The 57,671-nt window shown below is 60.4% G+C and carries 49 protein-coding genes and 1 pseudogene (1 of these 50 running past the window's edge); 17 read left to right on the plus strand and 33 right to left on the minus strand.

Going from position 1 to position 57,671, the window contains the following annotated elements:
- The 4 genes from K9B32_RS15720 to K9B32_RS15735 form a co-directional block, all read right to left on the minus strand.
- On the minus strand, nt 1–3,285 hold a 3,285-nt coding region (locus K9B32_RS15720), incomplete at its 3' end, for a N,N-dimethylformamidase beta subunit family domain-containing protein (RefSeq protein WP_224563636.1).
- A gap of 275 nt (nt 3,286–3,560) precedes the next feature.
- Nucleotides 3,561–4,337 carry a molybdopterin-binding protein gene (locus tag K9B32_RS15725; RefSeq protein WP_224563638.1) on the minus strand — a complete coding sequence of 259 codons (777 nt, stop codon included), beginning with the start codon at nt 4,335–4,337 and terminating at the stop codon, nt 3,561–3,563.
- Complete coding sequence (locus K9B32_RS15730; RefSeq protein ID WP_224563640.1) at nt 4,334–5,176, minus strand: cytochrome b/b6 domain-containing protein; 843 nt, start codon at nt 5,174–5,176, stop codon at nt 4,334–4,336. The genes K9B32_RS15725 and K9B32_RS15730 overlap by 4 nt, the downstream gene beginning before the upstream one ends.
- A gap of 87 nt (nt 5,177–5,263) precedes the next feature.
- Nucleotides 5,264–5,509, minus strand: a complete 246-nt coding sequence (locus K9B32_RS15735; protein ID WP_224563642.1) for a pentapeptide MXKDX repeat protein — start codon at nt 5,507–5,509, stop codon at nt 5,264–5,266.
- Nucleotides 5,510–5,693: 184 nt separating this feature from the next.
- Between K9B32_RS15735 and K9B32_RS15740 the strand changes: the two genes are divergently transcribed.
- The 4 genes from K9B32_RS15740 (at nt 5,694) to K9B32_RS15755 (ending at nt 8,475) form a co-directional block, all read left to right on the plus strand.
- Nucleotides 5,694–6,242: a sigma-70 family RNA polymerase sigma factor gene (locus K9B32_RS15740; RefSeq protein ID WP_224564036.1), complete on the plus strand. Its 549-nt coding sequence runs from the start codon at nt 5,694–5,696 to the stop codon at nt 6,240–6,242.
- Complete coding sequence (locus K9B32_RS15745) at nt 6,239–6,883, plus strand: NrsF family protein (protein ID WP_224563644.1); 645 nt, start codon at nt 6,239–6,241, stop codon at nt 6,881–6,883. The genes K9B32_RS15740 and K9B32_RS15745 overlap by 4 nt, the downstream gene beginning before the upstream one ends.
- Nucleotides 6,884–7,140: 257 nt before the next feature.
- Entirely contained in the window at nt 7,141–7,284 is a 144-nt protein-coding gene (locus K9B32_RS15750) for a hypothetical protein (protein WP_224563646.1), read from the plus strand.
- A 717-nt stretch (nt 7,285–8,001) separates the two neighbouring features.
- Entirely contained in the window at nt 8,002–8,475 is a 474-nt protein-coding gene (locus K9B32_RS15755) for a YbhB/YbcL family Raf kinase inhibitor-like protein (RefSeq protein ID WP_224563648.1), read from the plus strand.
- 593 nt (nt 8,476–9,068) lie between these two features.
- Here the strand turns inward: K9B32_RS15755 and K9B32_RS15760 are convergent.
- The 15 genes from K9B32_RS15760 to K9B32_RS15830 all read right to left on the minus strand — a co-directional run bounded on the left by K9B32_RS15760 (nt 9,069) and on the right by K9B32_RS15830 (nt 27,308).
- On the minus strand, nt 9,069–9,317 hold the full coding sequence (locus tag K9B32_RS15760) for a hypothetical protein (RefSeq protein WP_224563651.1): 249 nt from the start codon (nt 9,315–9,317) through the stop codon (nt 9,069–9,071).
- 251 nt (nt 9,318–9,568) lie between these two features.
- Complete coding sequence (locus K9B32_RS15765; protein ID WP_224563654.1) at nt 9,569–12,049, minus strand: class I SAM-dependent methyltransferase; 2,481 nt, start codon at nt 12,047–12,049, stop codon at nt 9,569–9,571.
- Entirely contained in the window at nt 12,046–12,801 is a 756-nt protein-coding gene (locus K9B32_RS15770) for a protein-L-isoaspartate(D-aspartate) O-methyltransferase (RefSeq protein WP_224563657.1), read from the minus strand. Before K9B32_RS15770 ends, K9B32_RS15765 begins: the two co-directional genes overlap by 4 nt.
- A gap of 458 nt (nt 12,802–13,259) precedes the next feature.
- Nucleotides 13,260–14,948 (minus strand): ABC transporter ATP-binding protein, encoded by a 1,689-nt coding sequence (locus K9B32_RS15775; RefSeq protein WP_224563659.1) that lies wholly within the window; start codon nt 14,946–14,948, stop codon nt 13,260–13,262.
- Nucleotides 14,945–15,889, minus strand: coding sequence for an acetamidase/formamidase family protein (locus tag K9B32_RS15780; protein ID WP_224563661.1), 945 nt, complete (start codon nt 15,887–15,889; stop codon nt 14,945–14,947). The genes K9B32_RS15775 and K9B32_RS15780 overlap by 4 nt, the downstream gene beginning before the upstream one ends.
- 62 nt (nt 15,890–15,951) lie before the next feature.
- Nucleotides 15,952–17,553 (minus strand): ABC transporter substrate-binding protein, encoded by a 1,602-nt coding sequence (locus K9B32_RS15785; protein WP_224563663.1) that lies wholly within the window; start codon nt 17,551–17,553, stop codon nt 15,952–15,954.
- Between the two features lie 24 nt (nt 17,554–17,577).
- Nucleotides 17,578–18,498 carry an ABC transporter permease gene (locus K9B32_RS15790; protein WP_224563664.1) on the minus strand — a complete coding sequence of 307 codons (921 nt, stop codon included), beginning with the start codon at nt 18,496–18,498 and terminating at the stop codon, nt 17,578–17,580.
- The gene (locus K9B32_RS15795; RefSeq protein WP_224563665.1) at nt 18,498–19,346 is read right to left on the minus strand and encodes an ABC transporter permease; all 849 of its coding nucleotides are present in this window, start codon (nt 19,344–19,346) and stop codon (nt 18,498–18,500) included. Before K9B32_RS15795 ends, K9B32_RS15790 begins: the two co-directional genes overlap by 1 nt.
- Nucleotides 19,346–19,927 carry an ANTAR domain-containing response regulator gene (locus K9B32_RS15800; RefSeq protein WP_224563666.1) on the minus strand — a complete coding sequence of 194 codons (582 nt, stop codon included), beginning with the start codon at nt 19,925–19,927 and terminating at the stop codon, nt 19,346–19,348. Before K9B32_RS15800 ends, K9B32_RS15795 begins: the two co-directional genes overlap by 1 nt.
- Nucleotides 19,924–21,057: a transporter substrate-binding protein gene (locus K9B32_RS15805; protein ID WP_224564039.1), complete on the minus strand. Its 1,134-nt coding sequence runs from the start codon at nt 21,055–21,057 to the stop codon at nt 19,924–19,926. Before K9B32_RS15805 ends, K9B32_RS15800 begins: the two co-directional genes overlap by 4 nt.
- A 291-nt stretch (nt 21,058–21,348) precedes the next feature.
- Nucleotides 21,349–22,863, minus strand: coding sequence for an ABC transporter substrate-binding protein (locus K9B32_RS15810; protein ID WP_224563667.1), 1,515 nt, complete (start codon nt 22,861–22,863; stop codon nt 21,349–21,351).
- A gap of 19 nt (nt 22,864–22,882) precedes the next feature.
- Nucleotides 22,883–24,583 carry a dipeptide ABC transporter ATP-binding protein gene (locus K9B32_RS15815; RefSeq protein ID WP_224563669.1) on the minus strand — a complete coding sequence of 567 codons (1,701 nt, stop codon included), beginning with the start codon at nt 24,581–24,583 and terminating at the stop codon, nt 22,883–22,885.
- Complete coding sequence (locus K9B32_RS15820) at nt 24,580–25,431, minus strand: ABC transporter permease (protein ID WP_224563671.1); 852 nt, start codon at nt 25,429–25,431, stop codon at nt 24,580–24,582. The genes K9B32_RS15815 and K9B32_RS15820 overlap by 4 nt, the downstream gene beginning before the upstream one ends.
- Nucleotides 25,428–26,366, minus strand: a complete 939-nt coding sequence (locus K9B32_RS15825) for an ABC transporter permease (RefSeq protein WP_224563674.1) — start codon at nt 26,364–26,366, stop codon at nt 25,428–25,430. Before K9B32_RS15825 ends, K9B32_RS15820 begins: the two co-directional genes overlap by 4 nt.
- 51 nt (nt 26,367–26,417) lie before the next feature.
- On the minus strand, nt 26,418–27,308 hold the full coding sequence (locus tag K9B32_RS15830; RefSeq protein WP_037119099.1) for a proline iminopeptidase-family hydrolase: 891 nt from the start codon (nt 27,306–27,308) through the stop codon (nt 26,418–26,420).
- Between the two features lie 122 nt (nt 27,309–27,430).
- On the opposite strand from K9B32_RS15830, the gene K9B32_RS15835 reads away from it, so the two are divergent.
- The 3 genes from K9B32_RS15835 (at nt 27,431) to K9B32_RS15845 (ending at nt 29,840) form a co-directional block, all read left to right on the plus strand.
- The gene (locus K9B32_RS15835) at nt 27,431–28,213 is read left to right on the plus strand and encodes a LuxR family transcriptional regulator (protein WP_224563676.1); all 783 of its coding nucleotides are present in this window, start codon (nt 27,431–27,433) and stop codon (nt 28,211–28,213) included.
- Between the two features lie 65 nt (nt 28,214–28,278).
- Entirely contained in the window at nt 28,279–29,181 is a 903-nt protein-coding gene (locus tag K9B32_RS15840) for a proline iminopeptidase-family hydrolase (RefSeq protein WP_224563678.1), read from the plus strand.
- Nucleotides 29,182–29,543: 362 nt separating this feature from the next.
- On the plus strand, nt 29,544–29,840 hold the full coding sequence (locus K9B32_RS15845) for a hypothetical protein (RefSeq protein WP_224563679.1): 297 nt from the start codon (nt 29,544–29,546) through the stop codon (nt 29,838–29,840).
- A 482-nt stretch (nt 29,841–30,322) separates the two neighbouring features.
- On the opposite strand, the gene K9B32_RS15850 is transcribed toward K9B32_RS15845, so the two are convergent.
- Together K9B32_RS15850 and K9B32_RS15855 are read right to left on the minus strand one after the other, a co-directional pair.
- Nucleotides 30,323–32,314 carry an ABC transporter ATP-binding protein/permease gene (locus K9B32_RS15850; RefSeq protein WP_224563682.1) on the minus strand — a complete coding sequence of 664 codons (1,992 nt, stop codon included), beginning with the start codon at nt 32,312–32,314 and terminating at the stop codon, nt 30,323–30,325.
- Between the two features lie 527 nt (nt 32,315–32,841).
- The gene (locus tag K9B32_RS15855; protein WP_224563684.1) at nt 32,842–32,991 is read right to left on the minus strand and encodes a hypothetical protein; all 150 of its coding nucleotides are present in this window, start codon (nt 32,989–32,991) and stop codon (nt 32,842–32,844) included.
- A gap of 703 nt (nt 32,992–33,694) precedes the next feature.
- Between K9B32_RS15855 and K9B32_RS15860 the strand changes: the two genes are divergently transcribed.
- On the plus strand, nt 33,695–34,876 hold the full coding sequence (locus tag K9B32_RS15860) for an SbmA/BacA-like family transporter (RefSeq protein WP_224563686.1): 1,182 nt from the start codon (nt 33,695–33,697) through the stop codon (nt 34,874–34,876).
- An 818-nt stretch (nt 34,877–35,694) separates the two neighbouring features.
- On the opposite strand, the gene K9B32_RS15865 is transcribed toward K9B32_RS15860, so the two are convergent.
- Both K9B32_RS15865 and K9B32_RS15870 read right to left on the minus strand, forming a co-directional pair.
- A complete protein-coding gene (locus K9B32_RS15865; protein WP_318013344.1) occupies nt 35,695–36,345 on the minus strand; it encodes a TetR/AcrR family transcriptional regulator in 651 nt (216 codons plus the stop codon).
- A gap of 9 nt (nt 36,346–36,354) precedes the next feature.
- Nucleotides 36,355–36,672: pseudogene (locus K9B32_RS15870) on the minus strand (esterase); the annotation flags it as partial.
- A gap of 143 nt (nt 36,673–36,815) precedes the next feature.
- Here K9B32_RS15870 and K9B32_RS15875 point away from each other — a divergent pair.
- Entirely contained in the window at nt 36,816–38,606 is a 1,791-nt protein-coding gene (locus tag K9B32_RS15875) for a glycoside hydrolase family 15 protein (RefSeq protein WP_224563691.1), read from the plus strand.
- Nucleotides 38,607–39,034: 428 nt separating this feature from the next.
- Here K9B32_RS15875 and K9B32_RS15880 read toward each other — a convergent pair whose 3' ends face one another.
- The 3 genes from K9B32_RS15880 to K9B32_RS15890 all read right to left on the minus strand — a co-directional run bounded on the left by K9B32_RS15880 (nt 39,035) and on the right by K9B32_RS15890 (nt 40,316).
- Complete coding sequence (locus tag K9B32_RS15880; protein ID WP_224563694.1) at nt 39,035–39,220, minus strand: hypothetical protein; 186 nt, start codon at nt 39,218–39,220, stop codon at nt 39,035–39,037.
- Between the two features lie 177 nt (nt 39,221–39,397).
- Nucleotides 39,398–39,589 (minus strand): hypothetical protein, encoded by a 192-nt coding sequence (locus tag K9B32_RS15885; protein WP_224563697.1) that lies wholly within the window; start codon nt 39,587–39,589, stop codon nt 39,398–39,400.
- 283 nt (nt 39,590–39,872) lie between these two features.
- Nucleotides 39,873–40,316: an NUDIX hydrolase gene (locus K9B32_RS15890; RefSeq protein ID WP_224563699.1), complete on the minus strand. Its 444-nt coding sequence runs from the start codon at nt 40,314–40,316 to the stop codon at nt 39,873–39,875.
- Between the two features lie 67 nt (nt 40,317–40,383).
- Between K9B32_RS15890 and K9B32_RS15895 the strand changes: the two genes are divergently transcribed.
- The 4 genes from K9B32_RS15895 (at nt 40,384) to K9B32_RS29045 (ending at nt 42,065) form a co-directional block, all read left to right on the plus strand.
- On the plus strand, nt 40,384–40,539 hold the full coding sequence (locus K9B32_RS15895; protein WP_224563702.1) for a hypothetical protein: 156 nt from the start codon (nt 40,384–40,386) through the stop codon (nt 40,537–40,539).
- Complete coding sequence (locus tag K9B32_RS15900; RefSeq protein WP_224564069.1) at nt 40,536–40,682, plus strand: hypothetical protein; 147 nt, start codon at nt 40,536–40,538, stop codon at nt 40,680–40,682. Before K9B32_RS15895 ends, K9B32_RS15900 begins: the two co-directional genes overlap by 4 nt.
- Nucleotides 40,683–40,691: 9 nt before the next feature.
- Nucleotides 40,692–40,904, plus strand: a complete 213-nt coding sequence (locus tag K9B32_RS15905; protein WP_224564072.1) for a hypothetical protein — start codon at nt 40,692–40,694, stop codon at nt 40,902–40,904.
- 738 nt (nt 40,905–41,642) lie between these two features.
- Nucleotides 41,643–42,065 carry a diguanylate cyclase domain-containing protein gene (locus tag K9B32_RS29045; RefSeq protein WP_224563705.1) on the plus strand — a complete coding sequence of 141 codons (423 nt, stop codon included), beginning with the start codon at nt 41,643–41,645 and terminating at the stop codon, nt 42,063–42,065.
- A 249-nt stretch (nt 42,066–42,314) separates the two neighbouring features.
- On the opposite strand, the gene K9B32_RS15915 is transcribed toward K9B32_RS29045, so the two are convergent.
- The 7 genes from K9B32_RS15915 to K9B32_RS15945 form a co-directional block, all read right to left on the minus strand.
- Nucleotides 42,315–43,454: a glycoside hydrolase gene (locus K9B32_RS15915; RefSeq protein ID WP_224563708.1), complete on the minus strand. Its 1,140-nt coding sequence runs from the start codon at nt 43,452–43,454 to the stop codon at nt 42,315–42,317.
- A gap of 4 nt (nt 43,455–43,458) precedes the next feature.
- Nucleotides 43,459–44,631 carry a polysaccharide pyruvyl transferase family protein gene (locus tag K9B32_RS15920; RefSeq protein ID WP_224563711.1) on the minus strand — a complete coding sequence of 391 codons (1,173 nt, stop codon included), beginning with the start codon at nt 44,629–44,631 and terminating at the stop codon, nt 43,459–43,461.
- A 39-nt stretch (nt 44,632–44,670) separates the two neighbouring features.
- On the minus strand, nt 44,671–45,849 hold the full coding sequence (locus K9B32_RS15925; RefSeq protein ID WP_224563713.1) for a polysaccharide pyruvyl transferase family protein: 1,179 nt from the start codon (nt 45,847–45,849) through the stop codon (nt 44,671–44,673).
- A 38-nt stretch (nt 45,850–45,887) separates the two neighbouring features.
- Complete coding sequence (locus K9B32_RS15930; RefSeq protein ID WP_224563716.1) at nt 45,888–48,566, minus strand: glycosyltransferase; 2,679 nt, start codon at nt 48,564–48,566, stop codon at nt 45,888–45,890.
- Nucleotides 48,556–50,022: a DUF6212 domain-containing protein gene (locus K9B32_RS15935; RefSeq protein ID WP_224563719.1), complete on the minus strand. Its 1,467-nt coding sequence runs from the start codon at nt 50,020–50,022 to the stop codon at nt 48,556–48,558. Before K9B32_RS15935 ends, K9B32_RS15930 begins: the two co-directional genes overlap by 11 nt.
- 208 nt (nt 50,023–50,230) lie before the next feature.
- Nucleotides 50,231–51,466, minus strand: coding sequence for a glycosyltransferase family 4 protein (locus K9B32_RS15940; RefSeq protein WP_224563722.1), 1,236 nt, complete (start codon nt 51,464–51,466; stop codon nt 50,231–50,233).
- Nucleotides 51,467–51,510: 44 nt separating this feature from the next.
- Nucleotides 51,511–52,011 (minus strand): MarR family transcriptional regulator, encoded by a 501-nt coding sequence (locus K9B32_RS15945; protein ID WP_224564042.1) that lies wholly within the window; start codon nt 52,009–52,011, stop codon nt 51,511–51,513.
- A gap of 268 nt (nt 52,012–52,279) precedes the next feature.
- Between K9B32_RS15945 and K9B32_RS15950 the strand changes: the two genes are divergently transcribed.
- The 4 genes from K9B32_RS15950 to K9B32_RS15965 all read left to right on the plus strand — a co-directional run.
- On the plus strand, nt 52,280–54,040 hold the full coding sequence (locus tag K9B32_RS15950) for a type I secretion system permease/ATPase (protein ID WP_224563725.1): 1,761 nt from the start codon (nt 52,280–52,282) through the stop codon (nt 54,038–54,040).
- The gene (locus K9B32_RS15955; protein WP_224563728.1) at nt 54,037–55,437 is read left to right on the plus strand and encodes an HlyD family type I secretion periplasmic adaptor subunit; all 1,401 of its coding nucleotides are present in this window, start codon (nt 54,037–54,039) and stop codon (nt 55,435–55,437) included. The genes K9B32_RS15950 and K9B32_RS15955 overlap by 4 nt, the downstream gene beginning before the upstream one ends.
- A gap of 274 nt (nt 55,438–55,711) precedes the next feature.
- Nucleotides 55,712–56,371: a calcium-binding protein gene (locus tag K9B32_RS15960; RefSeq protein ID WP_224563731.1), complete on the plus strand. Its 660-nt coding sequence runs from the start codon at nt 55,712–55,714 to the stop codon at nt 56,369–56,371.
- A 62-nt stretch (nt 56,372–56,433) separates the two neighbouring features.
- Nucleotides 56,434–57,671 carry the 5' portion of a glycosyltransferase family 2 protein gene (locus tag K9B32_RS15965; protein ID WP_224563733.1) on the plus strand. The gene runs 1,018 nt beyond the window's last position, so only the first 1,238 of its 2,256 coding nucleotides appear in the window; it begins with the start codon at nt 56,434–56,436; its stop codon lies off the right edge, out of view.

Consider the following 57,671-nt stretch of genomic DNA (forward strand, 5'->3'; position numbering starts at 1 on the left):
GTTGAACATCACGTCGACCCAATAGTTCGTCGACTGGAAGGTGCTGGTCGGGAAAAGGCTGGCGCTGCCATACGTGTAGACGCCGTTGCCGCTGCCTGGCGCTGTCAGCGGGCCGCTGGTCACATTGGAGGTGAAGTAGTTGGTGGTAGTGGAGTAGTGACCGGTGTTGGTGTGGTAGGACGCCGTGTAGGTCTGCCCAGGCGTCAATGTCACTGAACTGGAGAAATACGCCGTCTGCCAGCCACTGGTGGTCTCGTTTGTGAACGTGATGGTCGCGAGCCGCGTACCCGTGCTCGACCATAGCGAACCGGTATGGGTACCTGTATCCTGGCTGCCCTTGTAAAAACGAACACCGCTGACGGTACCTGCCACAGAGGTCTGGAATCGAACCCCGAGCTCGACGGCTGACGTATCGTTGGTGTTGACGACCGCAGGTGTCGCGGCGCCGGAAAAGAGGGAAACAAAGCCCTGCCCGGTGACGGTGACCGTGCGTCCCGCCGAGGGTGTTTCAAGGTTGACGCTGTCGTCCACCGCGCGGGACAGGATCGTGTAGGTGCCGGCGATCTGAGGCGACCAGCTATAAGTCCAGTTCTCATCGCCTATCGCTGGATGCCAGCTTGCCCCGTTGTCGGTCGAAACCTCGACTCCGGCGATGACCCCGCCTCCCGTGTCGGCGGCGGTGCCTGTAATCGTAACGCTAGATCCAACTGTCACCGTGGCGGGTACCGTGATGACGGTGGTCGGGGCAACATGGTCGCTCGAGGCGGTCGCTGCGACGAGTCCGGGCTGCAGCGTGCCTGGCTGGATACCCATGTCGGCAAGCAAATTGACCATTGCCTGCTGCACGCGGGGATCGGTCGGTGTCGCCTCCTTGTCGTGATTGTCGCTCAGGCCCCAGGTCCAATAGACAGTGCCCGCTCCAAACACCAGGGCACCACTGGGCGCGCGATAGAGCGTCAGATTGTGCGTGGAGACACCGTTGCCGGTCGTGTTTCCGTAGTCGAGGAGGTAAGTGCTCACCGGAAGCGTCGTCGATGACAGCTTCACGAGACCAGCCGGATCGAAGCCGTTATCAGTCGCTTCGTCCCACTCATAACCAAGATAGTTCTTGGTCAGCGTCGCCGTTTGGCCTGGCTGAAGATTGGCAACGCTCGTACTGCGCCAGAAGCGCAAGTTGGCATCATCATAGGGAATCGTGATTGCCTGAAGATTGCTGCCGACATCGTCGACCATAAACAACTGGCCGGTCAGTGAGTTTTCCGGGTTTCCGCCGCCGACAGCGGGCGGGCTGAGGCGCGGGTCGCGGAAAGTGCCTGTCCATTCACTGGAGGGGTCGATGCTGGCACCGGGCGACCATGTCTCCTTGTAGGAGATCAGGGTACGATAGGGCGTGGCGTCGCTGCTGTAGCTGTTGCCCCAACGGGTGCGCCAGTAGACCTCGTTACCGCTCCAAAACTGAAGGTTAACGCCTGCGTCGCGCGCGGCCTCGACATTGGCGCGTTGCTGTCCAGACCAGTATTCGTCATGCCCGGCATCAACATACGCCTTATGATTGAGCAACAGACTGCCATAACGGTCGACATCGACGCCCGACATGTATGAGACATCATAGCCGTTCTGTTCCAACCAGTAGATGCCGGCATACTCGGCACCGAACAGATAATCCTGCGGACCGGCAAACGTGCCAATCCCGCCGCGGGTCACGATCGGCCTGTTGTAACTGACAGCATAGGCGCGACCAGCACCCTGCCCGGTCGCCGGGCCGTTGCCGCCATAGAAGTTTGCGCCTCCCCAGCCGTTATAGGCCTGCCAGGTTTCGTCGGCGGTCTGGAAGACCATGTCGCTGTGGCTGTCATCATCGCGCACGATGAACGGGATGTGGTTTTCGCCGAAGGTGCCATCCTGACGCACGAGCTTGGCGATATAGACGCCTGAGACGGCGTCCTCTGGCACGGTCCACGACGCCGAGACTGCCCAGTTGCCGGCATCCACGGTGCCGGTCGAGGCATTGCGCAGCGGATCGGGCTGGTTCTGCAATCCGGTGTGCTGTAAAGTGGCGACCTTGCGCGCGCCCATGCCGCCATAGTAGCCGAGCCGGTAAATATCTATCCGATAGTTGGTGGAATCCGTATCGATCTTGAAGCTGATCGTCTTGCCGTTGTCGACGCTTATATCGGTCGCGAACCCCTCGATATTGGAGCTACCCGCACCGTTAATGCCCCACTCGCTCTCGGGATTGCCCTGCTTCTGATTTTCCTGCACGATTATGTTGGTGATGGCGGCCGTCGCCGCCAGACTCTGCGTCGCTGTCCTCTGCGTGCCCGACGGTCTGGTCACCGAGCCGGAAAGGACGCCGACGCCCTTGGAGGTAGCGGTTCCCGTTCCCATCTCTCCGCCGCCTGGCAACGATCCCTTCCAGGCCGTTGATTCGGTCCATCCTGCGGTTCCGCGCCAGCCTGAAAGCGGGGACAAGTCACGATCCAGAAGCGGGTCGCTCACCGAGGCGCCAATCGTCCCCTTGGCTGTCGGAAGATAGTCCGGCCCCTCTGTCAGCCTGGTTCCGGGCAACTGACCGTCCCGCTGAAGCATACCGCCGCCTTGGGCCCAATCGAGCATTCGCGTGGGAGAAGTAAAGTAGCCGCACCCGCAGACGCCAAACGGCATGCCAAACGCCAAGAAATGCGATTCATGCGCGGCCGCCTGCGCTGACGGGGTCGACTCGAGGATGACGACTTTGCCCGAAGCAGCCGAGCCGGCAGCCACAGTGGTCGAACCTCGCCCTGAGGCTGTCTGAGCAGGACCGTTCGGCAAGAACGGAGCCAAGGGATCAGCGCCTAGAAAGCTGGTTCCAGCATGAGTGCTATGGCGCGACCATTTTGTGTCGGATGCAGTCGTATCCCGCCCTGAAGATGATAGGCCCCGCTCGCCCGCGAACGGCCGAGGCGCGGCAAATTCGCCCCCTTGAATTCCGGCTCCATAAATCGCTGTGAAACTGTCGGTCAAAGACGGCAGGACATGGTCGTCGTTGACCTGACCGTGCGCGTCGCAGACCATCCCTCCCTGCCCATTGCCATCTTCATTGAGCGCGGTGACGTTGACGGGACTATCGACGGCAGCGCCATATCTGGTCCCATCTGTCGTTTGTGTGCCAAGCGCAAGTTGAGAGTAAATCTCTTGCTCATTGGCTGTATGACGAGGCTTCGCCCTTCGGCCGGCGGTTAACCACCGGGGAGCCAACGAATCCAACACTGAGCGGGAAGCCCAGCGGCGAGCTTTGCGATGCATGGTATGCCCTCTCGCAAAAACCACGATCAAATCGATAGGGATCGTTCAAACTGCCAATTTCGGAATTGTAGTCGAAAAAGAGCGAAATAACCTGTACGCCTTTCGACCTAAATCGGGCGATCCCCTTTTGGCGAAGGGCACCATGTCGCTTTCACGGGGCGGAGAGTCAGCGTTGTCGATGCCGATTGGTCCGGACACGGATCGCAGATAGGTCTCCGCGTGCTCGTTATGTGCGCCTCACATTGGCAAAGCGAATTCAAGGCCCCTCGCCGAGTTCATATCCCGGCATACCATTCATAGCCGCGATCCTCCCAAAACCCGCCATTGCCGCCATAAAGATGGCCGAGGTCCGCGAGCGCCTCGATGCGGGTCAGATATTTCGCCTGCTTGTAACCGAGCTGCCGCTCGACCCTGAGCCTTAACGGCGCTCCATGCGCCACCTCTAGATCGCGGCCGTTCATCGCATAGGCGAGGATCGTCTGCGGATGGAGGGCATCGACCAGATCGATACTCTCATAGTACCAGCCGGTGCCGTTCAGCGTCTTTTCGTATTCATCCGCGCAGTGGAACACGATATAGCGCGCCTCGGGCTTCAGCCCGACGAATTGCAGCAGGGCGCCGAGCGGCACACCAGTCCATTTACCGATCGCGCTCCAGCCTTCGACGCAGTCGTGCCGGGTGATCTGGGTGCGCGATGGCATCGCCTTCAGCTGTGCGAGCGAGACTTGCGACGGCCTTTCGACCAGCCCACCAATCCCAAGCCTCCAGGTTGAGAACTGCCGGCTCATCCAGTCCAGATACTGCGGATTATCCGGCATGCTGGTGCCGTTTGAGCGAAAGACCGGCGACAGATCCGCGTCGCTGAATTCAGGAGCCAGTGCGTTGTCGTCAAGCAGGAAGCGCTGCGTCTTCATGCTGAGACCCTCCGCGATCTTCAGGACCGACTTCGTCCGGTCACTTTCGACCAATGCGTCGCAGCCGCTCAAACCCAGTCCAGAGGCGGCCAAGGTCGAACCAATCAGGAAGCGGCGGCGGGTAATGAGGCGGCTCATTGTCTGCCTCCCTGTTCAATCGCGTAGTAGCCGGTGATCATCGAACGCAGATTGTTGAAGACACCCGACAGGATCACCATAGCGACATGTACGACGACAAAGGCGACGAGCGAGAAGGCAGTCAGGAAGTGAATAGTGCGCGCCGATTGCCGTCCGCCGAAGAGATCGAGCAGCCAGGGCGCCACAGCATTGAAGCCCGGCGACATGGTGAGCCCTGTCGCGATCATCAACGGCAGCAGCAGGAAAATCACGGCCAGATAGGTTAGCTTCTGCAGTGTGTTGTAATGCCGGGCCTCCGGTCCCTTCGCAAAGCGCAGCCGGGCGTGGTTGACGACCTCGTTGGTGAGATGAGCGAGCGTCAACTCATTGACGGTTGGAGCGAGATCCCGGCGGAAATGCCGGCTGACCAGCCCATAGCTGAAATAGACAAGGCCGTTGAGGACGAAGACCCAGGCAAAGAAGAAATGCAAGCGCCGGCCGGCCGACAGATCCTGATAGCTCGGAAGAGTGAGCCAGCTTGGAAAACCCCTCGCTGTCGCCTCGCCGTCGACATTCGAGAGACCAAGGACGCCTGTTGTATCGAAGGTGAGCAAACCCACATGCGTCAGCCCCTTCACCTGACCGCTGTCATCGACGGCTTCCATGGAAATGAAGGAAGGGTCGTTGTCGGCTCCATACTGGCCCCAATAGAGCGCCGGATGAGCATTGAATATCTGCAGACCGCTGAACAGCAGCACGGTAACGGCAAGCACGTTTACCCAATGCGAGAGGCGCACAGCAAGGCTGTGGCGGTAGATGAGTGTACGGCCGGTTTCCTGATTGGAATCGATCGTCGCCATGACTGTTCTCCGGATGTAGGGAAGTTTCGCAGGACAATACGCGGCCGCTGCGGATAAAGTTTCAGCGGCCGCACGATACGAGAACGCTTACTTCATCGCGTCGCAGGCCTTCATCATGTCGGCCTTTTTCATGGCGTCCTTTTCCATGCCGGCCTTGTGCATGCAGTCTGTCTTGGTGCTCGACTTCATGGCGTCCTTCGACATGGCACTATTCTGCATATTGTCCGTCTTCATCGCGTCGGACTTCATAGCGTCCTCAGCCGACGCCGCACCGGCGAGCGAAAGTCCGATGAGGAACATGCAGGGTGCTAGGCTGGAAAGAAGCTTGGTCATGGAATTCTCCTGGAATCGGATTGTCGTGTCCGCGGGCTGCGTGCCAATGGCTCACAGCTACCCATTCGAGAGAGCCTCGAAATGCGTTACAGCCTCACACGCATGTGATAGATCCGTGATGCCAAACATTTTTGATCTGCCCTGTAACCGACTGGCTGTTTGTCCGAATGAACTCGCTGACAACATGACGACCGCGTATTCGGAAGAAGCCCTGAAAGCATTGATGCTTCTGGCCCTTGACGGGGACGAGGCCGCCTATCGGCGTTTGTTAACCGCATTGCGCGTGCTGCTTGTCGGTTACTACAGCCGCAGGATGGCTCAGGCGACGAAGGCGGATATGGAAGACCTGGTCCAGGAGACATTGCTGGCACTGCATTCTCGCCGGTCCACTTATGATCGAAAACGAGCTTTCACGGCCTGGTTCTTCTCGATCGCCCGCTACAAGCTGATCGACCATCATCGCGGCCACGGTGGACGCCGGCTGGCCGAGACCGAGCTTGGCGAGGAGATCGAAAGCGATTTCAGCGAGGATACGCTGACCGCGCGCATGGATGTCGAGCGGTTGCTCGATGGGTTGTCGCCAAAACAGCAGGAGCTGATCCGGCGGGTGAAACTGGAGGGCCGGTCGGTCGCCGACACTGCAAACAGTACCGGCCAGTCTGAATCGGCGGTAAAAGTCAGCATCCATCGGGCGCTCAAGGCGCTCGGAGAGAGATTGCGAGGCGCATCGTGACAAAGACGGACGACATCATCGAGGGCCTGCTCGGCGACCTGAAGCCGGTGCCGCGCCATGCGCTACGGCGCCGCTTCGCATTTGGCATATTGCCCGCTCTCGGACTCTCCCTGCTCGTGATGCTGACCGTTCTCGGTCTGCGCGTCGATATGCCCGACGTGCTGATGCTACCGGTCTTCTGGATCAAATCCTCTTATAATGCACTGATTGCGTTGGCGGCTTTCCTGGCCGTCCATCGGCTCTCCCGCCCCGACGGTTCCGAGGGACGCTTTTTCGGTTGGCTTGCCTTGATCTTCGCCACCATGGCGGCGGTCGCAGCCATGCAGCTCAAGATGGCCCCCATCGAGACTTACCGCTTGCTGATCCTCGGCTCCTCCGCACTCCATTGCCCGCTGCTCATCTTCGGCTTCGCGATTCCCGTTTTTGCCGGCACTGTCTGGGCGCTACGCGGCGCGGCACCCGTGAACCTGCGGCTAACGGGGCTCGTTGCCGGTATTGCTTCGGGGGCAGCTGGCGCCTGGGTCTATTCCTGGTTCTGCACCGAGAACGGCATGCCCTTTGTGCTGATCTGGTATTCACTAGGCATCCTTTTGACCGGCGCGCTCGGCTTCTTCGCCGGTCCACGGCTACTGCGCTGGTAGATCCTTGTGAGCTTGGCGACGGTCCCGCCCGCCGGAACTTGTCCGATGCCACCAGGGGACGGTTATCGACCCGAGGCACCCGCTCGCCGGCGCGTGAGAACAGATCAGCGTCAACCTCGCAACTGGGACCGTCGAACCGGAAGCGCCGGTCAGTCTTGACCTGACGGGAGGGCAAGCCTTGCGAGACTTGCCCAAACAGAGACGAGCACGGGCACTTCTCGCTCGTATCAGGCGCTTCGCTGACGGCGGCCGGCCAGGTGGTGGTCACCCATGAGGTGCTTGATGGCAACGAGTTCACGGTGATCCATGGCAATGTCGACAGCAATAGCGATGCCGACTTCGCGCTGATGCTGAAGGGCAACTACAACTTGACCGAAAGCGACTTCAACGGCGTCTCCTGAAAAGACGAGTGCGCCTCCCCGACCGGGTGATCCCCGGTCGGGGCCAAAGCTAGCGGCATAGGCTGTCGCCCTGAGCCCGGTTCGAACCGCTGACAGTCATCCTCGCCGATTGCGATCCATAGCACGATATACCCGACGGCAGACACCAAGCCGGCCAGACGATGCCGGAGTCGATCGAGGTCTAGGTCTTCAGAAAGCGATAGCTGCTGCCGGTTGGCTGGCATCGACAAAATATTGCGGGGGCGTACGAATTCCCCTGCTCCGTGCTGGTCGTAAAAACGACTTCGGCCTCCCGATGGGAGGCCGACAAAGTCTTGATAGCTTTGGAATTGTTCGTTGCGAGGGCAGGATTTCATCTTAACTTGCGACGGTCGTGGATGCACGACACCATGCGAGAACGACTGGTTGCTGAGGACCGTAGCGGACTTTTTCGTAGCGCAGCAATAGGCGTTGGCATACTCGTCCGTCCGATATCCATCCTAAGATAACGTCCTTTATCATCGACGGACGTTCGCGCTGATTTTGCAGACGCTCGCAGGCAGCGTGTAGATGAGGATCGCTATAGAGTTATGCTGAAGCCGGTTGCGGATCGACGTCCTGGACATCGTGCGCCAATAGGCCGATGCTGTTGGTCTGGAGGCGCCCACAGATTGCGCGGGCACGGGTATATCGTGAGTGCGGCAACGAAACGGTTTCTTGAACTCGCCGAGGCTCCATATGGCGTTTATTATCGCATCGCCCGCCTTTAACAATGGCGGAACCATTCCCAGGCTTTACACCTGCGAAGGGCAAGGTATATCTCCGCCTCTCCAATGGACAGACATTCCGACCGGAACAAGAAGCCTTGTATTGATCGTCGACGACCCGGACGCACCGGATCCGGCCCATCCGAAAATGACCTGGATACACTGGATTGTTTTCAATCTGCCCCCCGATCTGAAGGGGCTTGTGGAAGGGATTTCGCAACTGCCATCAGGCGCCTTGACAGCGAGGAACGGGTGGAACAGCAATGCCTATGGCGGCCCTTGTCCTCCGATCGGTGTGCACCGCTACTTCTTCAAGCTCTATGCACTCAATGACCGCCTCACCCTATCGGCGGCGGCCAGCAAGGACCAGATCGAAGCGCAAATGCGCGATCACGTGATTGCCGGAACCGAGCTCATCGGCACCTATGGCAAAACAGGGAAGTGACCGATATACTTGATCAAGCCTTGTCGCCGATTGATCAAGATGGAGAACGCCGCCTCTATCGTCCAAGATCTGATCCGTTATTGAAAACAACGCTCCAAATCTCAAAGACTTACATCGCTAACCGCAGCAGCCCGTGTCGTCGTCGTTCCGTGGGTGAGCATGGGCCGACAACAACTGTGACAATGATGTTGGCGGTGCCGCCATATTCAATCCCGGCGACACACGCGGCCCTCGGCACGACGAAAGAACACCTCCGAGTCAGACCGGGCGCTGGGCGACTCTGTCTCCCGCGCCGAGATCGATCCCTCTCAAGACTTCAAGCCGCCCTTCGGCAGTCTCATAGGACTTCCTAAGATTGCGGAGAGCGATCACCGTAGCGGCCAAGATTGGGACGATTGCACATATTTACTCTCCATAGCCGCTTGGAAATGCCTACGGTGAGGAGATGCGAATACTGACGTCGAACGTCAGGCTCTTCGCAAAACGGGTTGTCTCGCGAAGGATATAAAGCTGTTTTTCGGGGCCGTCTTAGCACCTTTTCGAGGATGAGCTTAGAGCCCGAGCCCGGGAGAAGCGGGGGCCGAAAGTCGACGTCACATGGCGTCGCGGGAGTCCGGCAATTGCGAGCGTTGATACATCGTCAGCGCCCACTGCGATCGGAGTGCGTCCAGATATAAGATGTAAACGTCACCCTCGCTGCCCCTGACCTTGAAGTATCGGTAGTCGGCGCCATGCCACTGATCGAGGTTTTCGACCACTTCGACCTGCCGGCCGTTGAGGTAGAACCGTCGGAGCTTTTCGACACCACCTTCGTCCACGAAGGTTTCGACCTGAACTCGCATGGCGCGCTCGCTGTTTTCTCGGCCGAAAGGCGGCGGACCGCGCCTCCTGCCAGTCGGAGCGGGATCGTTATTGGATAAATAGCTGAGGGTGGAGGAGAAGAAAGGGTGCACGGCGCCCCTCGCCGCTTGTCTTGGACGCCGTACGACTGCTTGGGACCCCTCCACCTGTTTGTACCGGGTTATGTGGCATGCCGCGATCGACATCAAATGGTGTGCCAACATCAATTGCAGGAGAGGCCACTCCGCCTATCTTACGAACGGTTCCGATCTGGAATAAAGCCTTGCGACGTCTGCCGATTGTATCGATCCCACGACCCGGCGAGTAAGGCCGGGGCGACAAGATAGAGGATCGCGGCCATCGTCACGACGCCAATGAACCCGACATGCATTGCAAGCAGTGCGGCGAGGATCGCGCCCAGCACCGACGCACAGCCATTGATCCCCCACGCCCAGGGAAGAAATGCCTCCGAGCGTGCGCCGACGTGGCCGAGGCCGAGGGGGAAGGGCATGCCCATGAAGACTGCGAGCGGCGCTATGAGGAGGAGTGCGATTGCGATCTTCGCGGCATCCGGGAGTGCCAGCAGCCGTTCGAATATCAAGGACAGCGCGAGCAGGTAGGTGCCAGCCAGGAATGCGATCACCACGACAGCGAGGGTGATGCCGCGCACCGCCGATCCGCATCCGACCGCCGCCACCCAGCGTGCAGCCAGAGCGCTACCGAGACCTGCGAAGGCAAGGAACCCCGCAAGCACGACAGCGACGGCGTAGAGCGGATGGCCGAGGAACAGCACGAAGCGCTGGATGAAGGCGATCTCGATGAAGAGGAAGGCCAGGCCCAAGGCAAGGAAATAGAGCCCGAATCGCAGCCGGGGTACAGCGCTCCCGAGCCCGCGCGGGCGAAGCCAGAGCGGCAGCAGGATCAGGACGGCGCTGAGGATTGCGGCCTGGACGAGCGTCGCCGCCAAAATCAGGTAGCCCCAGTCGAGCATCGCTGCCCCACCTTGGGTGCGCAGCGTCAGGAGTTCGGGCAAGGCGCGCCAACGGAAAAAGTCGAAGAAATAGGGCCGATTGTCAGTGGCCGGGGCAATATCGAACTTGTAGCGCTCGGTGAAGTCGGCTCGTTCAGGGCCGAGGAGAGCGAGGGTTCCCTCGTAGAGATATTCCCGGTCGAGTTGATTGTAGCGGTTCACGTCGCTCGCGGAGATGCCCGGCACCCAGGAGATGTCAAAGAAATTCTCGGCCGCGAAGCCGCGGATGGCTGCGACGTCCTCGCCAGTGAGCGGCGACTTGGCTACGAGCAGGGTTGCGGTATTCCAGCTCCGGATCAGCGCCAGGTGCCAGCCGGGCTGGGATACGCCATCCGCTTCAAGCGCGGCGGTAGCAGTGGCGAACAGCTTGAGGATGTCGCGCGGTGGCACCCGCAGCCATCGCGTGATGGCGACGACGCCATCTCGTTTCAGTACCGCCAGGTAATCCCGCAGTGCCTCCACGGTGTAGGTGTAGTTCTCATGTATGCTTTGCACCCCGGCCGCGGCCGCGCTGAAGGAGTCAAGGAGCGGCATCTGGATTAGGTCGTAACGCTCGCCGGCGGTCGCAGCGAAGGCGCGCGCCTCGGCGAGATGCAGATGCACGTTCGGTCGGCTGAAGATGCCGCCGACGACGTTCGCGAAACGATTGCGAGCCAGGTCGATCATCTGCGGGTTGACCTCTACAGCATCCACGATATCGGCTCCGGCGCGCAGCGCCAGCAGCACCTGCTCGCCGCCACCAGCGCCGAGGACTAGCACTCGCGGCCGCGCAAGCATGCGGTACGGGAGGGCCGCCGTTGTCCGGTCGAGATAAGCGACCGTCGCCGGATCGCCGCTATAGGCGGTGATCGCCGTAATACTATCGCCATCGTTGAAGACGGCGAGTTGCGCGGGCGGCTCTTGGGTGTTGGCGAGGCTGAGGCCCGGCGCGTGTCGGAAAGGGACGCTCGGGCTCTCCACGACCGTCAGCAGTCCAAGCGGGCTTGATCGTTCCTCGACCACCCGAGCGTTCGGCACGTTGAGAGCCATGCTTAGGCCCTTGTACTGCGACATATGCGGGCCGGTGGCCGTAAAGGACGGTGGCAGCCACACCGCGATGACCGCGGCTGCAAGCCCGAGGCTGGCCGCGGCGAGCCGCCGATGACGAGCCATGCCCATCGCGGCGAGGGCAGCCGCCGCAAATCCCAACGCCGCGACGAAGCGCAGTGCCGCAAAGGGAAAGACCAGGAACAAGAGTCCGACGATGCCCAGTGCACCGACCCCAGCGCCGACCAGGTCGAAGGCATAGACGCGTCCGATCTGGCCAGGATGACGGCTGAAGGCAAGGCCGATACAAGTTGCACCAAAAAAGAACGGCAGGACCAGGAGGGCATAGCTGGCCGCGAGCCAACCGAGCTGGCCCGGATTCCAGACGACCTCGAGCGCGTTGAACGGCAGGCGTTCGGCGCCGGCGAAGCTGGCAACCGCAGTGATGCCGAAGAGCGCTGCCGACGCTGCGAAGGCGGCCGGGTACCGTTTCACCAGAGGGCGGCGGGCCAAGGCAACGAACGTACCGCTCGCGCCGAAGCCCAGGAGTGCGATGCTTATGATCATATAGGCGAATTGATGCCACTGAATGATCGAAAAGAGCCGCATCAGCAGCACTTCGTAAGCAAGGGTTGCCGCCGATATGAGACCAACCGGCAGCAGGCGCCCCGCTCTCATTGGGCCCTGCCTCCCCTCAGCGGCACAAAGGCCACCGGCAGCAACTGCCGGGTCGTGATGCTTCCGTCCCGTCGCTTCTCGACCAGCATGAGTACCTGGATCGCGAAGGGGCCGCCCACGGGGACGACCATCCGGCCCCCCTTGGCGAGCTGCTGGACCAGCGGCGGCGGGATGTGACTTGCAGCGGCAGTCACCACGATACCGTCGAAAGGCGCGTGCGCAGGCCAACCATAGTAGCCGTCGCCCACCTTCACCTCGACATTGTCGAAGCCGAGCTCCGCCAATCGGGCGGCGGCCCTTTCGCCCAGCTCCGGTATGATCTCAATCGAGTAGACCTTCGCTGCGAGCGGCGACAAGACGGCTGCCTGATAACCCGAGCCAGTGCCGATCTCGAGGACAGCGTCGCCAGGCCCAACGTTGATCAGGTCGGTCATCAGCGCGACGATGAAGGGTTGCGAGATGGTCTGGCCGTATCCGATCGGCAGTGGCCGATCTCGATAGGCCGCGCCGCGCTGCTCCTCAGGCACAAAAAGGTGGCGCGGCACCTTTCCCATCGTCTCCAGCACAGCCGGATCGATGCCCTGGCCCCCCTCGATCGCTGACGGCGCCGAGCCGGCGTGCAATTTGATCGTCCCGATCATTGCTGCACGCTCGCCGAGGCGATCCTGAGCAGGCGCGGATGTCGAAGCCACGGCGGCCGCGCTTGCGAGAACCGCCGCCATTAACGCTTGGCACTGGGCTAGAGGGCGCATGAGCTCTCTCCCGATTGTAACGCCAGAGTATAGTGGCGGCTGCGGCAATTTTGAACAAAGCTCGCCCGGCACTCTGCGCAAGGCTGCGATGTTGCCTATCCACCAACTACTCCAGACCATTCTTTTCGTACGCTATGGTATCCCAAACACCGCACGGGCGCGCGCGGCGTCTTCTTTCGATGACGGACGGTTCTTCGATGGCCCTGCCCCTTCCGGGCAAGGGAACTTTGGAGACGATGGCGCTCAAACGCGAGAGGATCAACATCCGGGTCTTCGGACCTTCAGCCGCGTCGGAAACGACGCGCAATGGCATCGCAAGTAAAGATGGTTGCGGAGGCCTGAAACCGCGCAGACTTCTAATTTGGCTTTGGCCTGGTGGCGTCTTCGGCATCCGTAACGTCACGGCACACCTTCCGCATCCTGCTGCATCTCGATCGCCGTGCTTCGGAGCGGCTCGCCTACCCGGTTATGCTTTCGAATTCGCGATAGAGCGTTGGATCGGGGATTGGCACCGCCTTCATCAGCGCCCTGGTATAGTCGTCGCCCGGGTTTTCGAAGATCTGGCGGCGCGTGCCCGCCTCGACGATCTGTCCGCCGTGCATGACGGCGACCTTGTGCGACATGCGCTCGATGACGGCCATATCGTGGGAGATGAAGAGATAGGCGAGGCCCATAGTCTCCTGCAACTCCAGCATCAGATCGAGCACCTGCGCCCGCACCGAGACGTCGAGCGCTGCCACGCTCTCGTCGGCGACGATCAGCTTCGGTTCGAGCGCGAGCGCGCGGGCGATGCAGATGCGCTGGCGTTGTCCGCCGGAGAACTCGTGCGGATAGCGCGTCGCCGCGTCCGGCGTTAGCCCGACGCGCCGCAATAGTTCAGCCACCCGTTCGCGTCGTTCGGCAGGCGTACCGATGCCGTGAATGGCCATGGGTTCGGCAATCGCCTTGCCGACCGACATGCGCGGATCGAGGGAGGCATAGGGATCCTGGAAGATCATCTGTGCCGAGCGGCGCACACTCCGCATCTCGTGCTGCGACAGGCGGGAGATATCGTAGCCGTCTAGTTGCACCGACCCGGAGAAGGGAATGAGGCCCAGAACCGCCTTGCCGGTCGTCGATTTGCCGGAGCCGCTTTCACCGACGAGGCCCATGGTCTCTCCCGGCATGATCTCGAACGAGACGTTGCGGACGGTTGCGGACGGTGCCCGCCGGAACAGCATGCCGGAGCCTCGACCGTAGCTGACGCAGAGATCGCGGACATTCAGGACCGGCGCCGATGCACTCGCCCTCGGCTGCGGCTCGCCTTTCGAAACGCGCGGCGGACCGTCGGTGCCAGCAAAGGCGCCGAGCCGTGGGACGGCCGCCAGCAGCCGGCGGGTGTAAAGCTCGGATGGGCTCTTGAATATGTCGAGCGAACTGCCCTGCTCCACGATGCGGCCATGCTGCATGATCGCCACGCGATCCGCCATCTCGGCGACGACGCCCATGTCGTGCGTGATCATGACGATAGAGGTGCCGAACTCGGTCTTGAGCTCTCGCATCAGCTTGAGGATCTGCGCCTGCACCGTCACGTCTAGCGCCGTGGTCGGCTCGTCGGCGATCAACACCTTTGGCCGGCAGGACAGTGCCATTGCGATCATAACGCGCTGGCGCATGCCGCCTGAGAGTTCGTGCGGATACTGCTGCAGTCGCCGCGCCGGATCGGCGATGTGCACCGCCTCCAGCATCTGCCGGGCGATCGCCTCGGTATTTCCCGCCTGCTGATGTTCGCGGATCGCTTCTGTCAACTGAGCACCGATGCTCATGACAGGGTTGAGCGATGTCATCGGCTCCTGGAAGATCATGGCGATCTCACCGCCCCTGACATGCCGCATCTGGCTGTTGGAGAGATGTGTGAGCTTCCTGTCGCCGAGGCTGATATTGCCGGATGCGATGCGTAGCGAGGCCTTCGGAAGCAGCCCCATGACGGAAAGCGAGGTCACCGACTTTCCGGACCCGCTTTCGCCGGCAAGGCAGAGTGTCTCGCCGGATTTGAGGTCGAAGCTAATGTCGTTGAGGACCCGCTTCAGCCCCTCCGGTGTACGGGCATCGACACAGAGGTTTTCGACGCGCAGCACCGGCCTTGCAATGGTATCCGTCTCGGTCACGAAAGGACGATCCTGGGGAAATAGAAGGAGACAACCCAGTTTGGCATGTCGACGATTTCGCTGATACGCAAATCGCCGCAGACCGAGCAAAGCATGTAGGCATCGACGGCACTGTAGCCGTGTTCGGCAGTCAGCAGGTCGATCATGCGCATGACAGCATCGCGGGCGCCGGTCATCAGATCGGGACCGATGCCCGTCGTCACTTCATAACCCATGCCCTCGAGATGACGCGTCACCGGCTCCGTCACCGTGAAGCGTGGCGTCTTCAGATTGGCGCCCTTGACGAGATCCAGCGTCAACTCGACGTTCATCTGGCTTTCGATCGCCGTGCCGCAGACTTCGCCGTCGCCCTGGGCAGCATGCGTGTCGCCAACGGAAAACAGCGCGCCTTCGACCTCGATCGGCAGGTAGAGCGTCACGCCGGTGGTGAGATCGCGGATGTCCATGTTGCCGCCGACCTGGCGGGGCGGCACGACGGAATGCAGGCCGGGCTCGGCCGGGGCGACGCCGATCGTGCCGGTAAAGGGCTTCAACGGCACCTTGCCCCCCGGCCCGAAGGCGGACGGCGCCATGGATACCGTGTCATAACTCCACACATGCAGGGCCGGATCCTTGAACTGATCGGCAAGCAGGCCGAAACCCGGGATGTTCGCCGTCCAGCCCACCCCCGACGGATGAAACTTGCGGATCGTCACCTTGAGTGCATCGCCCGGCGTAGCGCCCTCGACATAGACCGGACCGGACACCGGGTTGATCTTGGCGAAGTCTAGATTGGCAAGCGTGGCGAGCGTGGCGTTGGCGCCGATCTGGCCGCCGGACGAATCCATGCATTCGAACAGGATGGTTTCACCTGGCTTTGCCGTCAGCGCCGGCGCGAAGTCGCGGTTCCAGCCGAAGTTGTGCTGGGCGCGGTGAATGGTGTGGCTGCAGATGCTGCACATGACACGTCTCCGGAAAATATGGCCTTCCCGGCTTATTGCCGGGAGGGCGGGGACCCTTGGCGTTACTTCACAAAGATCGCGTCGTAGTTGATAACGCGGGTCGGGTCGATGTAGATGTTGTTTTCGCCGCCCATGCGCAGCGACTTGGCAACGACACGGCGTTCGTTGGTGACGGGGATCCACGGCGCATCGTTCATAGCGTCGGTGAAGATCTTCTTCCAGGCTTCCACGCGTTCCCCGGACTTCGCCGGATCCGACATGGCATCTGCCGCCGTCGCGCGCTTGTCGAGCTCGCCATTGCAGTACCACGACCAGTTCCAGCCGCCCTGCACGGCGCCAGCGCAACCAAGGATCGGGCCGTAGAAGTTGGAGGGATCGGGGAAGTCTGCGATCCAGGCCATGCCACCCGACCAGATCATCGGCGCCTCGCCTTCGGTGCCGCCTGCGGCGATCACGTTGCCCTGTGCCAACGCGCGGATTTCGGCCTTGACGCCGACCGCGGCAAGATCCTGCTGGATCGCCTGCGCGATGCGCGGTTGCGGATCGGTGTTGGTCGCGTAAAGCACGGTCTGGAAGCCATCGGCAAGGCCGGCCTCGGCAAGCAGCGACTTCGCCTTGGCGACGTCATAGGCAAAGCCCGAATAGTCGCTGTCGTAACCAGGCATCAATGGCGGCAACACTTCCTTGGCGGGCGTCGCGCGGCCATTCAGGATGCGTACGATGCGGTCTTTGTTGATCGCATGGTTCACTGCCTGACGAACCTTCAGGTCGTCGAAAGGCTTCACCTTCGTGTTCAGCGTCACATAACCGGTGTGGAGCTGTTCACCATCGACGATCATCTGCGCACCGTCGGGCGAATTCTTGATTTCCAGGAATTTGGCCGGTGGAATGCCGTCGCCGGCGATATCGACCTCGCCCTTTTGCAGGCGCAGCAGCGCGACGAGCGGCTCCTGGCCGACCTCGACCGTGAAGCCATCGATCTTCGGCGTATCTTTGATGTAATAGCCCGGGTTCTTTTCGAAGACGAGCTTCTGGCCGATCACCCAGTCCTTGAGGACGAAGGTGCCCGAACCGACGGGCTTCTTGCCGAAATCGCCACCGGCGGCCTCGACGGCCTCCTTCGGCACGACCGAGGCGAAATTGATCGCCAGCACATGCAGGAAGGTCGCGTCCGGCCTGGAGAGCTTGAAGACGACGGTGCCGTCGTCGGGGGTCTCGATACCCGCAAGACCTGTCGCCTTGCCGCCGGTCAGATCTTCAAAACCGTTGATCGCGCCGAAGAAGCCGGCACCGGGGCCTTGCGTCTTCGGATCGACGGCGCGCTCGATCGAATATTTGACGTCGGAGGCGACCACATCGCGGCCGCTCGAGAACTTTACGCCCTTGCGCAGCTTGAAGGTGTAGGTGAGCCCGTCGGGCGCGACCTCGAAACTTTCGGCAAGCGAGGGAACGAGGGTGGCCGTGCCAGGCTCGTAGTCCATCAGGCGCGAATAGAGGCTCTTGATCATCGACCAGTTGACCCAATCGTAGCCGATCGCCGGGTCGAGCGTGACGATGTCGTCCTTGTAGGTAACAACGATGTCCTTGCCCTCAGCCATGACGGCCAGAGGTGCGAGTATGATCGCTGCGGCGGTGGTCGTTCCGAGTAGCCAGCGTCTGAGCATTGTGAGTTCCCCTTTTTTCTCTGGTCAGGATGTTCTGATACGTGGGTCGATGAAGGGCGCAATGAGGTCGGCAAGAAGATTGCCGGTCACGATGGCGAGTGCCGATGTCAGCGTCACGCCCATGATGATCGGGATGTCGACCTGCTGGATTGCCTGCCAGGCCAGTTGGCCGATGCCGGGCCAGCCATAGACCGCCTCCACCACCACGACGCCACCCATGAACTGACCGATATCGATACCGATCATCGCCACGATCGGTAGGATGGCGTTAGGCAGGGCATGGCGCAAGATAATGCGGCGCGACGACAAGCCCTTGGCGCGGGCCGTGCGCACATAGTCCTGGTTCAGCACGTCGATCATCGCCGAACGCACCATGCGCGCGTACCAGCCGGCGCCGAGCACGCCAAGCGTCGTTGCCGGCAGCACAACATGCGCGAAGCTGCCGTATCCGCTCATCGGAAACCAGCCGAGCGTAACGGCGAAGACATAGAGAAGCAGCAGCGCCACGACAAATTGCGGCGCCGAAACGCCGACAAAGGAGGCCATCATCACAAGGCGGTCGACAGTACCGCCGCGCTTCACCGCCGCGACGGTGCCAAAGGTGATGCCAAGAACGACCTCGACGGTGATGCCGGCGGCCATCAGGATCAGCGTTGCCGGCAGACGCGCGACGATGAGTGTCCAGACTTCCGTCTTCTGTGCATATGAGCGACCGAGATCTCCGTGCAGGAGCCCGGAAAGATAGGTCCAGAACTGAATGATCAGCGGCTGGTCGAGGCCGAGTTCGTGGCGGATGGAAGCGACAGTCTGCGCGGTGGCGCTGCGACCTGCGATCATCCGTGCCGGATCGGCCGGCAGCGCATAAAGCAGCACGAAGGTGATGGCGGCGACACCGAGGAGAATAAGAAGCGCCTGCCCGAGGCGGCGGAGAAGGACGAAGGCCATCAACCCCTGCCCCGCTGCGTCGGATCGAGAATGTCGCGCAGGGCATCGCCGACGAGATTGAAGGCAAGCGCCGTCACGAGGATGACCATACCGGGGAAGAAGACCAACCACGGAGCCGCCTGAAAGTAGCTCTGGCTTTCGAAGATGATATTCCCCCAGGAGGGTTGGGGTGGCTGGACGCCGATGCCGAGAAAGGACAGCGTGGCTTCGAGCAGCACCGTCGTTGCGATGCCGAGCGTACCCCAGACAATCGCTGTTGGCACCAGATGTGGAAGGATATGCAAAAGCAGGATACGGCCGTGACCGGCGCCGAGCGAACGTTCAGCCATGATGAAATCACGCTCGACGAGGCCGCGCGTCTCGGTATAGACGATGCGCGCCACCTGCACCCAGTTGACCAGCGCGATCACCATGGCGACGATCCACAGACTGGGCTTCAAGAGCGCGGCCAATACGATGGCGAGCAGCAGCGCCGGAAAGGCCATCATCAGATCCGTGAAGCGCATCAGGATGTTGCTCGGCAGGCCGCGCAGATACCCCGCGACGATGCCGACAAACAGGCCGATGGACACGGCGATGCCATTGGCGACGATGCCGATGATCAGCGACGTGCGCGCGCCAAACAGCATGCGCGAGAAGAGATCGCGGCCGAGCGTATCCGTGCCGAGCAAAAATTGCCCGCCCGGCGGCATGGGCGCGCCTTCGAGCGTCAGGCCGTCGAACATCTGGTCGTCGGGACTGAAAGGCGCGATCAGCGGTGCGGCCAGCGCCAGCACCACGACCGCAACGACAATCACCAACCCGAACAGCGCAGTGGGCTGCCGCGATAGCGAGCGAAGTATGCCCATCAACCGACCTCCGGCAGGGGTTCCGCCCCGCCAAGGACGATTGCGGCGAGTTGCTCCATGGTCAGGCGACGCTGCATGGCGCAGTCGCGGAGCATGCCGTATGCCCTCTCTTCATCGAGCCCCCGGACGGCACGCAGCTTTTCGACCGCCGCATGCACCAGAGGCCGCATGCGGACGCGCTGTTCGAGATAGCGCAGCTTGTCGGCAACGACACGGCGTTCCTGATGGATCGACACTGCCATCACCAGAGCCGGAAAGATGGCGGACGCGGCAACCGGCTTCGGTATGATCGCGCTTGCACCCTTTTCCATGGCCCAGGCAATACGGCCGGGCGCTTCGGAACCGAGCAAGGCCACCAGCGGCTTACCTGATGCGCCTTCGGTCTGCGGTAGCAGATCATCCCAACCCTGATCGGCATCGACCAGAACGAGATCGGCCTCTGCCCATGTCGAGAGCGGCTCCCAGCGGCGCGTGGCCCGGATGCCAAGCAGGCCGAATTGACGCTCCAACCTGTCGGTGTTGCTGTCTTCGCGATGCAGGATCACGGCCAGCCAACCTGTGAAATTCGGCGTCCTGCTCATGACACGACCCTCAGCTTGGCAGGCATGGAGGTGCCGCGCCTGGTGAGATAGGGGTCGGCGGCAAGCGCCGGGCGGGAAGCGATGATATCGAAGCCGTTGTCGTCGCTGATGCGTCCGAGATGAAACGGTAGCGCTGCGTGATTGGTTCGTCCGTCGATTTGCAACGGCCCGAGCAGAGAGTCCCATGTTCGGCCGTAAACGGCACGGCGCACCGCAGCGGGCTCGTCACTGCCCGCAGACAGGATCGCGGCAATACAGAGATCGACGGCTGCATAGGCGCTGGCGAAGACGCTGGAGATGCGCCGGTCCCGGCCATAACGCAGCGCAGCGCGGGTCTTGAATTCGCGGTTCTCGTACGTGTCGAGCGTGTCGAAGTAGGATGCTGCACAGAGCTGGCCGGTGGCAGATCCCTTTTCGATCAACTCGAGTTCGCATTCCATCAGATCGCAGCTGACGACGGGGCAGTTCTGTGGACGGAAGGCGGGATCGTTATCACCGAGCTGTTTCATTGCCTCCAGAAAGGCGTAGCTCGACGGCCCGATGAGATTGTTGAGCACGAAGCTCGGGCGGCGCTGTGCGATTTCGGCGATGATTCGATCCACCGCCGTTTCCTCCAGCGGCAGGTAGCGCTCGCCGAGAACCTCGCCGCCCGCATTGGCGATCAGTTCGCGCGCCAGTCGGTTCATCTCCCAGCCCCAGACATAGTTGGCACCGGCAAGATAGGGTCGCGCGCCGTAGCGGGGAATGAGGTACTCGAAGGCAGGGATCAGATGCTGGTTCGGGCAGCCGCCGAGATAGATGACGCTCTCGTTCGCCTCGAAGCCTTCGTAGGGGCACATGTACCACAGCAGGCCGTCATGCTTCTCGACCAGTGGAATGACTTCCTTGCGTGCCGCAGATGTGATCGTGCCGACGATATGGCGGCAATCGGAGCGCAACATCTGCTGCGCGCCGTCAAGATACGCTTGCAGGCTGGCGTGCGGATCATAGAACAGCGGTTCGATGACGCGACCCGTTCGCTTGACGCTGTCCTCGATGGCAAGCATCGCACCGTCACGGGCATCCACGCCCATCGCCCCATAGGGGCCGGTGGCGGAGTAGAGAATACCGATCTTCAGCGCGTCGTTCATCATAGCCCAAAATACGAAAACCCCATGACGCTCATCCCGCTCATCTGCGGGGCGTCATGGGGCGAAACTGCCCAGCGACATCAAAGTCATGTGAAACGCGGATCCAAACCTGCCTAATCCGCAGGCTTGATTAAAATACAGACATTAGTAGCAAGTCAAGCGGGAAAAAACCGCCGGCTTTCACCGATATCACCTGCTCGGTTCAAGGCGCGGGACCATGGAAGCTGACAACATCTGCCTGCCCTTTTGTCATGGCCCAGCCAGACGCCGCGGCGCCTGGCTGTTGCATCATCAGTTTTTCACGGTGTCTTCGAGGAAGAAACGGCCGAGCGGGTTCTGGTAGAAGTTTTCGATGTTCTTGCGCGAGACGTTGATGTAGGGGCTGTAATAGAGGTCGATCCAGTGGACGTCGTCCTTGGCCGTCTTCTGGATTTCGACATACATGGCTTCGCGCTTCTTCGGATCGAGTTCCAGACGGGCTGCGGCCACCAGATCCTTCACCTTGTCGCTCTTGTAGCGGGTCATGTAGTTCATGTTGGTGTCGTGACCGAGCACGAAGGTCGTCTTCTGGTCCGGGTCGAGAATATCGTTCGTCCAGTACATGACCGAAATGTCGTAGTCGCCGGCAACCAGCATGTCCCAGCTCTGGCTCGGGTCTACCTTCTGCAGGTTGACGGTGACGCCGGCCTTGGAAAGCTGCTGCTGCAGAAGAACGGCGATCTGCTCGTCGACTTCGTTGCCGGCATTCACCACGTAGTTCAACGCCAGGTCGGACGCGCCGGCCTCGGCCAGCATCGCTTTGGCCTTTTCCGGATCGTAGGGATACTGATAGTTGTCGTCGTAGTGATAGAGCGACCCCTTCGGGATATAGGAGTTGGCCACAGTTCCGATGCCGAAGGTGACGGTATCGACGACCGCCTTCTTGTCGATCGCCATGTCGAGTGCCTGACGCACCTCCTTCTTGGCGAGCGCGCCGTGCTCGTGGTTGATCAGCAGATGGTCCTCACGTGTCGAGGTGTCGATCAGTACGTTGAGATTGGCATCCTTCTTCAGTTCCTCGACCCGCGAGAAGGGCACGAAAATCGCCGTATCGAGCTGGCCGGCTTGTACGTTCAGCATACGGGTATTGTCGTCAGGCACCGAGATCCACTCGACACCGTCGAGCTTTACGCGGTCCGCCTGCCAAAAGTTCGGGTTCTTTTCGAGAATGACGCGCTCGCCGCGCCGCCATTCCTTGACGGTGAATGCGCCCGACGACGCGGTCGGCAATTCAGCAAAGGCGTCCTCACCAGCCTCGACGGCCTTCTTCGACAGTACCGAAACGTTTGGAAGCGCCAGCGTTGACAGGAACGGCGCGGACGGCGTCTTCAGCTTGACAGTGAGCGTCTTCGGATCGGTCGCCTCCGCGGTCTCGACGATCTTGTAGCTGTCGCTCCAAAGCGAAGCCTTGTTGTCGCGGATACGCAGAAGGCTGAAGGCTGCATCCTCGGCCGTGATCGGCGAACCATCGGAGAATTTCGCGTCGCGGATCTTGAATGTGTAGGTCAGTCCGTCGCCGGAGACGGTCCAGCTCTCGGCCAGACCCGGCTCCAGCTTGGTGCCGGTCTTGTCGACGCGGATGAGCACGTCGAAGACGTTGGAGAACACCCAGTTGTCGACGTTCTGGGCTGACTTGATCGGGTCGAACGTGGTCGAGTCCTCGCGACGGCCGATGCTCAACACGCCGGCAGCTTCGGCGAAGCTGGCGCTGAGACTGAGGGCAGCGGCAAAGGCCGCAAGCCCGATGGATTTCCACTTCCTGTTCATGATGCCGTTCCCTTCGTTATTATCGAATGCGTTTGATGGATAGGATATTGTCAGAGGCAGTTCGCGTATCGCCAAGCAGTGGCCTGTCCGGGTTGATGTCCGGGATCGCTGCCACCAGTCGAGCGGTGTAAGGGTGTTTCGGACGCGCGAAGATCTCTTCCGACGGACCGTCTTCGACCACCTCGCCGCGATACATGACGATCGTGCGCGCACAGAGATTGCGGACGATGGCCAGGTCATGCGCGATGAACAGCAGCGTCAGGTTCATGCTTGCTGCCAGCTCGCGGAACAGGTCGATAATCTGCGCCTGAATCGTGACGTCGAGCGCAGCCACGCATTCGTCAGCGATGATCAGCTTCGGATCGACGGCAAGTGCGCGGGCGATGCCGGCGCGCTGGCACTGGCCGCCGCTCATCGAGCGGGGCTTCCGTTTGGCGAACTCGCGCTCGAGCCCGACGAGATCCAGCAATTCTCCGATCCGCGCGGGGATGTCCGCCTTCGGGACCTCGCCACGCACTGCCAGCACCTCGCCGATGGTCTGGCCGATGGTCATCCGTGGGTTCAAGGCGTTGAACGGATCCTGGAAGACCATGGCGGCCTCGCGCCTGAGCTTCGCCAAGCTCGCGCTTTTCTGCAGGGCAAGATCGGCACCGTCGAAACTGATGTGCCCGGAGGAGATCGGCGTCAGACCCAGTATCGCGCGTGAGAGCGTGCTCTTGCCGCTGCCCGATTCCCCGACAATGCCGACCGTCTCGCCCGGCATGATCTGCAGGCTGATGCCGGAGACGGCACTGACGGTCTTTGCCGCGCTTCCCTTGAAAAGGCTGCCGCCGATCGGAAAGCGCACATGCAGGTCGTCAATCTCCAGTATCGGCTTCACCGCCGCCGTCGTCGGCAGTGCGGCGCTTCTTGCTACAGGAGCGCCATCGGGCATCGACGGGTGGCTGTGAATGAGCTTGATCGTGTAGGGGTCCTGCGGGTGCGACAGGATCTGCCGCTTCGGGCCCTGCTCCAGAAGCCTGCCGTTGCGCATGACCGCGATCCGGTCGCAGGTTTGCGCTACGATGCCGAGATCGTGGGTGATGAGGATGATCGACAGGCCGCGCGTGTCGCGAAGTTCGATCAGCAACTGCAGGATCTGCGCCTGGATGGTCACGTCGAGCGCGGTCGTCGGCTCGTCGGCGATCAGGATCTTCGGATTGCAAGACAGCGCCACGCCGATCATGGCGCGCTGGCGCATGCCGCCGGACAACTCGTGCGGATAGCTGTCATAGTGACGAGGCGGGTCTGGAAAACCGACCTGCGACAGGATCTCGATCGCGGCCGCACGGGCTGCCCTCCCGTCGAGGCCCTGATGATAGCGGATGCCCTCGGCAATCTGATCGCCGATCCTCATCACCGGATCGAGATGGCTCGTCGGGTTCTGGAAGATCATGCCGATCTCGCTGCCGCGGATGTCGAGCATCTCGGTATCGCTAACGGCAGTCAGGTCGCGCCCTTCGAGAAGGATTGAGCCGTCTTCGATCCTCAACCGGGAGGATGGAAGCAAACGGATTAGCGAGCAGCAGAACAGGCTCTTGCCGGAACCGCTTTCGCCGACCAGCCCAAGTATCTCACCCTTTGCCAGATCGAGCGATACGGCATCGAGCAGCGTGCGCGTTTCATGGTCGAGATGCGCCTTGACCGTGAGACCGCGAACAGAAAGGACGGAGGCGCTCATTCATGCACTCCGAGCAACTCGCCGAAAGCATCACCGAGAAGGCTGAAACCGAAGGCAAGGAAGACGATGGAAAGGCCCGGAAACAACGTGATCCACCAGGCTGTGGTGATGAAGCTCTGGCCTTCGGCGACCATGACGCCCCACTCGGCAACCGGCGGCTGGACGCCGAGCCCGAGATAGCTGACAGCAGCGCCGCTGAGCAGGACGAGCACGGCATCGGACATCGAAAACACGATCGATCCGGCAATGGCGTTCGGCAGCAGGTGGCGGAACATGATCCGCATGCGACCAAAGCCGAGGCTGACCGCTGCCACGGCGTAATCGCTGTTTTTCAGGACAAGGATCTGCGCTCGGATCAACCGTGCGTATGAGACCCAACCGACGAGAGCCATGGCGATGTAGAAGCTGCCGAGGCCCGGCCCGAGGATAGTGATGATCGACAGCATGAGCACGAGAAAGGGAAAGGCCATGATGATGTCGACGATCCGCATGAAGATCGCATCGACGATGCCCCCGAAGAAGCCGGCGACCGTGCCGACGACCGTGCCGATCAGGAATGGAAAGGCGACACCGATCACCGCGATCTGCAGGTCGATCCGTGCACCCCAGATGATGCGTGAGAGGATATCGCGACCGAAGTTGTCGGTACCGAGGGGATGCAGGAGGGACGGCAATTGCAGGCGCGCATTGCTGTCTTGAAGGATCGGATCGTACGGCGCGATCAGCGGCGCCGCGATTGCCACGAGAATGAAGAACACCAAGATCGATGCACCGACGATGAGCATGGTGCGCCTGCCCAGGAACGTTCGCCAGCCCGCAACACTGGATGAGACGGCCATCGTACTCATAGCTTCACCCGCGGATCGGCCGCGACGGTGGCAATGTCGGCGAGGAAATTGACGAGCACCGTTGCACAGGCAAAGACCATGGCGACGCCCTGCACCACCATGTAGTCGCGCGAGAAGATGGCGCGCACCAGCAACTGCCCCATGCCCGGTAGCGCAAAGACGCTCTCGATGACGACGGTTCCGCCGATCAGCCAGCCGGTGTTGACGGCGAGCAGGTTGATGGTCGGCACCAGCGAGTTCGGCACCACGTGACGCCAGAAGACGATGCGCTCAGGCATGCCGCGAGCGCGGGCGGCCGTCGCCACATCCGATTTCAGAGCCTCGATCATCGCCGTCCTGAGGCTGCGTGTCAGAACGGTCGACAGCGACAGCGCGATGGTGAGGCTCGGAAGAATGAGGTGAGAGAGCTTGTCGGCGATCGTCGATCCGTAACCGGACACCGGCAGCAGGTCGAGCTTGACGCTGAACAGGATGATCAGCATCAGGCCAAGCCAGAAGGGCGGGAATCCGATGCCGAACGTCGAAATGATGCGCACGAAATGATCCGGCGCCCGCCCGGCGTTGCGCGCCGCGATTGCCGCGAGCGGCACGGCGATGATGACGGAGAGCACGACGCTCGAAATGACGAGTGCGATCGTCGGCTCGATACGCGTCGCGATCAATTTGAGCACGTCGATCTTGTAGAGGATCGACTTTCCCATCTCGCCGTTGGCGAGGTTTCTAAGGAAATAGAGATACTGCAGCCAGATCGGCTCATCGAGGCCATATTGGGCGCGGATATTGGCGATCGCCGTCGGCGTGGCGCGTGTGCCGAGCAGCACGCGGGCCGGATCGCCAGGAATCAGCCTCACCAGCACGAAGGTGATGATGCTGATGCCGGCGATGACCGGCAGGAACTGGAGAGGCCTTCGGAAAACGAACCTATAGCGATGCATGGCGATACCGTTGCCTCCGTCGTCTGATGCTATCGTCTGCAAGCTTATGCATCAGTTCGACCTGTTGCGTGCCAGGAAATCGAGAAGTGCCGGATAGTAGTCCGCCGGGTTTTCATAGAAGGGCATGTGGCTTGCGTTGGCGAACACCTTCAGTTCGGCGTTCGGGATGGCGAGTTTCATCTTCAGCGCGCAGGCAGGCGTCAATTCGTCGTGCTCACCGCAGGTGATCAATGTCGGGACCGTCATGGACGGCAGATCCGGAACGCGGTTCCAGTCCTTCAGGTTGCCGGTATAGAGGAATTCGTTCGGGCCCTGCATGGTGCCGTAGGGCCCCATGTTCCAGTCGCCGAGCGATCGGCGAACAGGTGCGGGCCATTCCATCAGGCGGCACACGTGGCGATAATTGAGAATGGTGACGGCGGCGAGATATTCGGGGTGGTCGTACGTGCCCCGGGCTTCGTGCTTCTGCATCATCGCCACCGTTTCCGGCCCGAGTGCCGCACGCAACCGCTCTAGTTCCAGGATCAGATGCGGCATGTCCGCAACGGTATCCTCAAGGATCAGCGTCTGCAGGTTGCCAGGATAGGTGAGCGAATAATCGATCGCCAGCCACCCACCCCAGGAGTGACCGAGCATGTGCACCTTGCCGAGCCCGAGCGCCTTGCGCACGGTCTCGGTTTCCTCGACATAGCGGCCGATCGTCCAGAGCGATGAATCGGTCGGACGGTCCGACGCGCCGGTCCCGAGTTGATCAAAGGCGACGACGCGGTAGCGTTGATCGATCAGACAGGAATGCGCCTCGCGCAGATAGTCGCAAGGCAGTCCCGGCCCGCCATTGAGGCAGAAAACCGTCTCCGCTCCATCCCCGAAACTGTAGGCCACGACCTTGTGGCCATCGACTTCGATCTCAAGTCGAGCATCGGGCTCGATCTCACGCCACATTGACCACTCCGACGAAGAAAATGCTTGCTTAATATTTGGGCACTGCTAATTTTTACCTCAAACGATGTCGGGCGCCAGCTATAAGAAGTGATAGGATCGGCTCGAGGCCTGTGGAGCCAGCGATGATTGACGAAATCGGCACGATCAGACGACAGTTCACGGATCATGAAACGCTGGACGGTCGGATCGACCAGGTCTTCGAAGCGATGAAGGCGATCGGTTTCGAGGCGCTGATCTACGATTATACGCCGGTGCCCTACGATCTCGACGGCGAAATCATGATTCCATCGCTGCTGAAACTACGCAACATTTCCGACGACATGCATGACTACTGGTTCAATCACGGTTATTTCCGCATCGATCCGGTCCAGCAGGTGGCGCTGCGCACGTCCACTCCCTTCTTCTGGAATTACGATGCGGCGGCAGACACGCTGATCCGCCGTTTCATGACCGAGGACACAGCCCCGGTCGCGCGTTATCTAAGCGAAAGAGACATGTCGACCGGCGTTACCGTGCCAGTGCATATGCCACGCGGCGACTATGCAACCGTGACCGGTGTGCGCTTCGGCGGCGACCGTGAATTCGAAGGGCACGCGCTGCGCTACATCGCCGACTTCAACCTCCTCGCACACGTTTTCCATGAGGCCGCCTATTCGCTCTTCGATCCGAAGACGTTCAGCACCGGCAAGGCGAGGCTGACGGAGCGCGAGCGCGAATGCCTGCGCTATTCCGCCGAGGGCCTTTCGGCCAAGGAAATCTCCCGCGTCATCGACCGCTCCGTTCCCACCGTGGTCATGCACCTTAACGCTGCGGCCAAGAAGCTCGGCGCTAAGAACCGCACCCAGGCGGTCGTGCGCGCCACTCATTACCGGCTGCTCGAGGACCGCCCATCCTATAACTTGTGATAGCTGCCACGCCTCTTGCAGCCGCGTTATGCTTTTCCATCCATCGCCACGACACGGAGAAGCACGTGAACGCAATTGCGTCGAAGGAAGCCTTCCTGCCCTTTCGCGAATACCGAACCTGGTATCGCGTCACCGGGTCGCTCGACAGCTGCAAGTTGCCGCTTGTCGTCGCCCATGGCGGTCCCGGCTGCACGCATGACTACGTCGACAGCTTCAGGGGCATCACCGAGATCGACGGACGGCCGGTCATTCACTACGACCAGCTCGGCAATGGCAATTCCACCCGCCTGCCGGAAAAAGGGCCGGACTTCTGGACCCCTGGTCTTTTCCTCGACGAATTGGACGCGCTCCTGAACCACCTGGGCATTCAGGATCGCTACGCCTTCCTTGGCCAGTCCTGGGGCGGCATGCTCGGCGCCGAGCACGCCGTGCGGCGGCCGAAGGGGCTGAAGGCGCTTGTCATCGCCAATTCGCCGGCCAACATGCACACCTGGGTTGCGGAAGCAAACCGACTGCGCGAGGAACTGCCGCAGGATGTACAGGACACGCTTTTGAAGCACGAGAAGGCCGGTACGATCACCGATCCTGAATACATCACCGCATCGCGGGTCTTCTACGACCGCCATGTCTGCCGCGTTTCGCCATGGCCTCCCGAAGTCGCGCGCACCTTCGCCATCATGGACGAAGACAATACCGTCTACCGCAACATGAACGGGCCGACCGAATTCCACGTCATCGGCACGATGAAGGACTGGACGATCGAAGACCGTCTGCATCTCATAGAAGCCCCTACCCTCCTGATTTCAGGCAAATACGACGAGGCCACGCCGCTCGTTGTGAGGCCCTATGTCGACAAGATCAGGGGATGCGAGTGGGCGCTATTTGAGAACTCGAGTCACATGCCGCATGTCGAAGAAAAGGCGCTCTGCTTGGAGAAGGTATTTAGCTTCCTCTCACGCTTCGATTGAAGCGCAGAAGATTTTTGCCGCCCCGGCAGAAGGCCCTCCGTGTGGAGTGCTTGGATTGGAGACGACTTCGTCCAACTCGTTCTGCTCAGGGGATTCCCCGAAGCGATCAGCCGCAACAGCGAACGGCTCTTTCCGCCAGCCGGGCCTTTAGTCCCACTTCCCACGCTGGCGGTGCGCTCCATCTTCTTGCGTTCCAAGCCCATAGAACAATGGAAGGCTCCGAGCGAACCAACGCGCATGATGAACCCTTCAGAGCCTTCCGGATTTGAATGCACGACTTTTGACGGCCAGTTTGTCGGAACAACGGCCCCGCTGCATGGTTACCTCCACGTTGCAATGACGCAACGCCTAAGGAGGAGAACATGCGCTTTAGACTCTTGGCAGCCTCGCTGCTTGCTGTCGGCCTCGCCGGATCAGCATTCGCCCAGTCGAACCCGGCGCCTGCCGGTTCAACGATGGACAAAAACCACACCGACAATGGTGCTGCCACTGGCACCATGAAAATGAAGAAGGTCGACAAGACCATAACCAATAGCACCGCGCGCACGATCAACAAGCAAAACTGCAAGAGCGTGACCGGCAAGGGATCGCTACAGACCCAAGGCGGAAACAGCGGTACCGAAAATACCGAAGACACTTGCGCTGACAACAACAACTAATCTGCCGCGCTGAGCAAAGAGACGGTCGATTATGACACCCTGCCGTTCCTTTCCATGTCCCTTCCTCGCCCCGCTGGCTATTGCGGGGCTCTCTTTGAAAGCGAGCAGGAACAAGCCTCCGGTGCGGAATGTTTTGGCTATGGCTTTGGGAAATGAAACCCCTCAAAGTTCAACTCGCGCCTTAGCCCCGCATCCGCGACTGCGGGGTCTTTCTTGCCCTTATAGCGCTTAGTGGAACCTGAAGTGCACCCGATTTTGGGCCAGCAGGAGCTGGAATTTTCCGGGGTTGTGAAGTGAGCTCTTGTCGAAGATCGTCGACGTTCAGCGCGGAACCGCAAACTCGAAACCCGCATATAGAACGTCCTTTCCAGGGACGGGACAGTCCCCAAACACAACTCGTCCACCGAGGAACAAGCTGATGACATGTCCGCCGCCAATATCAGCAGAGAGGCGATTGCGGGCCATGAAACGCTTGAGGGACTTCAGTTTTTGCGCTTGGAAGGCCGCATTCCAATCGAGGTCGTGCTGGCTTTCGGCAGGACCCGCGGGTTCTTCACAAGGCGCAAAAGCAAGTTCCGTTTTTTGTTGCGCTGGACAAGATCAACATCACTGACAAGCTTTGCGCCGCCCTCGCGCCGCTCCAACGTGATTTTGCGGCTATGGAAGGCTTCGAGCTCGGCTCGATGCGCTACGCTTATGATGGTGACCTTCGGCAATTCGTGGATCACCATCTCCATCATCTTATCCTGGCTCTTCTCGTCGAGTGCTGACGTTGCTTCATCCAGCACAATGATATCAGGATTGTGTAGCAGGAGACGCGCAAACGCGAGACGCTGCTTTTCGCCACCTGACAGCGTCTGGTCCCAAGGCGCGTCCTCCTCGATCTTGTCGGTCAGATAATCGAGCCCCACCTTGTCGAGGGCCGCCTTGATCTTATCCAAGGTCCAACTATCGGCGGCGCCGGGATAGGCGACGGCACGGCGGAGCGTCCCGGCAGGGATGTAAGGCCGTTGCGGCAGCATGAAGAGTCGCATGTCGGCGTGGAAATTGACGCTGCCGTCGCCCCACGGCCAGAGACCTGCGATGGCCCGCACCAGGGTGCTCTTGCCCGAACCGGATTCGCCGGCCACGAGCACCCGCTCACTTGGTTCGATCTCGACCTGGGTTTCCTTGACCACGGCGGTGCCGTCGTCAAGCGACACGGAGAGATCGCTTAGACTGAGCATCACATCGCCTTCCGTTTCACCGCGCTTGATGCGTCCCAAGTCGTTGCTCTGCTCCGCGCGCTCAAGCCCGTCGAGCGACATCATCAGCGAGGCGATGCGTCGTGCACAGGCATTCCAATCGGCAAGACGAGGATAATTGTCGACCAGCCATCCGAACGCGCTCTGAACGATGGCAAAGGCGGAGGCGGCCTGCATCACCTGTCCAAGCGTCATGCTGCCTTCGAGAAACTTTGGAGCGCAAAGCAAGACGGGCACGACAGGCGCGAACAGGCTCGATCCCTGCGACACAAGCGTCGTTCGCATGTGCTGGCGCGCAAGGAGCGCCCATTGCCTGAGCACATTGGTAAAGGTCTTATCGAGGTCGCTGCGCTCTTCCTCCTCACCGCCGAGCAGTGCGATACTCTCGCCGTTTTCCCGCACATGCGTCAGCGTATAGCGAAATTCGGCTTCCGCCTGATTTTTGACCTCGGAGACGTGGACGAAATTGCGGCCGATGACCGCCATCGAGCTGGAGGTGATCGCGGCGTAGAGTACTGCAGTGATGACGAGGAAGCCGGGAATGGTGACGGTCGAGCCTGCGATTGTCAGATGCATGGCTCCGCCGATCGTCCAGAGCACCACGATGAAGGTCGAAGCTGACAGGAATGCGGAGATGACGCCGGCGATGAAATCGACGGGTGCTTCGGTGGCAATCCGCAAATCCTCCGAAATGCGCGCTTCGGGGTTCTTGTGGTCGCCGCCGATGAGGTTCAACTGATAGTAGCGGCCGTTTGCGAGCCAGCGCGCGATCACTGCGGTCGTGAGCCAGGAACGCCAGCGGCGCTGAATCATCATGCGAAGGGCGACCTGTGCAGTGACAAGGATGATGGTTCCGAGCACGAGTGGCAGGAATACGACGCTCAGAAGATATACGGTGCGGCCATTGTGCTGCTCGAGGGCGTCAAAGATCGCGCGATTCCAGAGATTGATTCCATACTGGAAGCCGATATTGACGACGATCAGCGTCAATAGCCCGAGTGAGCACGGCCACGCGAAGCTGTCGCCGCCGCGGCCCCAATAGCCGCGCGCGCCGATCCAGAAGCGCGTCAGCAAATATCTCTTGCGCGCCTGCTCCGCCTCCTCAGCCGTCAACTCCGCGTCGGGCTCCACGACATCTGGCGGCGGCGTAACTTCAACAGTTGACGCCTTCTCGGGAGGGTCTGGTTTGGCGCCGCCGATCGATTTCGGATTGAATTTAGCGTCGATCATAAGCGTGACAACGGCTTAAAAATCAAAAGGTTTCATGATGTCGCTGCCCGCATCGGGAGCGCCACTTCATCGTGGCAGCGCATGCGGATTTCGTGGAGAATCTGGAAGGCGAGATCGACACCGAGGCAAAACGCAAAGAGCTCCTCGAGCGTTGAGGTCAAGAGCTTGAGGGCAAAGAGCCGGAGTAGGCAAAATTTGCAGAGAAGGGTTCGTTGGGGGGCCTGATTGCATAGAGGTTGTAGATTTACGCAGGCTGGACTTTCTAACACGCCAAACGGCCAAAGAGACGCGTCAAATCGGATTATTGAAGAGTAAGGTCGCCGTTATCCGCCGGGCTGACTGCTGCGGCCGAGTGGAAAGCCATAGCCGGCGCTGCGTGAAATCGACTTCGAACCAATCCTTCGCAAACAAACGTAGCCAACGTAACGGTGCCAGCCGGGCTTCGATTGATCCCGAGATGATGTTCCGGACGGCCGGAAACGGTGAGGTCGCAATGTTATGAACCTCTTGGCCGAATGGTCTAACGCTCAGTGCCAAATTACGCCGTACAACAACATGGCTGTGACGAATGCCAAGCCGACCAACAGTGATGCCTCAACAGCGAAATTGCCGTAGTTAAACCGGCGAACTCCGCCCATGAAGTTTTCGATATGGCGGCGGGTTGTGATGGAAGACATTTGCGCGTCCTCCCTTACTTGTTGGGGTCGAGGGGATGGAACCCTGGGCAGTAGCGCCCTTAGCATTGGCTGCTGCTACAAACACTATGCGCGCTTGCGGAATGCTTGGCAAACGTCATCTGCACAGATCGCCAGCCCGGCGGCCTGCCCTGGAAAATCGATGAGGGGTGGACTAGCCGTCAACATCATAGGGCCGTTGTGTCGGCCGCACCGCGCCCGATGAACAGCTGAATCGAGGATGCTCGTGGTGCCGTCATGACGGCACTCCAAGATGGTGAGCTGCTGTTTGGCTGTACGCGCGGTATTCAGCGGATACGAGCTAGCCACATCGCGATTCTTCCCGTGAATGGAACCAAAATTGGGCTCTGGCAGTTAACGTTATGTTGGAGTGCAATCGTGGGCAACGCACTGCGCGGCAAAGCGCGACGGAGATGCTCACCCGTACTCCAAGGAGATATACAATGGATATCACCACAATCCTCATAATCGTCCTAATCGTTCTTCTGTTAGGCGGCGGCTTTTACGGTCGCGGCCGCTGGTACTGAGCGAGCGCCCTACCGTTATCTTCTGGCACCCTAACTTCGCGTTTCGTTGTCTGATCACGTGCTGGAGAAATGCCAGCTGCGCAGGTCTCAGACACAATAAACTCAGGTTGGATGAGGCAAAATTGGCGAAGGATTAGTAGCGCGATGGAACCTGTGTCTTGCGAAATCCAAGCGAGCATCCGTCGAAGGAAGTGAACGTATCGACGCGCCGCCAGACACGTTTGGTCACGGATATTCCGGCGCATGGGCAACGCTTTCTACTTGCTCGCTTCTGGCGCAGCGCGTCGGGTTTTTGGCGACGCCCTGGCGCTGCGACAGCGTGGATTCCCACTTTGTTGCTCTTGGCAAGCGTACTGTTTCAATTGGTGATACAGTATCGACTAAGTTATTGGGGCAGAGACTTTTTTGATGCCTTTGGACGCCGCGATGGCGGCGTCCTTAAAGCACAGGCACTGCTCTTCTTGCCGCTCGCCGGAGCAAGCATCCTTGTGGCGGTTCTGGGCGTTTGGTCATTGATGACGACGCAACGAAGGTGGCGTGCGTGGCTCACACAGTACTTAATCGATCGCTGGCTGGAACATGACCTCTTCCGCAGCCTCCAATTTGCCGTGGGTGAGGACCAGAATCCCGAGTATCGAATCGCTGAAGACGCGCGTATTGCTGTAGACTCTCCGCTCAGCATGGCGGTCGGATTGCTCAAGGCTGTGCTCAGCGCGGGAATATTTATCGGCATCCTTTGGAACGTCGGTGGTGATCTCGCTGTCGGCGTTTTTGGTTATGTGCTGACAGTGCCCAAGTACTTGGTGATTGCGGTCGCGACTTATTCAGCGCTCCTGACGCTTGCGATGATATTCATTGGTCGTCGCCTGGTTAGCGTTATTGCAGGCAAGAACGCGGCGGAAGCTCAGTTCCGCTCTGTCGGGTCGCATCTGCGCGAACGCGATGCGTTTGCAACGAACTCTGTAGGTAAAATCGAGCAGCAGATCTCTCTCAGCCATGCGCTTCAGGATGTGATAGATCGTTGGCGTGAATTGTGCGTGCAGCTCATGCAAACCACCCTCGTTTCGCAAGGAAACGTTCTGCTTGCCCCCGTCATCGCCTGGGTTCTCTGCGCTCCGAAATATCTGGTCGGAACGATGTCACTTGGTGAAGTTGCGCAGGTGACTGCGGCTTTTGTCATCGTACAAGCGGCGCTCAACTGGCTAGTCGAAAACTATTCCGGTTTGGCAGATTGCCTTTCTTCGATAAACCGCGTCGCTGCTTTACTCTTGGCGCTGGACCATCTTAGTAGCCAGGACAGAATTGATCCAAGTTGCGAGACAGACGCATTTCGGAAATGACGAGTGATCCTAGGTTGTTAGGCAATTGAGCGGCCGCGATTACATTACGCATTGCAGGTTTGGAAGTTGTCGTTTCGGCTGACCTCAATGCTTGACGGGTGCAGGCGTTCGCTCGAAATGCTCTCGAACGATGAAAGCAATGCCTCCCGTGATGAAGTCTTGGAAGAGACATCCAGTGCCGGCGGGCTCGATCCGAGCCAACGACTCCGGCCCTGCTGATCCGCATCAACGTCACTTGCGGCTGCAAGGGGCAATTGTGTCGAAGTTCAGCCCAAATATCCAGAAAACCATCCCGCAAACAGCGCTAGGGCTGCTACCATAAGAACCAGTATCCATACGCCGCGACCGTGCTTCGGCGGTCTCCCAGAATAGCGATCAGGGTCAGCCATCGTACTCGTCTCCAAAATACGCCCTTCGCTGCGCCGCCCTCCGCGCGGCAGCCTTAGGGTTTCAAGCTGAACGCGGCGTTGGCGGAGATGGCCGCCAGGCTTCCTTGCATGGCGAACCCACTCGCGTAGCTCGGCTTCCATTCCTTAAGCAGGCTCTTGTCGTCGAGGCGGAGCCGAGCGGGTGTCCGCGACGTTAATATAGCACGCGGCGCACGCCAAGGCAGAGGCTAGCGCCACGGCGTGTTGCCCGGCCAGCATTCAGATCGATCTTTCCGATGTTGAACACGGCAAGCGCGAATAGCCCATTTGCGCGCTGATGGAAACGGCTTCGTCGCAACTTGGAAGATCGAGACCCTGGGCGGTGTTCGGGTTGAGCCCGGGCCTTCGCAGCATCATTCTTCATTCACCGCGCCCGCTGTCGTGTCCGCTTCAGCGCGCGAACTTGCGGAGGCCCGCAACGGCAAAGGAAATCAGCTCCTGAGCCGATGTCCCACAGTCGGTCGAAGGCGTCGGCCGAATGATCCGTGGATCCCATAAGGAGATGACCGAGGCGCAAAAGCAAGATGCGGCCGCATCGACATTCGTCGGAGCGAATTCTTTGGTCTCTATACCAGCTCGAATGAACTCGCCCACATCGGCCTGGAGTCGCTTGCGATACTGCATGAACGACGACCAACTTTCTTCTGCAGCGAGAACAACAAGCTTGAACATCTGGCGCTCGCGGTCACATGCCTCCACTATCAACTGGTGGTGCCCGAGCGTGGCTTGCTTTAGGCAGTTCGCCGTATCGCCTCGTCCACCAGTGACAAGCGCGGGGAAGCTCAGACTGTTCTCCAGGAAATCTCCGGCGACGGCGTCCCATATCGCAGCCTTGGAGGGGAAGATTCTGTAGATGATGGCCGGGGACTTCCCAAGAAAGTCGGGCGATGTCGGCGACGGTTGCTTTCGACGGCCCATACAGCCGGCACGCCGCCGTGCCGGCTTCGACGATCCCCGACACGTATTCAGCCCGCAGCCGATGTCTTCCAGTCGTGGTGACGTCCATCTTCCGATCCTATTGTTACCTGGCAGGGGATCCATACCGGAGGTTCAGTATGAAATCTGCCCATTCTTGATGGTTGTGCCGTCGGAGGAGAGTTCCTCTTTCAGGATCTCTCGCGCCTCCGGGCTGATGACGGCGACAGGAGCCGCAACGGCAAGGCGCGCCGCCGAGCCCGCGAAATTCGCCGCAGTTACGCCGATCTGGTCGGCAACGCTTGCCTTTCCGCCCTCCAGGCTCTGCCCGGCCAGCCGCCGCCCGAGCAGGCGCACGATCTCGGGACTGTCGGCAAAGGCGTTGTGGCCGAGCGGATCGTTCGTCGCGATGGATCGACGATCGTCGAAAGGGATGGCGAGCCTGTCGGCCAGCAGGTCAATTTGCCCTAAGGCGGTCACTAAGGATGTCCGAAGCGGTTATCCGCCCATTGTAACCATCCTCTGGTCATCCGGGACGCTTGACCCATGTTCTCAGCCACTACCTCTAACAAGTCCGACGAACAAAGGAGGTCGACTTGCCAGGCCGCATCGAGGACTACGCGCTCATAGGGGATTGCGAGACCGCCGCGCTCGTGTCGAAGGATGGATCGATCGACTGGCTTTGTTTTCCGCGCTTCGACTCTCCTGCCTGCTTCGCCGCCCTCCTTGGCAACGAAGGCCATGGTCACTGGTCGATCAGACCTGCGAGCGAGAACCATGTCGTGAAACGCCATTATAGGGACGACACCCTCGTTCTCGAGACGGAGTTCAAGACCGAAACGGGTACCGCGGTGGTTTGCGACTTCATGCCCTTGCGCGATAGTACAAGCGATCTGATGCGTCTGGTCGAGGGCAAGAGCGGCACGGTGACGTTCGACCTGGAATTCGTCCTTCGCTTCGACTACGGCCGAACCGTGCCATGGGTAACCAGCAGCGAGGACGGCACCATCACAGCGATTGCCGGACCTGACAGGCTCACCCTGACGTCGTCCGTTCCGCTGCACGGCGACGAGATGCGAACCGTGGGCACGTTTTCCGTCTCCGCTGGGGAACAGCAGTCATTTACGCTGACATGGAACCCGTCGCACTTGGCTCGGCCGGCCGCGAAGTCCATCTCTACTGCCTTGGAGGACACCGAATCCTATTGGAGATCATTCGCGAAGAACTGCCCGCAGGTGGGCGGATGGACGGCGCAGGTCAAACGATCTTTGATTACGCTGAAGGCACTGACGTACATGCCCACAGGCGGCATTGTTGCAGCTGCGACGACCTCACTCCCCGAACAACTCGGCGGACCGCGCAACTGGGACTACAGATATTGCTGGCTACGTGACGCCACATTGACGCTCCTCGCGCTCATGAAGCTCGGCTACTACGAGGAAGCCGGCGCATGGCGCGATTGGCTTTTGCGAGCTGTCGCGGGCGCCCCTGCGCAGATGCAGATCATGTACGGTGTCGCAGGCGAGCGGAACCTGCTCGAGTGGGAGGTCCCTTGGCTTCCGGGTTACGAAGGATCTCGCCCGGTCCGGATCGGCAACGCAGCCTCAGAACAGGTTCAGCTCGACGTCTATGGCGAAGTCGCCGACGCCATGCTGCAAGCGCGCAAGGGAGGACTGCCGCCTCACCGCCGCGGACGCGAGCTCGCGGCCGCCATTCTTCCCTACCTGGAGAAGATATGGACAGAACCGGACGAAGGGATTTGGGAGGTGCGCGGTCAACGCCAGCATTTCACATACTCGAAGGTCATGGCATGGGTCGCCTTCGACCGTGCGGCGACGACTGCGCGAGACGAAGGCAATCCAGAGGCTGCCTTGCATTGGCAAGCCGTGGCCGATCAAATTCACGAAGAGGTCTGCCGAAAGGCATTCGACGCCGAGCTTGGCTGCTTCGTTCAGGCCTACGGCTCCAAGGCTCTCGACGCCAGCCTGCTGCAAATTGGCATGGTCGGATTTCTTCCTCCCGAGGACGCACGCTACATCGCCACCGTCGAGGCCATCCAACACAAGCTCCTGCGCGACGGCCTCGTGCTCCGGTACGAGACCCGTGAAGTGGACGACGGGCTGCCACCTGGGGAAGGTGCATTCCTTGCATGCAGCTTTTGGCTGGCCGACGCGCTTATCTTGATCGGTCGAAGGGACGACGCTCGGCGTCTCTTCGAACGGTTGCTGTCACTTTGCAACGACGTCGGCCTCCTGGCAGAGGAGTACGATCCTCACGCCGAGCGGATGGTTGGAAACTTCCCTCAGGCGTTCAGTCATGTCGGACTGATCAACAGTGCGCTCAATCTTTCCCGAGCGGAGGGACCGGCGGAACAGCGGGCTGAATGAGGGGTCCCCAGGGCTGCTTTGCGCCGCATCAGCGGTCATTGCAGCGAAGGAGCGGTCAAAGCGAGCGCTTGATAGTAGGCGGCCATGGCAATCCAATCGGTTTCAGTGACGGTAACTGCGCGACAGAGGCACGCGGCAACCACCGACGCCTTACGCTCTGCTTCGTTCCACACCCTTGCAAAAAAATGCCCCGCGTAGAGCGCAGGGCTTGAGGAAGTCGTGTAGGACATCGAGAGGGGTTAAAGTTCTCGATACGAAGTGTAACTCGGCGCCAACGGATTTGTTCCGTCGCTGATGGAGTTTCGGCGCCTGCGCCCTAAGTAGATGGCATTGGCCCCGGATTTCACGGCGGAGGTAGCTTGAGAGATCACCTTTGCTCCTGCCGTAAGCCGGAGGAGCAGAAAATGTCTCTTCTCAATCTTCTTTCCTTAGACGACGATGGCATCGAATGCGTTGCTGCCGTGGTTGAGGTATGGTGTGATCTGCACGGAGTCCCCCTGGATAGCCAGCGTGGCCGCGAGGCCATGTCCGAAGCCGTCCGACTCGCGCTCGGAGGCCAGAGGTCGCCCGAAGTTATGGCCGAGGCAATCTGCCGTCACATGAGAGCGCAGCAATACAAAGACCCCATAGATTGACGGTCGGAACAGAGTCGGCGCAGGGAGTCGTACTTTCGTACAGCAGCATGCAACGAACCGGCGCGCAATGCGCTGCTCGACTGGATTCCTTCACCTGAAGAGGAGCGATATCTGCCGAAGGCCGGTTTCCGCATCTGCGCAACCCGCCCAAACAGGTTAGCTCGCGCGAACTTCGGCAGACCCGGAACCCGCATCCGACATCGCCGACTGGTTCGAAAAACGGCGCCCGCGCTCCGATGCGGCTTTCTCGAGCAGTATCGCGAATTCACTCAGCTTCACTCCGTCGGCGCGAAGCATTTGACGGATCAACGGGTCGGTCAAAACTTGAGACATGGTCAGGTCGAGCATTGCGAGTTCCCTTATTCTTTGAAAGGAGACTACCACTTTACCGTGAAGATCAGATGTCGCGGGCGCGGCGGAAACAAGGCACGGAACTACCGGTGAGCCCTGCCCGCGAGAGGGCGTCGCTGTTCCCAGAATTTGTTGTCCGTGCCTGCAGGACGAGCTCCTGAAGAGGAGCTATCCGCGTCTCAAAAAGACGCCCGCGGATCGCGGGCAATAGCATTCTGGTTACAGGGGAAGATCCAACCAGATGTGACCACCGTATCGGTCGTGCATGACACGGGCATGTCTATTCGTGCAGTCGTTCGAGAAGTGCACGAAGTCCCGGCTGCGAGACCTCTGAGATCGCGACCTCGAGCGGGAACCAGTTCTGTTTTCGCACACCCTTTTCTGGAAAGTCGGCGGCGATGCCCGACACTTCCAGCAGATGTACGGAGACGTGATACCGATGCGGCGTGCTGTCCTTCCGATAGGAGAACAAGCCGAAGAGCTCGGGATTGACAACGCCTTCGACGCCCGCCTCCTCGAATGCCTCGCGACCAGCCGCGACTGCGCTCGTCTCGCCGGGGTCGATATGCCCCTTCGGTGCACCCCAACGGCCGTTGCGACGGCTTCCGACCAGAAGGATCATCATTCGTCCGCCATCGTCGCGCCTGAGGCAGATGGCGCCCGCCTGCCGAACGTCCCGCCCGATGTCGTCCTGCGCGAGAAAATGCCGAGACCCTTCGAGCATCGCCTTCCTTAAGATTTGCCCCACCTTCATCACATGTCGCTTGACCTCCTACCAAAGGGAGTGCGTCTTGTCGTCCGAAATCGAGATCAAGCTCGAACTGTCAAGGGACGTCGTGAGGCGTCTGTGGAACGTAAAGGAGAACGGTTCGAGGATCGAGGTGTTGATCGATCAGGGCGAAGCCCATTCCGGGGACAGGCGTTCGATCAAGAACCTCGGCGGTTGAACGGCGAAATGCGCTGGCTGGCCGGCGTACTCGGCGATGCCCGAAACATCGGCGTGCTGCTCGCGAAGGCGAAGGACGCCGACCTGCGGTTCAAGTTAAAGGACGCCCGCCAGGGACGTTCGACGATGCGATCGGGGCGCTGAATTCGTCCCGTGCTGCTCGCGCTCGACCTCAACGAATGGCCTCAACGCGGCGACTACCTCAAACGAACGAATGTGCGCAGCGCGATAAACACGCGTCACGATCGCATTGGTCGCGGATGTCGCAGCCCCGCCGGCTTCGGCGACGAGCTGCAGGGCATTGGAGCGGTGATCGGCAATTGCATCATGGTCTTGAATGTCGAGATCGACAACGAGGCAGGCTGACATGGGTGGTTCCTGTTTGTTACGACCTCATCCAATCCGGATGGGTACAGTGAACCTAGACCCATCGCCGGCGGGCCTCTCCTGCCGGCTTGCGCAAGCCGTCGGGATCTTGCGCATACTACACACGACGCATCGAACCGCCCTGCTGCGGCTTTGCACCTGTCGATTTTAGATTTTGTATTTTCTAACGGGGATTTAGCGGGGTTGATTATATGCCAACGCCGAAGCTGCGAATGGGTTTCTCGAACGAGCGCATAGGCCTTGGCCTTTCAGGCCGCGATCGGGTTGGTGTGACAATAGAATTTTGGGTGGCTATAGCTAAAATGCCGACGGATTTATTCACCTGCTATTTTCGCCGAACCTGTCAAATATAGCGACCACTGCAATAGCTCCGTTTAACCGATGACCCTGCAATTTCGATTTCGCCCAGCCGCAATCGTCGCGCATATCAAGAGCGCAACGCTCGGCGCCCTTACCTCGGCGGCTGGGATGACCGCGGTCGTTTGCTTGTTAAGCCTGCTTGTTCCCGAACGTCCGTTTTGGGTAGAATTAACGGCTGTGGCGTTGATATCGGCGGCTGTTACATTTCCGCTGCAATTTGCGCTTCACCGACGCAAAAAAGCGCTTCGTGATCTCCAGAAAGAACTTCAACACGCCCTGCACCATGATCCCATCATAGTTACACTGTGCACCGACGCATTTGCGACCCCCGTCGAGCATGCGGTAGACCGCAGGCGCGTGAGCACCGCGGAAAGCCCCGATGGCGTCATTCTCGTTGTCAGGGTCGGCAACTTCGATGAGATCGGTCGTCGCTATGGACCGCAATGGGCAGATACATTGCTTCAATCGATGGCTTGGATCGTCCATTCTTCCGTGCGCCATGGTGATCTCGTCGCCCGCGTTGCCTCCGACGAAATCGGGATCTATCTGCCAAACGCAACAATGGAAAATGTCAACAAAATCTGCGAGCGTATCCGCACTCGGGTATACGAAACCACCTTCATAGCCGGACAAGAGCGGCAGATATCCGTGACGGTGCGGTTTGGCGGCACCAGGGTCGGGGACCAATCCGCCTTCCAGGCACTCAGCGAGGCTGCCAACAGCGCGGCCCTCGCGGAGGAAGAGGCTGGCCCCCTCCTTTTCCGGGAGTTGTTTTCGTGAGAGGGCTTTCGGGCCGCCGGGCATATTCGGGTTTACAGTCTGTCGACAGCGCGCCGCGGAGTTTGGGGCGAGACGGTTCGCCGCCTCGGCGACTGCCCTGGCGCCAACCGCGTTGATCCCATAGACGCCGGCAGGCTGGTCTCGGACCGGCCGAGATCAAGCTCTGGGCGTCCCAAGGTAAATAGCTCGAGGTGGGGCAACGCGCGTGCCCGCTCCATCAAAGCGAGGGCGACTTGGCCCGGTTCCCAGCTACGGCGATCCTCTTGCCACCCCACCACCGGTATTCGTTTCGGTGGCCGCGACTCCGGCTGGGCCTAAGACGCCGCAGCGCCAAACGCTGTAGACCGGTTGTGTGTCCCAGTCGTAGTAGAAGGCTGCTTCCAGCCTCCCTTCCTCCATCATCTCAGAGAAGACGCGGCGCACGGCACGGACCGCCTCTTCCCGCTCACGGTCGTCGAGCGGGCAGGACAGCGCGGTGTTGGCAATTCCCCATTCGGTCACCCAGCACGGCCTGCCCTGCCCTTCGGGCTGGCAAAAATCGAGGACCGTCATCACGTAGCGCGCAAGCGCCGCGTCACGTTTGCGCCCTGGGTAGACATGGATGCCGTAGCCATCGACCAGCGCGTCGATCCCCCGCCCCCGCAGGAGCGAAATAACCACCGAGGGATCGAGCCGTTCCATGCCACGGCGATCTGCCTCGGCAGTGCCGGCATCGGAAAGCCCGGCTGAAATCAGAAGCGCGTCGCCGCTGTAGACCGTCGCCCGCAATTCTTCCCGGGTGACGCGGACGGTGCCGATATAGGCGTCGAGGCCGCGCTCGAACGCCGAGCGATTTGCGACTTCCGAAACCCTGCGCGGCGTGCGCCGCCCAGGGTTTTCGTAGACCACGAGGTCGCCATTGTAGGCGCTGTAATTTATCTCGTTTCCGGGCTCGACGGCGTCGATGCGGATGCCCATGCCGTCGATACGGCGAAGTGCCGCGCGCAGGTGCGTACGGTAAAGATCGAGGTCGAGATCCGAAAGCCGTTGAACGTCCCAGACGCGGCCGAAACCGGTCCGAGGGCGCGTCTGCGGCGGATAGTAGTCCTTGTTCCCGAGCTGGATCTCGAGGAGGATCTTCAGCCCGAGCCGATCCGCAATTTCGAGCGCTTCGATGCTTTTGCCCACCGGTCTCGACAGTGAAAGTCGGACATGGGTGATGCCGCTTGCCGCTATCTCCTTCAGCACCCGCTCCTGATCGGCGCGGGAAAGCCAGGCAAGGTTTACCCGGTTAATGCCGATGCGATCGGCAAGCACATCTTCCGCGTCCGCCGGCCGCGCCGGGGCCAAGACCCAGAGCGCTGCCAGCGCGCAAGCGAGTAGCGCGCGCAATCGCAGCCTCGCCGTCATCTGCTCACAGTCCGATCTGCCCCAGAGCATTTCGGAAATTGGCCTCGCAGGCGGAATAGCGGTCAATCACGGCCTGCGTGTCGATCTTGCCGAGGAAATTGGCGAGATAAGCGCGCTTGTCCACCTCCCTGTTCCAAGTGGCCGCCTCGATGTAGGGGAAGCCGATGAACTCCAGCATTTCCCGCATTCGGTCATCGACCGCGATCATGAGCGCGGGCGTGCCGGCCTGCATGCCGATAATGCAGCCGTGGAAACGACGACCGAAGCAGAAATCGCGCGCGGACATCGCGGTTCGCCACTGGTTGGTGTCGAAATAGACCAGCAGCTCGTGTTTCCGCTGCCATTTCTCCGAATGCTTGTATTCGGTCCCCCCGGTGATACGCCCGCTCGCCCGGTCATAGACGATGTCGTTGTCGTCGCCGGTCAGAGAGAGATTGTAGGCAACCACTTCGTCCTGGACGACATAGCTTGCGACGCTGTCGGGTTTGAGAAGCGCGTGGGCATCGACGATCGTATCGGCAACGCTGCCGAGATAGCCGCCGAAGGCGATTTTCTGGGCTTCAGACAGTCCCGGATTGGCAAGCGCCGAGAGCGAGCGCTTCATGTCGTTCGGCGAGAAGTAGAGCGACGGGCAGCCGGTTGGCTTGACGAACTTCATTCCCTGCTCTTTCAGGAACTCGGCAGTGAAATAGCCCCGCGTGAGGAAGAAGCTTTCCTTGTTTCTCAAGACCTCCAGGAACTTTAGCGTGCCAGCCGGCAGTTGCTCCTTGAGGCCCTCCTTGCGCTGAATGCCGATGCCCATCACCACGACCGGCATCTTCAGCTTGGCGAAGATCTCCGCTTCGAGATCGGCGGAATAACCGGGCCGCAGGAGATTGGCGGAGGCGAAGACGCACAAGTCGAATTCGCGGTTCACGCGTTCGTAGAGTTCGTGCGAATCCCGATTGTTGACGAGATGCCAGAACGGCAGATAGGTGACGTCATGGCCGCGCAGGCTTTCGGCCGCGCCTTCGCCGATCAGGTAGTTGCCGGTGTTGGCGATCTTCCTGACCTGCGAGATCAGGCCTTTCCTGGTCCTGGCCTCGTCGAAATAGGGCCGATGGATGACGGTCGTGCCGGAGACGTCCGCAATCGTCCGCTGCAGGTAGGATGGGATTCCCGTAAGCAAGATACGCATAGCTGTCCTCTGAAGCGAAAAGAGATGGCCCTGGGGCCGCTAGTGTCCGATGCCGATTTCACGTAGCGTGGTGCGAAAGGCGCGTTCGCGGTCGGAGTACCGGTCGACAAGTTCGCTCGTGTTGAGCTTTGCCAGATGATCGGCCACGAACTCGGCGCGGTTCTCCGCCTTGTCGATCTCGTTGATGTCGACGGCGGGCAGGCCGGTAAAGCCGAGCATCTCACGCATGCGGTCGTCCACCGCCACCATCAGGCTCGGCACCGCCGCCTGCATGGCGATGATCGATCCGTGGAAACGACGGCCGAGATTGAAGTCCATCGACGAGGCCCAGGCGCGCCACTGGTTGGTGTCGTAGAAAGTACGGACCTCGAACCGCTGCTTCTCCCGCTCCGTGCCGGGGTACGCCAGATCGCCGATCATCAGGCCCGATGCGGAATCATAGACGCGACCCTCTTCGTTGGGCTCCACCTTCATGTCGAAGTGGAGAAACTCGTCCTGAACGACGTATTGCGGAACTGTGTCCTGTGGGGCCAGCGCATTGGCGTCGAGGATCGCATCCTGATTGCCGCCGAGGTAACCTGAAAAGATCGTCCGCGCCTTGCCGATCTTTACGCTCGACAGCTTCGTCATGGACCGGCGCATGTTGTCCGGCATGAAATAGACGGAAGGGCAGCCGGTTGGGCGCACGAAGGAGAAGCCCTGGTCCTTCAGGAAACCGGCCGACTCGTAGCCGCGCGTCAGGAAGTAGTGCTCCCGCTCCTTCAGGATGGCCAGGAGCCGCTTGGTTCCTTCAGGAAGATTGTTCTCCAGGTCCCTGCGGTTTTGCAGGCCGATGCCCAACATGACGATCGGCATGTTGAGCCGGCTGAGGACCTCCGCCTCGGCGTCCGCGGAAAGCCCCTTGCGCAACAGGTTTGCGCAGGTAAAGACGCAGATGTCGAAGTTGGCGTTGAACTCGTCGAACCCGCCGCCGCTCTTGCTCAAATTGTAGAGATGCCAGAAGGGAACCTGCTTGGCATGCGGCGCAAGTGCGCGCAGGGCGCCCTCACCGATGAGGTAGTTGCCGGTGTTGCTGATGTTGCGCAGCTCCTGCAGGAAATCCTCTTTCGATTCCGGCTGCTTCTGCCGCTCTGCATAGGAGACGGACAAGCCATGCGCGCCATTGGCAAGGCGCGTGTAGTGACCAGGAATACCCGTCACGAGAATTCGTGGACGCATTCGACTAGACCTTTCTGTTTCAGGGGGCGGCCCGGCAATCAGCCGATCGCCGCAACCACGGGATTTGTCACTGGCGGCTCGCGAAAGACTGTGGCGCGGGACAGTGATGAGTTATTCACATAGCGATCGCTCCACGCGATGAAGTCCGAGAAGGAGGAAGCCCATGACCGGCGCGCTGCAGTCCGCAGGCAGCCCTCCATGAGCGGCGCGAGCCTGTCGCGATTGTGCGCGATCTCTTCGATGATCCGCGCCATCTCCCTCACCACCTGAGGATCGGAAGCCGCGTTGACGAGTATGCCGTCCTCGCCGTCGGAAATGAGTTCGTCGACGGCGCCGACCGCAGTCGCGATTGGCACGCAGCCGAGCTGTTGCGCCTCGGCGATCATCAGCGGCGCGCCCTCCCAGCGTGACGGCATGACGAGAATGTCGGCCCAGCCCAGCGCCTTGATCAGATCCTTGCTGGCGAAGACGGGCGGACGCACGTCGACGCCGAGGTCCTTCAATCGTTCGCTCCAAGACAAGCTGGAATCGGCAAGGATTTCCCCTCCAATGGCCCGGGCGTCGAAGGAGACGTTGGAGGCCCGCAGTTCCGCGAGCGTCGACGCCAGTCGATCGATGCCCTTCTGCTGATCGAGCCGCCCCATGTAGAGAAGCCGCAACCGGTCGTCCTTGCGCTCGATCCGCCTGACCGCCAGAACCTCCGCCAGGGCTTTGGGCGGCACCGTGAAACTCGCCCCATTGGCAACGGCGAAAACTTTCTCATGCGGGACGCCGTAGCTGTGCAGATAGATCTTGAGCTGTTCGGAACAGGTCAGGAAGGCATCGTAGCAATGTTCGTGGGCAATCGCTGCGAAGGGCTGCCCGGCGGGCCTCTTGAAGGCCGTATTGTCGACAACGTGAAGATAGCAGGCGGTGCGCGTGCCTTCGGCGCGCAGTCGTGCGATGAGGGGATGGACGGCCATCACGTGATTGTTGATGACCAGGTCGAACCCGGAAAGCTGTCCCTTCAGCGCCTCCCAATCGACCGAGTGCCCCTCGGCGATAAAGTCCTGCCCCAGGAAGGAACCCGACCCTCCCCAGGCCGGAATTCCCGCGTCCCAGAAGTGAATGTAGTCGAAGCTGGAATCGAACTCATCGATCACATCCATCCGGGACGTGCCGAGCACGAAGAGATGGGTTTCGTAACCCGCCGCCTTCAATTCCCGGCCTGCCGCGTAGACGACTTTCTCGGCCCCGCCGAAGGAGGCGTTCGGCACGAGTAGTGCGACGGTCCGCTTGCCTTCGCTGTGCCCGAGCGGCAGAACCGGTGATCCCCCAACTTCCTTGCGCAGCGCCTTGTGCAGATCGGCGTAGGGGACGAGCCGTGCCGGGCGCCAGGTCCACCGCCTGCCCGCCGTCTCACGCAGGGGGCTCGCGGCAATCGCGTTGACGCAATTGATCATCACCTGCTGAGGCGTGATGAGAGACCGGCGCGGGAGGCTTCTTGGAAACGGGAAGCGCACTTTCAGTACAGTCGATGTCGGCCATACTTGCTGGCTGCCAATCGAAGCGAACCAGTCCACCGCGTTGTTCTGGACCACGTCTTGGACGAGCCGGGTCGAAAGGAAGATGAGATCGGCGGGGCCGATCCGTTCTCCGCCAGCTCCATGAACGATCGGCTCGATCTTGCGCTGGGCGGCATCGTTGGCAAGTTGGACGAAGACGACGTTGCTGCTCTCGCTCAGGCGCTCAAGATGGGCAAGCACGTTCGGCAGCATGCGCGAACGCCGGAGCAGGTCGAGCGCCGCGCCGCTTCCGGCGACCATGAATGGCGGGAAGTGTTCATTGTCGGGTTCGCCGATGTTGGCCCAGAACGCCGGGATGATGTCGTCGAGGCGAAGCATCGCCGGTGGCTTGGTGGGATCGGTGAAGAAGGAGATCGCTGTATCTTCCGTTCGCGCAAACAGGTAGCGCGGGCACTCCTCATGCTCAAAATCCACCAGCATCGGTCGCTGGAATAGTGATTTGTGGCGCTTGCGCAGGAAGCTCACCGATGTGGCGCGGTCTCGGTTCGCCTCCTTGAAGCGGCTCTCCGCCCGCAGCCTGTATTCGAAGACCGTGTCATGGCAGGGCGTGCCGACGAAGCCATGCTCGATGCAGGACAGCCAGAACTCCCAATCCTCGAAGCCGTTCTGCCTGTCGTCGTTGAAGCGGACGCCCGACTGGAAAACGTCGATCGAGATCATCGATCCCGTGTCGCAGATATTGTCGGTTATGCAGTGGACCAGCCGCGAATAGCGGTTGCCGTAGTGGGCGCGCCAGCTGACGGAAAACGTGTCGATATTGGTGTAGACCCACCCGCAACCACTGGCTTGGAGCTGCCGGTAAAGCGTCTGGATGGTGCCGGGAAGGACGCGATTGTCGGCATCCAGGAAATAGACGGCCTTCGCCTCGGGAAAACACTCGAGAACGTATTCGATGGCGCGATTGCGTGCGCCGCCCGGACCTGCGTTCTGGCCGATCACGACATGGACGGAAGGATGGGCAGCGGCATAGAGCAACAGTTGGTCGAACGTCTCATGCCGCGGATCGCCGTCGACCGAGATGACAAGGACGACCCGGCAGCTACTCAGTGTCGAGGCAAGGACGGACTCGATCGCCTCCAGGGCGAGTGCCGCGTGACCATAGAGGGGCATAGCCACGGCGATCAGTTCGGGGAGCTCCCTGTTACCGGACATCGGCGGCTTCCGTCGATTGCTTGACCAGCCTGAAGCCGGACACCTTGAGCCAGGAGAAATCGACCGAGTCCGTCACTGCGCGGCTGAGGATCATCAGATCCATCGGGCTGCGGACCGGCTGCTCCAGCTGGATGTTGATGTTGACGACTTGATTAGACGTGACTTCGCGCCATCCGCTGAAGAATGCTGATGGCCTGGCCGCGCCCTTTCGCGCGAGCTCGGCCACTTCGGAACGCGCATTCGAATTCGCCGGGGCGAGCAGGAAGCCGACCGCCGCGGGCTGACCTTGAGGATGATCAATGACGGCGCTTGCCGAGAAGGATATCGTTCCGGGCTCGACGGCGCGACTGACCGCGCCCGCGGATATGCCGCTCGGTAACGGGTGGCAGACGATCGCATGCTCATGCTCAAGGAAGCGCACGGTCTGGAATTCCGGGACGATGGGCGTGACCGAAACGTCCGCGATCTGGCTCAATGTGTCGACCGGCAAACGATAATCGACGATGAACTGACCTTCTAGCAGATTGCTCGGCGCAATCATGTTGAGTGCGTTGGCCGGCTTGACGCCGGGCAGTCCCGCAAACACCTTGAACGCCAGCGGGCGCAGGTCGAGATCCGGATGCGGAAGTTCCGACCGCGCCGAATAGCGCTCGCCGGCGATCGGATAGCCGAGCGAAACGCCGACGGTCTCGGGTCCGGTCGCCGAGATTCGCAGCCGAAGCGTGCGCGCCGCCCCTCCGCAGGCACGGGGCAACGAGAAGAAATTCCAGTTCGGCACGAGTTGCGCATAGGGTACGGTCCACTCGGCCACCCCTTCGCCGCTTTCGAGGTAGCTCAGTGCGACGACGAGCTCACCACTGACCTTGGGCACCGAATGCAGGTGAAGAGCAAAACCAGCCACGGCAAGGCTGGATACCGGCAGCAGCTGCTCGACAAAGGCGGTGGCAAGCAGCTGCCCGATCCCGTCGTCCTTTGGATCGGCATAGGGATCGTGGGAGAAAATCTCGGAAACCGGCTCCCAGTTTCGCGCCTGAAACGCATCCTCAAGGGCCCGGTAGTTTTCCAGCAGCGTTTCGCGCTCCCGGCGCAGGATCGCAAGCTCCGAGGTGATCGAGGTGCTATACTGGGCGAGCCGGCCGATGCCACCCTCGGCCAGCGCCCGCAGAAGCGCGAAACTGTCCGACTTGTTGACGGGATCAAGCCGCTGGAGGGGAACCGCGGGGACCGTCCCCAGCGATCCAAGCAGCGCCAGACGCTCCTGCAGATCCGCCTCGCCATCGTCGGAAAATGCGACAGCGATCAATGGAAATGCATTCCGCAATGTCGCTGAAGAGGGGCCATTCTCGAGGTGAACGATCAGATGCTCGATATCGCTGCCTTCGAAGCATGACCGATCCCGATCCGATGCCGCTATCAGCTTTCTCGTCGCCAGTCGCTTTCCAATGCCGGAGGACATCAACTCTCGCACTTACGGCCTCTGAAGAATTGTTTCGGAACAAAAACCAAAGACGCCAGACAATCGGTTTCTTTCTCAAATCATCGCGGCGTCACCAGCAAGAATCTAACAACTTCGATTGCAGTGCACAATAATAAAAATTGACACCTTTTAAGAAAATAACTTCGGATATACTTTAAAAATCAAAGTAATAATTGATTAGTTTCATTCATGAGCGACGGATAAACGATTTTCCGATCACTCCTTCGAGAATATCCCCTTGTCGATCGAGGCAGTCCGTCAGCCGGAAGCGATTTTCAACCGTCCGGCGCGCCGCTGCGCGCATCCCGAAATAGCGTTCCGGCTCCTTCAGGGCGTCGAGAATGGCCTTGGCAAGTGCGTCCGTGTCAAAAAATGGCACCAACAGGCCGTTCCGGCCGTCGCGTATAACTTCCTGGACAGGAGCGGTATCCGACCCAATGACCAGGGCTCCGCACGCCATCGCCTCCAGCACCGACCAAGACAAAACGAATGGATAGGTCAGGTAGAGATGCGCGGACGAAATCTGGTAAAGCCGCCGCAAAACGGAATGCGGCACCACGCCGGGTAAGAGGATATTCTCCCGTGGCATATCCAGCGTCTCCAGGAGATGGTCCTTCCAGGCCCCACCGCCGGGCGGGGGCACACCATAGCTGACGCCATCTCCGCCGACGAAAACGAAGAGTGCATCGCGACATTGCCGCGCAACCTTGGCGGCAGCCTCCAGAGCTTGTGGAAATCCGCGGTACGGCTCGAGGTCGCGCGCGACGAAAGTGACAATGGGAGGCCCGCCTGCAGTGAGCACACGTCCATCCGGAAGCGTCACCGATGCTGTCGGATCTGGTCGAAACCGCACCGTATCGATACCCTCGTGGCACACTGAAATGCGCCCCTGGGCATCGGTGGGATACAGGCTTTTCTGCCAATGGGTGGGGCTGATACCCGCCTCAATGGCCTCGAGGGACAAGAGCTGCGCGATGTTGCGCAGGCGCAGCCTCTTGCGCGTCTCCAGATCAGGCTGATCGTCGGGCGAAAACCCGATGTCGGCGCCTTCCGGCCGGTAGAAGAACTCGCAATATCCCAATGCGGGCACCTGTGGCAGCACGTCTTTCAAGAACATCATGCTGCCCCAGCCGATATGGCCGACGACAACGTCCGGCGCTAGCCCTTGCCGCGCCATGGCATCGAGCGTTTCGGCAACACGATGGCCTATGCGCGCGTGGTGATCCGGAATGCCCATGTGCCGGGCCATGTGCGGATTTGCGCGCGGGCCTGGCTCCGTTCGATGTCGAACGACGCGAACGGATGGGATCTTCCGGTCTATGGTCTCGGTGATAAGGCTGACCTCATTGCCCGCCTGCGCGAGTTGAGCGGCCAGGGCAGCGAACTGGCCGAAACCCCTGCGATGAACAAACGCCACATGCATCGCGTCTAGTCCGCCTTGGCCAGTCCCGCGGCACCGCTCACCGCTTAGACGCCGAACCGTGAAGCGTTGGCCCAGGCCAGTTCAAGCTCATGCAGCGTCTGGAAGGCCGTCTCAAGCATCCGTTGATCCTGATCACCACGTTTCACTGCACGCTCGTAGGCCATCGCCGCGTCGCGGAGATTTGCCCTAAGCTGCCTCCCCTTCTCCGTCAGCTTGATGCGTGCGGACCGCTTGTCGCGCTGGGAGGCAACGCGATCAATGTAGTCGCCGTCGGCAAGCTGCTTCAAATAGTAGGAAACATTGGAACCAACATAATGGCCACGTTCCAGAAGCTCGGCGACCGAAAGCTCCGAATCGCCGATTGCGAGCAGTATCATCGCCTGTGCCGGCCCAACATCATCTACACGAAGCTTGGTGAGCTCCGCGCGGATCAAGCCTGAAAACCGTCGACTTGCCCGCTCCATGAGGCGAGCGAGCTCGAAATATGTAATCTGCCGGAGGTCACCGAACTCGAGATCTTGAGCATGCCCGGGCTCTGCTTGCACAGCCCGCCCCCTATTTCCAATTCTCAGATCGTCATTCAGATCGGAAAGATTAAGCACACTATCGTCGTTCACTATATTCTCCGTGTTGGAAAAATACTTCAAAACTTGAAGTAATCTTCAAATATGTCCATCGACCACAATTAGTGTGACCTTGCACACCCCCGCCCTTCTATGCCAGATTGGTCGAAGCATTACTACACTCCCGCCCGGTTATAACCAATTCCGTCCTCCGGCAGATGGCCACAACGTTAATTCAAGGCAAATCGCCATGCGTGATACTGTTCAAAATGAGACAAGAAGCAAGGGTCAATCATTGGGAGGCAATGATAAGAACAACCCCGGATTGCTGATCGCGCAAGCGAAGCGCGTATTCTTGTCTGGGCTAATATATGCGGCGGCGCTTAGCGTGTGCCTGAATTTGCTGCAACTTACGATGCCCATTTTCATGCTGCAAGTTCATGACAGGGTCCTCAACAGTCAGAGCATGGAGACGCTGGTCATGCTCATGATTTTGGCGATCGGCGCCCTTGTGGTGCTCGGTGTTCTGGAATTCATCCGCGCCCTCTCCTTCCAAGCCATCGGTGGCGCACTCGTGCGCCGTTTAAACATGCCAGTCCTTGCCGCCGCCGTTCAGGCCTCCGTTGACCAGGGCCTGTCGCGCGCGACCCAGTCGCTTCGCGACATCGCGGAACTTCGAAGCTTCCTGACCTCGTCAGCGGTAACCGCGCCCCTCGACGCGGCGTGGTCGCCGATCTTCCTCGGCGCCCTTTTCGTTCTGCATCCGCTGTTCGGCCTCATCGGGGCCGTCTCCGCGGCGCTGCTCCTTTGCGGCGGCCTGATCACGGACATGCTGACACGCCAGCTCACCAAGGAAGCGAACCAGACAAATGTTGAAGCAATCTCGAAGATTGGCGCATCACTCAGACATGCCGAGGCTATCGAGGCAATGGGCATGTTGCCGGCCCTGGCGAATCGTTGGCGCGCCCTGCAAATGCAAGCCCTCGACGGCTTTGAAGCGAGTGGGAGCAGGAGCAAGGCGATGTCGTCCATCACCCGCAGCCTCCGCTATTCCATCCAGATCATCACCCTGGCGGCCGGAGCGTTCCTGGTGCTGGAGCAGGCAATCACGCCCGGCGCAATGATGGCATCGAGCATCCTTGTCGGACGCCTCCTGATACCTTTCGATTCGGTCATCGACAATTGGCGTCAGTGGGTGCTGGCGATCGCAGGCTGGCGTCGCCTTGAGGCCACCCTCAAGGCGGACCTTGCTATTCGCCAAACGATGCCCACCCCGCATTCGTCTGGCGACATCGTCGTCGACAAACTGGTCTACGCAGCCCCCGGGCTGGATGTGCCGATCATCAAGGGCATTTCGTTCTCCCTCTCCCCGGGCGAGGTGCTCGGTGTGGTTGGTCCCTCCGCGGCTGGCAAATCGACCCTCGCCCGGCTTGTGGTCGGGATCTTGCGCCCCACGTCAGGCGGTGTCTTCCTCGACGGCAACAACACCTATCTCTGGGAGCGCAGTTCGTTCGGCCAAGTGGTCGGATATCTACCGCAATCCGTCTCCCTCTTGGAGGGCTCGATTCGAGAAAACATTGGTCGGATGGCGGACAGCGATCCATACAAGGTGCTGGAGGCGGCGCGATTGGCCGACATCCACGAGATGATCGGACGCCTGCCACTGGGCTACGATACGCCCGTCGGTGACGGACACCTGACCCTTTCGGGAGGACAGCGGCAGCGCATAGCGTTGGCACGTTGCCTCTACAACCGGCCTCGCCTCATCGTGCTCGACGAGCCGAACGCAAACCTGGACGCGATTGGCGAGCGGGCCCTTATCCGCGCGATCCAGCACGCGCGCGACGACGGCGCCATCGTCATCATAATCGCCCATAGGCCAGCCATCATGCAGGTCGCCGACAAACTGCTCGTGCTTGAAAACGGCCGCGTCACGCAGTTTGGGCCGCGGACGGACGTGATTCCAGCCACAACGGCGGGCGAAGCGCGCCGCGAGGTGGCCGCGCAATGACGGAGAAGAAGCCCCTTGCAGCCCGCCCCGACCTTTCCGAACGGCGTCTACAGACGCATCAACCGGTGCCGCTGAGTGTCAGCCCTGCGGACCTGGAACTCGACCAATTTGATACCCGCTCGCCGCTCCGCCGTCTTGTCATCGCGGGGATGGCCACGATCGTCGTGTCCTTCGGTGGTTTTTTTGCCTGGGCGCTTTCGACCGAACTCAGCAGCGCGACGGTCGCCAGCGGCACGGTCATCGTCGATTCGAAGCGAAAGACCGTCAGCCATTTCGAAGGCGGCGTCATGAGCCGGTTGCGGGTTCAGGAGGGCGACAAGGTGTCGGCCGGACAACCCCTGATCGAGTTGGAGGATACACGCGCCCGTTCCAGCCTGCGGTCACTCCAAATCCGGCGCATCGGCCTGATCGCGAAACTGGCGCGATTGAAGGACGAGCAGACCAACATGCCGCGGATCATCTTTCCACCTGAACTCGGCGATGGCGAGGACGTCGCCGTCGACGACGCCATCAGGGCGGAGACGGTGTTTTTCGAGAAGCGGCGCGAGATGCAGGCCGGGCGGATAGAGGTCCAGAGAAAAACCATCGAGGAGTACCTCGAACAAGCGAAATCACTCGGCATCCAGATCCAGGCGATCGATCAGCAGCTCGGCCTCATCAACGAGCAGCGGTCGGCGTTGGCGACGCTGGAGAAAAAAGGTGCCGTATCGCGCACGCAACTCATCGAGATCGAGGCCCGGCTCAGCGGGGTTAGCCGGGAGCGCAGCGAACTCGCCGGCGACAGAGCCCGGGCAGAAAAGGCCGCAGCGGGCGCGCAGCTTGCGCTGACCGGGATCGAAAGCGAGTTTCAGTCGACGATTGCCGGCGAAATCACGACGGCGCGCGTCGAGCTCGCGGATGTCGAAGAGCAGATCACGGCTTCAAACGACGTGCTGCGGCGTCTTGAAATCCGCTCTCCACAGGACGGGATCATCAGCAACATCTTCCTGCGCACGCCTGGCAGCGCGGTCACGCCCGGCCAGGCTCTGCTCGAGATCGTTCCGGAAAACGAGCCGCTCCTGATCGAAATGCGCGTCAATCCTCGTGACATCGACAGCATCGCGGTGGGCTCCAAAACGCAAATCCGGTTGACAGCCTATAATCAGCGTTCCCGCCTTCCCATGGAAGGCGCCATCACATATGTCGCCGCGGACCAGTCGGTCGATGAGAAGTCAAATTCCGCGTTTTTCGTCGCGCGCGCCAAAATCGACGCGTCGTCCTTCAAGGCAAACCCCGATGTCCGCCTCTATCCCGGCATGCCCGCGGAGGTGCTGATCATCCACAAGTCACGCCGTGCGATCGAATACCTTACCTCTCCCGTCGCCGAGAGTTTCAATCGTGCCTTCAGAGAAGACTAGGAAATAAAAATAAACTCGCGACATATCAATTGTAGTTTATTTCTATTTTTGAAGTTGTTTGTAAGTAAACTTCGGGAAGTTTACATTAAAAAAGCCGACATTTAAGAAACAATGTACGGATATGACTTAAAATAGGAAATTTATTTCTCAGAAATAGACGTTTTCTCTTCATGGGACGCTTGCGTTGTTCTTTGTTGCAATGCACATTTCTGGCGCGCAATTGTCGCACCCCGTGCGAGCAACGCGTGCATAGAAACCTGAAGAGGAGAGGCAGATGGCAACATTGGAAGGTGGTGCATACCACGACGCCCTGTTCGGCTCCCGTTTCAGCGACTTCATTCGCGCCCATGGGGGCGATGATTTCGTGAGCGGCGGCAACGGACACGACATCGTGTTCGGTGATGATGGTGACGACCTGCTGTTCGGCGGAAAGGGAAACGATACCCTGTTTGGCGGTGAGGGCAGCGACTTGCTGAACGGTGAAGACGGTCACGACACCCTCGTCGGCGGCTGGGGTGATGACCTTCTGTACGGCGACAAGGGCAACGACACCCTGTTCGGCGGACACGGAAGCGACCTTCTGTCGGGCGGCAAGGGCAACGACATCCTTTATGGCGGCGATGGTGGCGACATCCTCGACGGCGGCGCCGGCAACGATGTGTTGGCAGGCGGTGCTGGCCATGACGTCTTCGTCTTCGACGGCGGCGGCGGCAATGACGTCATTCTCGACTTTACTGCGGGCGAGGATCTGCTGCAGATCTCGAAGGGCATCAATGGCCTGGACGTGTCTTCGCCCGACGACCTGGCCTCGCGTATCACCCAGGTCGGCGGCAATGTCGTCGTGGATCTCGGACATGGTGACACGCTTACCCTGGTCAATGTCGATGCCGACGACATCCAGGCAAATCCCGAGCACTACTTCACAGTTCACTGAGCGTGAACCGCGCGCCCTGCTTCCTCCCGTGGGGCGCGCCATTCCAATTCAGAGGATAGCGTGTGACGTTCGACGTATCGATAAACGCCACGGGCGATTTCAGGAATGCAGAGATTTTTCGGCTCGGCGTGGATCTGGCCGTCCTCATCTTGGATCTCCCCCCAGCCCTTCCCTCAGCCACAAGGTGCCTGTTGTCCATGGACCAGTCGCCGGTACCGCTCGTCAGCATGACGCTCCCGCTTGGCAATGGACGGCAACGCATGTTCTGGGCGATGAGGCCAGGAAAGCAGCCGGAGAGCATAGACATCTGCACGGAAGACGGCTGCACGATTGATACCATCGTGATGCAGCCGGCGCGCATGCTCGCGCCGCTCGATGTTGAGGCCCTATTCGCTGATCTCGCGCCAGATGCTCGCATCAAGTTCGTCAACAACCTCCTGACTGTGTGGCGAAGCGCCTTCCGCATTGCCAGCGACGATCTGTTCAGCATGGTGGTTGAAGACGCTCTTCACTTGCTCGTACCCGAACCGCAGTCCGCCAGCATCGTGTGTCAGGTTGCGCAAGGGCGCCATCTGATTGAGACGACCATCAATCCGGATCTGGGCGACATCACAGCGATCTATGCGGTCGGCGCGGCGTCGATCACCCGCTTGGCCGTAAGGATTGTCCTCGGGCGCAATGCGAAAGGCGGCTCGCGGTCGTGCCATTTCATCACGGATGTGCCTTGCCCATCTCCTCCGTTGCTCATCGTCCTTCTGAGCAAGAATGGCGTCGCCATCCGCCAGCTCGCCGACGGCAAGTCTCGCTATTCCAGCCTTCAGAGTTGGTGGGATAAAAACCGCCAGGCGGTGGAGTTGCGTGAAATGATTGTCCGTCGGCTCGCCACGTTGCCGGAAAACGGCGCGGCCACGGCGATCGACCTGCAAGTTCGCGCACCACTGGCGACAAGCCGGATCGCCAAGTCATCGATGCATCCGTCCGGAGAGGTCGATCTCGCTCTGGTGCTCGACGGCGGTCTTCTGGCCGGCGGCTGGTTCCATGCGCCCTCAACCGCCTTCGCCGGCATCGATTACCTCAAAGAGGACGGCACGGCCGTGCCGCTCGACGGCAACAGCTACGAATTTCCGGCATGGGCGCAAGGGAGCGATGAAAAGAGTAAGACCGATGTGACCGGTTTCGTTGCCTGGGTCCCTCTGGCGGAATCGCCCGGGCCGCTTCTGCAGCCACGATTTCAGATGCGCCTCGCCTCTGGAGCGACAATGGCTCTCGTCCCGAAACCACAGGCCTTTGAGGCCGCAAT

It is taken from the genome of Rhizobium sp. 3T7 (assembly GCF_020166565.1).
Lineage (GTDB): Bacteria > Pseudomonadota > Alphaproteobacteria > Rhizobiales > Rhizobiaceae > Rhizobium.

Bases quoted from the DNA above. Each gene is read 5' to 3' on its own strand.
- K9B32_RS15725 (WP_224563638.1), bottom strand. From the start codon at position 4,337: ATGAGCCGCCTCATTACCCGCCGCCGCTTCCTGATTGGTTCGACCTTG.
- K9B32_RS15730 (WP_224563640.1), bottom strand. From the start codon at position 5,176: ATGGCGACGATCGATTCCAATCAGGAAACCGGCCGTACACTCATCTAC.
- K9B32_RS15735 (WP_224563642.1), bottom strand. From the start codon at position 5,509: ATGACCAAGCTTCTTTCCAGCCTAGCACCCTGCATGTTCCTCATCGGA.
- K9B32_RS15740 (WP_224564036.1), top strand. From the start codon at position 5,694: ATGACGACCGCGTATTCGGAAGAAGCCCTGAAAGCATTGATGCTTCTG.
- K9B32_RS15755 (WP_224563648.1), top strand. From the start codon at position 8,002: ATGGCGTTTATTATCGCATCGCCCGCCTTTAACAATGGCGGAACCATT.
- K9B32_RS15760 (WP_224563651.1), bottom strand. From the start codon at position 9,317: ATGCGAGTTCAGGTCGAAACCTTCGTGGACGAAGGTGGTGTCGAAAAG.
- K9B32_RS15765 (WP_224563654.1), bottom strand. From the start codon at position 12,049: ATGAGAGCGGGGCGCCTGCTGCCGGTTGGTCTCATATCGGCGGCAACC.
- K9B32_RS15770 (WP_224563657.1), bottom strand. From the start codon at position 12,801: ATGCGCCCTCTAGCCCAGTGCCAAGCGTTAATGGCGGCGGTTCTCGCA.
- K9B32_RS15780 (WP_224563661.1), bottom strand. From the start codon at position 15,889: ATGTGCAGCATCTGCAGCCACACCATTCACCGCGCCCAGCACAACTTC.
- K9B32_RS15785 (WP_224563663.1), bottom strand. From the start codon at position 17,553: ATGCTCAGACGCTGGCTACTCGGAACGACCACCGCCGCAGCGATCATA.
- K9B32_RS15790 (WP_224563664.1), bottom strand. From the start codon at position 18,498: ATGGCCTTCGTCCTTCTCCGCCGCCTCGGGCAGGCGCTTCTTATTCTC.
- K9B32_RS15795 (WP_224563665.1), bottom strand. From the start codon at position 19,346: ATGGGCATACTTCGCTCGCTATCGCGGCAGCCCACTGCGCTGTTCGGG.
- K9B32_RS15800 (WP_224563666.1), bottom strand. From the start codon at position 19,927: ATGAGCAGGACGCCGAATTTCACAGGTTGGCTGGCCGTGATCCTGCAT.
- K9B32_RS15805 (WP_224564039.1), bottom strand. From the start codon at position 21,057: ATGAACGACGCGCTGAAGATCGGTATTCTCTACTCCGCCACCGGCCCC.
- K9B32_RS15810 (WP_224563667.1), bottom strand. From the start codon at position 22,863: ATGAACAGGAAGTGGAAATCCATCGGGCTTGCGGCCTTTGCCGCTGCC.
- K9B32_RS15815 (WP_224563669.1), bottom strand. From the start codon at position 24,583: ATGAGCGCCTCCGTCCTTTCTGTTCGCGGTCTCACGGTCAAGGCGCAT.
- K9B32_RS15820 (WP_224563671.1), bottom strand. From the start codon at position 25,431: ATGAGTACGATGGCCGTCTCATCCAGTGTTGCGGGCTGGCGAACGTTC.
- K9B32_RS15825 (WP_224563674.1), bottom strand. From the start codon at position 26,366: ATGCATCGCTATAGGTTCGTTTTCCGAAGGCCTCTCCAGTTCCTGCCG.
- K9B32_RS15830 (WP_037119099.1), bottom strand. From the start codon at position 27,308: ATGTGGCGTGAGATCGAGCCCGATGCTCGACTTGAGATCGAAGTCGAT.
- K9B32_RS15835 (WP_224563676.1), top strand. From the start codon at position 27,431: ATGATTGACGAAATCGGCACGATCAGACGACAGTTCACGGATCATGAA.
- K9B32_RS15845 (WP_224563679.1), top strand. From the start codon at position 29,544: ATGCGCTTTAGACTCTTGGCAGCCTCGCTGCTTGCTGTCGGCCTCGCC.
- K9B32_RS15850 (WP_224563682.1), bottom strand. From the start codon at position 32,314: ATGATCGACGCTAAATTCAATCCGAAATCGATCGGCGGCGCCAAACCA.
- K9B32_RS15855 (WP_224563684.1), bottom strand. From the start codon at position 32,991: ATGTCTTCCATCACAACCCGCCGCCATATCGAAAACTTCATGGGCGGA.
- K9B32_RS15865 (WP_318013344.1), bottom strand. From the start codon at position 36,345: ATGGATCCCCTGCCAGGTAACAATAGGATCGGAAGATGGACGTCACCA.
- K9B32_RS15885 (WP_224563697.1), bottom strand. From the start codon at position 39,589: ATGCTCGACCTGACCATGTCTCAAGTTTTGACCGACCCGTTGATCCGT.
- K9B32_RS15890 (WP_224563699.1), bottom strand. From the start codon at position 40,316: ATGCTCGAAGGGTCTCGGCATTTTCTCGCGCAGGACGACATCGGGCGG.
- K9B32_RS15915 (WP_224563708.1), bottom strand. From the start codon at position 43,454: ATGACGGCGAGGCTGCGATTGCGCGCGCTACTCGCTTGCGCGCTGGCA.
- K9B32_RS15920 (WP_224563711.1), bottom strand. From the start codon at position 44,631: ATGCGTATCTTGCTTACGGGAATCCCATCCTACCTGCAGCGGACGATT.
- K9B32_RS15925 (WP_224563713.1), bottom strand. From the start codon at position 45,849: ATGCGTCCACGAATTCTCGTGACGGGTATTCCTGGTCACTACACGCGC.
- K9B32_RS15930 (WP_224563716.1), bottom strand. From the start codon at position 48,566: ATGTCCGGTAACAGGGAGCTCCCCGAACTGATCGCCGTGGCTATGCCC.
- K9B32_RS15935 (WP_224563719.1), bottom strand. From the start codon at position 50,022: ATGTCCTCCGGCATTGGAAAGCGACTGGCGACGAGAAAGCTGATAGCG.
- K9B32_RS15940 (WP_224563722.1), bottom strand. From the start codon at position 51,466: ATGCATGTGGCGTTTGTTCATCGCAGGGGTTTCGGCCAGTTCGCTGCC.
- K9B32_RS15950 (WP_224563725.1), top strand. From the start codon at position 52,280: ATGCGTGATACTGTTCAAAATGAGACAAGAAGCAAGGGTCAATCATTG.
- K9B32_RS15955 (WP_224563728.1), top strand. From the start codon at position 54,037: ATGACGGAGAAGAAGCCCCTTGCAGCCCGCCCCGACCTTTCCGAACGG.
- K9B32_RS15960 (WP_224563731.1), top strand. From the start codon at position 55,712: ATGGCAACATTGGAAGGTGGTGCATACCACGACGCCCTGTTCGGCTCC.